The following is a 56951-nucleotide window of genomic DNA, read 5'->3' as shown; positions in this document are numbered from 1 at the left end:
CGCGGGCGACAAGCCCGCGAGGATGTCCGCAGTCGGAAATCCAGATCAATCGATGATCTTGACGATACGGCGGGTGCGCGGCTCCACGATCACGCGGCGATCGTTGACAACAGCGTAGCGATATTCGGTGTAGCGCGGCACCGGGCGCAGCACGACGGTGTCGGGCAGCGGCTCGCCGACCACGACGCGTTCGCGCACCACGACCGAGGGTTCGTCGCGCGGGATCGAGGTGATCACCGCATTCGGAATCTCCAGGCCGGCACCGACCGCAGCACCAACGGTGCCGCCGACGATCTCGCCAACCGGGCCTGCGATCTCGCCACCGGTCCGCGCACCGTTCGCGGCACCCGCTGCCGTCGTGGACTGTGCGAACGCCGAACCGGACGCGAGCAGCGATACAGCAGACACAAGGGAAACAGCAAAACGCTTGTTCATCATTCTCCTCCTCCGAGCTATGAGACGCCCCTTCAACATCGCAGGGAACGAGACGTTCCAGTTCCAACGCGGCAATTTGCGCGCAAATTCCAGTTCCGCGGCAACTCGCTTCGGTTCCGGCACATACGAAAATGCTGCTCCGAATAATGTCCGAGGCAGCATTCATCGTTGGTTCAGATTCAGAGATGGTTCAGAGCAGGAGCGCGCTGCGCGCCATTCATTCCGGCGGTTTTTGACCGGCTCGTCGTCTTGGCGTTCGCCGTCTTGGAGGTGCTTTCGCAGGGGCGTCAGCTGAAGGCTTGATGCGGATTCGCGTCGTCCCGCCCTTGGGCTGCTCGATCTCGAACGCGTTTGTCCTGCGCACCAGTTCGCTCAGGGTGCGGAAGCCGTAAGTCCTTTGATCGAAATCCGATGCCAGATTGGCCAGCTGCCGTCCGACCTCGCCAAGCGTCACCCAGCCGTCCTCGCTGGCCATCTGGCCGATCACCTTCTTGAGGATGGGCGTGGCGGCGTCCGGCGGCTGCAGCGGCTGGGCGCGCACGGCCGCATCCTGATTGTTCGTCACGCCGCCGCGCAAATTCTCGGTATAGACGAACCTGCGGCAGGCCTGCCGAAAACTCTCCGGCGTCTTCTGCTCGCCGAACCCGAATACGTCGATGCCGTGCTCGCGGATGCGGGCGGCAAGCCGGGTGAAATCACTGTCCGACGACACCAGGCAGAATCCATCGAACCGGCCGCTGTGCAGCAGGTCCATCGCATCGATCACCAGGGTGATGTCGGATGCATTCTTGCCGGTCGTATAGGCGAATTGCTGCTGCGGGATGATGGCGTGCTTGGACAGAATGTCGGCCCAGCCCTTGGACCTCGGATTGGAGAAGTCGCCATAGATGCGGCGCACGCTGGCCTCACCGATCTTGGCGATCTCCTCGAACAGCCCATCGGCGATCCTTGCAGATGCATTGTCGGCGTCGATCAGGACCGCCAGACGGGGCGAACGGAGTTCGGAAGGCATGGCGTCTCTCTGCTGGGATACGATGGATCAAGATGCGCGCACAGTTCCGGAACCGGCGCAGCCGCCGCATCGGAGCACATCGTGCGTCCCAAGCATAGGGTCGGTGGCATCGCCGGGACTTTCGCGGCGAATGCACCCTCGGCCAGCGTGGTCAGAGCACCTCGCCCATATCGATCGCGCGCCTCGCGAATTCGATGGCCTTCTCGGCGGTGATCGCATCCGCCGTCGTCGTCGCCTCGTCGCGCACCGACGGCGGAGACGCGATCCGGATCTTCTTGCCGTTCGACCGGCGGATGGTCGCGCGCCAGCGATCGACATCGCGCCGGTAGGCATCGATCACAAAATCCCGATAGGTGACGCCGCTCATGAGCGGCTGAAGCGACGCCGCTTCGAGGCCGGCCGGCCGGCTTGCGACATCGCGAACCATCTCGACAATTATCTCGACCGCATGCTCACGCGCGGCACCGGTCGCGTCCCTCAGCAGATAGCTCACCGCTGCGCCGATCTGCGCCCTTGCGCGATCGTCGCTCGCAAAATCCAAATCGACCTGAACTGACATGATGGGGAAAACGCCTCCTCCGGACCCAATATCGGATACCTCCCGGCATCCGGTACGCTGCAACAGGAAGACCTTTAGTCGGCCCCCATTAAAGCCGGATTATCGGACAGGCCCCGATTTCTCGGATGCCGTTAACCGGGCTTTGATGCCGCTTCGGAAGATGTCCGAAGCGGCATCGAACGTCGATCAGATCACAGAGGGCCGGCGCCGCGCGCCGATTCGTCTCTGGCCCAGTCGGGCGCCGCAGGCCGGCTCACGTTGCCAATTCGCACGTGATCACCAATTGACATATCACTGCTATCCGTGTGACATTTTATAGAACGGGCCGACAAGAGCCCGGCAACGTCCACTTGGGGAGGACAGCATGACCGTTTCCGACGTCACCGCATCGGCCGGAAGCCGTGCTCCGGCCGCCGTCGCGCGCACCGCGCAGGCGCAGCAGGTCGCCGACATCGCGGCACGGCTCGAACGCCTGCCGCTGACCTCCTATCAGCGCTGGATCTTCGGCATCATCGCGACCGCATGGTTCTTCGACAGCATGGACCTGGCCGCGCTGACCTTCGTGCTCGGCTCGATCCGCCAGACCTTCGGCCTGTCGACGGCGGAAACCGGGCTGCTGTCCAGCATGAGCTTCCTCGGCATGTTCGTCGGCGCCGCGTCCGCCGGCCTGCTGGCCGACCGTTTCGGCCGCGCCCGCGTCTTCCAGGTCAGCATGATCTTCTGGGGAGTGGGCAGCCTGTGCTGCGGCCTCTCGACGACGGCGACCGCGCTCGGCGCATCCCGCTTGCTGCTCGGCTTCGGCATGGGCATGGAGTTTCCGGTCGCGCAGTCGATGGTCTCGGAGATCATGCCGGCCAAGAACCGCGGCCGCTACATCGCGTTCCTCGAAGGATTTTGGCCGCTCGGCTTCATCGCGTCGGGCCTGTTGACCTACTTCGTGCTGCAGGTCGCGGACTGGCGCTGGGTCTTCATCCTGCAGGCGATCCCGGCCGTGTTCGTGCTTATCGTGCGACGCTACGTTCCGGAATCACCGCGCTGGCTCGCGTCCCACGGCTATTCCGAGCGCGCCGAAGCGACCGTGCGCGACATCGAAAGCAGGGTCCGCGATCGTTTGGGCAGCAAGGAACTGCCGCCGGTGGTTCGCGCCCGCGTCGGAAGTGACCGGCCTGAGGACGCTGTTTTCGGGCATCTACGCCAAGCGGACCGCGATGTTGTGGACCTTGTGGTTCTTCGCGCTGCTCGGCTTCTACGGCCTGACCACGTGGCTCGGCGCGCTGCTGCAGGCCAAGGGATTCCCGATCACCAAATCGGTGTTCTACACCATCCTGATCTCGCTCGCGGGCATCCCCGGCTTCCTGGTCTCGGCCTGGCTCGTCGAATCCTGGGGTCGCAAGGCGACGCTGGTGATGAACCTGCTCTGCGGCGCGATCGCCTGCCACTTCTATGGCTCGGCGGCGGACCAGACCCAGCTCATCATCGCCGGCCTCTGCATGCAGTTCTTCCTGTTCGGCATGTGGTCGGCGCTCTACGCCTATACGCCTGAACTGTACCCGACCCATGTCCGCGCCACCGGAACCGGCTTTGCCTCCGCGGTCGGCCGAATCGGTTCGCTGATCGGCCCCTATGTGATCGGCGTGATCCTCCCTGCGGCGGGACAGAGCGGCGTGTTCGCACTGGGCGCCGGCGCGTTCGTGCTGGCGGCGCTGGCGGTGCTGTTGCTCGGCGAGGAAACCCGCGGCCGGACGCTGGAGAGCATTTCGCACTGATGATGCGCTGCTGCTCGCGGCACGCAGCCGGATTCGGTGTAGCGCCGATCGAGCGGCCTTGTCAGTGCCGGCAGGGCGTGTGAGGTATCTGCTGTATAATAGCACGCAAGATCCCGATGGCCGATTCGAGCAAACGATCCAGCACGGTGCGCGCCCGCGCAGCAGTAAACCGCCGGCCGGCGCGGCCATCGTCCGCCGCCGCCGGCAAGCCGCGCGCCGCCGCTCAGGCCCTGCTCCCGCAAGGCGACATCACCCTCACCGATCGCGCCTATGCCGAGCTGGAAGAGCTGATCGTGACGCTGCAACTGCCACCCGGCACCGCGCTGTCCGAGCTCGTGCTCGCCAAGCGGCTCGACATCGGCCGTACCCCGATCCGCGAGGCGTTGCAGCGGCTGTCGCGCGACGGCCTCGTCAACATCCTGGCCCGTCGCGGCGTGCTGGTGTCGGAGATCGACCTGCGCGCCCAGCTCCGCCTGCTCGAGGTGCGGCGCGAGCTGGAACGGCTGATGGCGCGCGGCGCCGCCGAGCGCGCCACCACCGAGCAACGCAAGCAATTCTCCAAGATCGCCGCCGGCATGCGCCGCGCGTCGGAAAAATCCGACGATCTGCTGTTCATGCGGCTGGATCACCAGTTCAACACGCTGATCTCGGCGGCGTCGCGCAACGAGTTCGCGTCCCGCGCCATGGGCCTGATGCACGGCCTGTCGCGCCGGTTCTGGTATCAGCATTACAAGGAAGCGGCCGACCTGCCGCTTGCGGCGCGGCTGCACGCCGACGTCGCCGAAGCCGTCGCCGAGCGCCGCGTCGACGCCGCAGGCGCAGCCTCCGACAGCCTGATCGACTACATCGAGAGTTTTGCGCGTTCGACGCTATAAGCGTTCAGAACTCGACGACCGTGCGGATCGACCGTCCGCGCCGCAGCACCTCAAAACCATCATTGATGCCGTCGAGGCTGCAGCGGCCGGTGATCAGTTCGTCGAGCTTGAGCCGGCCGTCGAGATAGGCCTGCGCCAGCAACGGAAAATCGCGCCGTGGCCGCGCGCCGCCGTAGCTCGAGCGGCGAAACCGCTTCTCGCCCATCAACGCGCCCCAGCGGAAACTCACGTCTTGCGTGACGTCGATCTTGCCGAGCCAGATCACCTCACCGCCCGGCCGCACCGCCTCCGCGGTCTGCCGAAACGCCTGGGGATGGCCCGCCGCCTCGAGGATGACGTCGGCGCCCCGCCCGCGCGTTGCCTCCTTGGCGAACTGGACCGGGTCCTCGCGCGCCGCGTTGACGGCGTGCGTGGCGCCGAGTTGCCGCGCCGGCGCAAGCTTTGCATCATCGAGGTCGACCGCGATAACAGCGCCGGCGCCGGCGAGCTGGGCGCCCTGCACCGCTGCCAGCCCGACCGCGCCGCAGCCGGTGACCATCACGGTATCGCCATGGCCGATGTCGGCGATGTTCAGCGCGGCGCCGACGCCGGTCATGACCCCGCAGCCGATCAGGCAGGCACGATCGAACGGGATCTCCTTGGGCACGGCAATCGCCTGCTGCGCCGGCAGCACGACATATTCCGAGAATGCGCCGAGGAACATCAGATGCGTCAGGCTGCGGCCACCCGCGAGCTGCGCTTTCGACGCGCCGTCGAAATGCACGCCTTTCGCGCCCCTCGCGAGATAGGTCTCGCACAGGATCGGCTGCGCCCGATCGCAGTGAAAGCAGTGCCCGCAATGCGGATTCCAGGACAGGATCACGTGATCGCCGACGTGCACCTCGTGGACCGCGCTGCCGACCTCCTCGACCACGCCGGCGGCCTCGTGCCCGAGGATCATCGGCAAGGGATAGCGCAGCGATCCGTCGATCACCTCCAGATCGGTGTGGCAGAGCCCCGCGGCACGCACTTTCACCACGACATCGGTCGGCGTGGGTGGTGCGAGCGAAACGCGCTCGATGGAGAGCGGCATTCCGCTTTGATGCAGCACCGCCGCGCGACAGGTCAGGGTCATCTCATATTCTCTCGCCCGGAAATCAGCGTGGGGTTACACCGTGCGTCCGGACCGCAGCGCCGCGACCGCCTCGTCGAGATCGGCCGAGGAGAGCTCCCATTCATTGCCGAAATTAGCGACGATGCGCCGCATGAAGCTCTGGTGCAGCGCCTTCGCCGCAACCGCGTCATGCAGATGATCGTAGAGCAGCGCGAAGGCCAGCTGTGCCGGCTCGGGCCCCTCATAGCTCCATTCAAAACCGTGCTCGGTGAGCCGAAGCTGGTCGTAGTGCGGTGACAGCGGCTCCCCGTCGACCAGCACGGAAATGCCGTCGATGGTGCGGTCCCCGGCATAGCTCGCCATCGGAGTCTCCCTGTGCTGCAGCATCATGTCAGGATCCCGGTGGGCGCATCTTGAGGTCCTTCTTGACGACCTCGGGGAAGATCCACATCGCGACCGTGGCGAATACGCCGAGGAAGGCGACCGCATAGCTCGGTCCCTGCTGTCCGAGATAGACCATGAAGAAGTACCCGCAGGCGGCCGTGGCGAGGCACGCCAGCGACAGCATCAGCTTGATGTGGCTCGGCATCGAGACCTCCCCTTAGATCCACATGTGGAACGACGGTGCAGCCACGCGGAGCAGCAGCGCCAGCGCCGCAATCATGGCGCAGCAGGACAGCCGCAGTCCCGCGCGTCCGTCGCGCCACCAGTCCGGCAAGGCCTGAAACAGCCCAGGCAGGAACAGGAACAGCACACCACCCACGACGACGACGGTGGTCCAGCGCAGCTCGACGAGGGCGAACGCCAGCGTGCCGGCGAGCAATATCGCCCATAAGGTGGTCGTCATCGTCACCGCCAGAACGGCGCGTCCGCGCAACGGATACATGCCGGCGAGTTGCAGGAAGCCGATGCAGCACACGCTCCACAGCAGGCCGAACCAGGCGAGGCCGGCGAGATTGGGTTCAAGCTGCGGCATGCGGCACCGATTGCTCCTTCATCGCGACCCGCGGCGTCCGCGCCGTCCGTCGCATGTCGGTCTTCACGTAGCGCGTGCTGTAGCCGTTGAAGACGTGGCCCAGCAGGCCGCGGTTGAGATCGGAGGTGCCGAACACATAGTCCATCACCGGGAAGGTCAGGTTCATGTTCCGCTCCATCATGATCGACTGGTTGTGATGGGCGGTGTGATGTCGGCGGATGGTGTTGACGAACGGCATGTTGCGCACGAAGGCGTTTTCCTCGACGTGGCAGCAGAAATGCATGAATTCGTAGATCAGGTACATCGACGTGGTCGTGGTGATCAGCAGCCAGCCGGTATTGGCCGAGATCACGAGACCGGCGACGATCGCCGGCGGGATCGACATCAGGGTGAACACCACGAGCGCGTAGGGCGGGAAGAAGGTGACGCGCCAGTCGTGATGATCGGCAAAGCGCATCTCGTCCTCGGTGAAGAACTGATGGTGCATCAGGGTGTGGCGGCTGTAGATCGCGCGCAGCAGCGGCACGTTCGACGGCCTGTGCATGACGAAGCGATGCACCGCCCATTCGAAGAAGTTCGCAATCAGGAACACCGCCGGAATGGTGAGGTATTCCCACCATTTCACGTCGTGCACATTGGCCAGGTAGACGTACAGCGCGGTGAAGCCGATCGTGTAGATCAGCACGACGTGCAGCCAGCCATTGTACCAGCCCACCACGCGCTCGCGGTAGGTCGCGCGATATTTGCGCTGGCGGTCGGTCATCCCTGTTGCAGCCAACTCCATCGCGGCGTCCTCCATCATTCTTATCTGACATATCAGTAGCACATCAGATGCGAAAGGCAAGCTGCCTTGGTGGGCCGGTCGCGGTCGAGAAAAAGGAATGGGCGCGCGGAACCCGCGCAGGACGGAGCAGCAAAGCCCGGGCTGGTTTCGAACGATCGGGCTGCTATCGCCCTCCCCGCCCACCCGGGCGGCAAGGCTCAGACAGGAGCCAAATAAAAAGCCGCCCCGGACGATGTCCGGGGCGGCCTCTGATCTTCGACTGATCAGGCGATCAGAGGAGGCCCGCGCCGCGAGCCCATTTGTACTTGGCGCCCAGCACTTCGACCGGCAGCTCGGTCGAATAGGCGTAGGCCGGAATGCCGTTCTGGTAGAGATATTCGGCGGCTTCCTCGACTTCGACGTCGCCGGCGAGCGAGGCGACGATCGGCTTCACGAAGCCCTTGGCCTCCATCTCCTTCTTCACCTCGACCATATTCCGGGCGAACACCATCGGCGGCGTCACGATGGTGTGCCAGTAGCCGAGGATCAGCGCGTGGATGCGCTCGTCGGAGAGACCGAGCTTCACCGTGTTGACGTAGGTGATCGGCGGCTCGCCGCCGGTGATATCCACAGGATTTCCGGCCGCGCCGAACGGCGGGATGAACTTGCGGAACGCCGCATCGAGGTCCGGCGGCATCTGCATCAGCGACAGGCCGTTGTCGACGACGGAGTCCGACAGCAGCACGCCGGAGCCGCCGGCGCCGGTGATGATCAGGACATTCTCGCCCTTCGGCGTCGGCAGCACCGGTACGCCGCGAGCGAATTCCAGCAGCTGCCGGAGCGAGCGCGCGCGGATCACGCCGGACTGCTTGAACACGTCCTCGTAGATCTTGTCGTTGCCGGCAAGCGCGCCGGTGTGCGACGACGCCGCCTTCGCACCCGCAGACGTGCGGCCGGCCTTGAGCACGACCACCGGCTTCTTCTTGGAGACGCGCTTGGCGGCCTCCGCGAAGGCCCGGCCGTCCTTCAGGTCCTCGCAGTGCTGCGCGATCAGATTGGTGTTGGGGTCCTGTTCGAAGAAGGCGAGCAGATCGTCCTCGTCGATGTCGGACTTGTTGCCGAGGCCGACGATCGCCGACACGCCCATCTTGGCCGAGCGCGAGAAGCCGATGATCGCCATGCCGATGCCGCCCGACTGCGACGACAGCGCGGCATGGCCCTTGACGTCATAGGCGGTGCAGAACGTGGCGCAGAGGTTGGCCGGGGTATAGTAGAAGCCGTAAATGTTCGGCCCCATCAGGCGGATGTTGTACTTCTTGCCGACCTCGACGATCTCGGCCTGCAATTCGGGTGCGCCGGCTTCGGCGAAGCCCGAGGGAATCAGCACCGCGCCGGGGATTTTCTTCTCGCCGCACTCGACGAGCGCGCCGGCGACGAATTTCGCCGGGATCGCGAACACCGCGGTGTCGATCACGCCGGGCACGTCCTTGACGCTCTTGTAGGCCTTGTAGCCGAGGATCTCCGCGGCCTTCGGGTGGATCGGATAGATCTCGCCCTTGTAGCCGCCGTTGATGAGGTTCTTCATCACCGAGTTGCCGATCTTGCCGTCCTCGGCGGAGGCGCCGATCACGGCGACGCCCTTCGGCTGCATGATGCGGCTCATCGCGGCGACGATCTCTTCGGTCGGGCGCGGCGCCGGGCGCGGCTTGTAGTCGAAGTCGACGACGATGCGCACGTCGGCGGCGATCGCGTTCTTGCTGGTGGCGAACACGGGATTGAGGTCGAGCTCGACGATCTCGGGGAAATCGCTGACCAGCTGCGACACCTTGACGATGACGTCGGCGAGCGCCTCGCGGTTGACCGGCTCGCCGCCGCGTACGCCCTTCAGCATCTCATGCGCCTGGATGCCGTCGAGCATCGACAGCGCATCGTCCTTGGTCGCGGGCGCGAGGCGGAAGGTGATGTCCTTGAGGATTTCGACCAGCACGCCGCCGAGACCGAAGGCGACCAGCTTGCCGAACGAGCCGTCGGTGATCGAACCGACGATTACCTCGGTGCCGCCGCCCAGCATCTGCTGGACCTGGATGCCCTCGATCTTGGCATCGGCCTTATATTTCTTGGCGTTGGCCAGAATGGTCTCGTAGCTCTTCTCGGCGTCCGCGGCGCTCTTGACGCCGACAATCACGCCGCCCGCCTCGGTCTTGTGGAGGATGTCGGGCGAGACGATCTTCATCACGACCGGGAAGCCCATGTCGGAGGCGATCCGGGCTGCCTCGGCGGCCGACTTGGCGACGCCCTCCTTCGGCACCGGAATGCCGTAGGCGTCGCAGACCACCTTGCCTTCGGGCGCGGTGAGGCTCGTGCGCTTGTCGGCCCTGACCGCATCGAGAATTTTGCGGACCGCATCCTTCGAATTTGACATTGGCTTCCTCCTGGGACAGATTTCGTGGCATTTGGTATGCCAAAAACGTAATTGTCAAGGTCGGTCGATGCCCAAAAATGCCGAAAAATATGGGCAGCTTGACATTCTGGTATTTGGCATGCCAAAAATCTAAGGTACTTTCTTCTGCTAAGAAGACGTCTCCAAGAGGAGGAGACGAGTCGTGCCAGAACCGAAACAGACCAAGGCGTCGCCCACTATGGCTGACACAGATATTGCCATCGTCCGGATCGCCCCGGAGACGAGCTTCAAGAACAAGGCCTATGAGGCCTTGAAAGAAGCGATCCTGAAGATGGACATCTACGCGACGCCGGAGCCCGTGATGCTCGACGAGCGCGCATTGTCCGAGCGTCTCGGCGTCAGCCGCACGCCGATCCGCGAAGCGATTGCGATGCTCGAGCAGGACGGATTCGTGAAGACCGTGCCGCGCCGCGGCATCGTTGTGGTCCGCCGCACCAAGGCGGAGATCGTCGACATGATCCGCGCCTGGGCGGCGCTGGAAAGCATGGCGGCGCGCCTAATCACGACAACCGCGCGCAAAAAGGACATCTCGTCGCTACGCGACTTCTTCAAGGACTTCAGCGACGATCGCCTGCCGCAGGATCACGTCGAGGAATATTCCAAGGCCAACATCGCCTTCCACCAGGCGCTGATCTCGCTGTCGGAATCGCCTGTACTGGTCGACCTCACCAATGACCTGCTGCTGCATGTGCGCGGCTATCGCCAGCTCACGATCGGCCGCAAGGACCGTACCGCGACCTCCCTGCCCGAGCATCTCGGAATCATCGAGGCACTGGAAGCGCGCGACACCGAGCTCGCCGAAAAGCGCGCCCGCGATCACACGCTCGGCCTTGCCGCCTATGTCGAGGCGCATGGCCAAGAATTATTCACGTAGAGAACCGTTCACGTAAGTTTGAGAGTCCACACCCGCTTCAGACGACAATCAGATCGTCCGAACCAAGAACGATCAGGGAGACGATGCCGATGCTGAATACCGCTACGAAGTCCGAGGCACCGGGCACCGAGCAGGAACTAACCGATGGCTTCCACCTCGTCATCGATGCGCTCAAGCTCAATGGCATCGACACCGTCTATGGTGTGCCGGGTATCCCGATCACGGACCTGGGCCGCATGGCCCAGGCGGAGGGCATTCGCGTGCTCTCGTTCCGCCATGAGCAGAATGCCGGCTATGCCGCCTCGATCGCCGGCTTCCTGACCAAGCGTCCCGGCGTCTGCCTCACGGTGTCGGCGCCCGGCTTCCTCAACGGCCTCACCGCGCTTGCCCACGCCACCACCAACTGCTTCCCGATGATCCTGATCTCCGGCTCGTCCGAGCGCGAGATCGTCGACCTGCAGCAGGGCGACTATGAGGAAATGGATCAGCTCGCGATCGCAAAACCGCTCTGCAAGGCGGCGTTCCGCGTGCTGCACGCCCAGGACATCGGCATCGGCCTTGCGCGCGCGATCCGCGCCGCGGTGTCGGGCCGTCCCGGCGGCGTCTATCTCGACCTCCCCGCAAAGCTGTTCGGCCAGGTCATGGACGCGGCGGCCGGCGAGAAGTCGCTGGTCAAGGTGATCGACGCTGCCCCGGCGCAGCTCCCTGCCCCGTCGGCGGTCAAGCGCGCGCTCGACGTGCTGAAGAGCGCAAAGCGTCCGCTGATCATCCTCGGCAAGGGCGCCGCCTATGCGCAGGCCGACGAGGCGATCAAGAATTTCGTCGAGAAGAGCGGCGTGCCGTTCCTGCCGATGAGCATGGCCAAGGGCCTGCTGCCCGACTTGCACCCGCAATGCGCGGGTGCGGCGCGCTCGACCGTGCTGAAGGAAGCCGACGTCGTCATGCTGATCGGCGCCCGCCTCAACTGGCTGCTGTCGCACGGCAAGGGCAAGACCTGGGGTGAAGCTCCGAAGAAGTTCATCCAGGTCGACATCGAGCCGAAGGAAATGGATTCCAACGTCGAGATCGTCGCCCCTGTGGTCGGCGATATCGGCTCCTGCGTGTCCGCGTTCCTCGACGCCATGGGTGCCAACTGGTCGGCCGCACCGAGCGATTGGCTCGCCACCGTGGCGAAGAAGCGCGACGACAACGTCGCCAAGATGGCGCCGAAGCTGATGAGCAACGCCTCGCCGATGGATTATCACGGTGCGCTCGGCGCGCTGCGTACGATCATCACGGAACGTCCCGACACCATCTTCGTCAACGAAGGCGCCAACACGCTCGACCTCGCCCGCGGCGTCGTCGACATGCACAAGCCCCGCAAGCGGCTCGACGTCGGCACCTGGGGCGTGATGGGCATCGGCATGGGCTATTCGATCGCGGCTGCGGTCGAGACCGGCCTGCCCGTGCTCGCGGTCGAAGGCGACAGCGCGTTCGGCTTCTCCGGCATGGAGGTCGAGACCATCTGCCGCTACAAGCTACCGATCTGCATCGTGATCTTCAACAATGACGGCATCTATCGCGGCACCGACGTCAACAGCGCCGGCGACGATCCGGCGACCACCGTGTTCGTCAAGGGCTCGCGCTACGACAAGATGATGGAAGCCTTCGGCGGCGTCGGCGTCAACGCGACCTCGCCCGACGAGCTGAAGCGCGCGGTCAATGCGGCACTGGATTCCGGCAAGCCGACCTTGATCAACGCCGTGATCGATCCGGCAGCGGGCTCGGAGAGCGGCCGCATCGGCAACCTCAATCCTCAGAGCGTTCTGAAGAAAAAGTAAGCAATCCCCTTCAACCCATTTTCCCTGCGGGTGCAGGGGTAGACCAGAGTACGGAGCATACATTATGACCAAGGCGCTCAAGGGCGTTCGCATTCTCGATTTCACCCACGTCCAGTCGGGCCCGACCTGCACGCAATTGCTGGCCTGGTTCGGCGCCGACGTGATCAAGGTCGAGCGTCCCGGCGTCGGCGACATTACGCGCGGCCAGCTACAGGACATCCCGAACGTGGACAGCCTGTATTTCACCATGCTGAACCACAACAAGCGCTCGATCACCCTCGACACCAAGAACCCGAAGGGCAAGGAAGTGCTGACCGCGCTGATCAAGCAGTGCGACGTGCTGGTCGAGAATTTCGGCCCCGGCGTGCTCGATCGCATGGGCTTCCCCTGGGAGAAGATCCAGGCCATCAACCCGAAGCTGATCGTCGCCTCGATCAAGGGTTTCGGCCCCGGCCCGTATGAGGATTGCAAGGTCTACGAGAACGTCGCGCAGTGCACCGGCGGTGCCGCCTCGACCACCGGCTTCCGCGACGGCCTGCCGCTGGTCACCGGCGCGCAGATCGGCGACAGCGGCACCGGCTTGCACCTCGCACTCGGCATCGTCACCGCGCTGTATCAGCGCACCCACTCCGGCAAGGGCCAGCGCGTCACCGCGGCGATGCAGGACGGCGTGCTCAACCTCGCCCGCGTCAAGATGCGCGACCAGCAGCGCCTCGCCCACGGCCCGCTGAAGGAATACAGCCAGTTCGGCGAAGGCATTCCGTTCGGCGATGCCGTGCCGCGCGCCGGCAACGATTCCGGCGGCGGTCAGCCCGGCCGCATCCTGAAGTGCAAGGGCTGGGAGACCGACCCGAACGCCTACATCTACTTCATCACCCAGGCCCCGGTCTGGGAGAAGATCTGCGACGTGATCGGCGAGCCGACCTGGAAGACCGATCCGAACTACGCCAAGCCGCCGGCCCGCCTGCCGCGCCTCAATGAGATCTTCGCCCGCATCGAGCAGTGGACGATGACCAAGACCAAGTTCGAGGCGATGGAGATCCTCAACAAGGACGACATCCCCTGCGGCCCGATCCTGTCGATGAAGGAGATCGCCGAAGACCAGTCGCTGCGCGCGACCGGCACCGTGGTCGAGGTCGATCATCCGACCCGCGGCAAGTACATCTCGGTCGGCAACCCGATCAAGCTGTCGGATTCGCCGAGCGAAGTCGCCCGCTCGCCGCTGCTCGGCGAGCACACCGACGAGATCTTGCGCGAGGTGCTCGGCTTCAGCGATCACCAGGTTGCCGAGATCCACGACTCCGGCGCGCTCGACCCGCCGCGCAAGCAGGCCGCCGAGTAACGGCTGCGCTCAATCAAGACACGAATGGCCGCAGGAAACTGCGGCCATTTTTGTTTGAGCCCGCTGTCTGCGCTCCGCAATCAATAGCGGACATTGATGAGATCAAGGCCCTCATGATGGTGCGACCGGTCAACTTCTGCGCGCTGCGTCGGAAGTGCCTGACGCCAAAGGTATGCCGGACGAGCGCGTCGATCTCGCCGGCGCAAGATCCTGGATAAAGTCTCGCAGCGCCTCGGTATCGAACGGCTTGCGGAGTATTTTCAAACTTGGCGGAGCGGCTTTTGCGGCATCGCTGTAACCTGTCGTAAGGGCTATCGGCAAACCGGGGTACCGCGACCGAACTTCTCTCGCGAGCCCGACGCCATCGATGGTCCCTGGCATGACGATATCGCTGAAGACGAGATCGATCCTTGTACCGGTATCGAGCAGTTTCAATGCCGCTTCGGCCGAATCTCGATAGATGGTTTCATAACCCAGATGCTCGAACAGCGATGATGTCACGTCCGCCACTTCGGGACTGTCGTCGACAACGAGGACCGTCTGCCGCGGCGGCTGCCTGGGCCTTGCCCGGGCGGCGGCGAGCTCTTTGTTGGTGATCTGCTCGTCCGCACAAGACGGCAGATAGATTGTAATCGTTGTTCCTTGTCCGACCTTGCTGTCTGCCGTCACCGTTCCGCCCGCCTGGTGCGCAAAACCATACACTTGGGACAAACCGAGCCCGGTCCCTTTGCCGACCTCCTTGGTCGTGAAAAACGGATCGAACATCTTGGACAGAAGATTTGGCGGAATACCGGTGCCCGTATCGCCAAGTGTGATCGCAAAGAAGGCTTTGCCACGGCGATCGCCGCCGGTTTCCTGATTTGCGGTGACCGCGTGGACCGACAACGTGAATGTGCCGCCGCTTGTCATTGCATCTCGCGCATTGACGGCGATGTTGACGATCGCAAGTTCAAGTTCGGCAAGGTCAACCTTCACCGGCGAAACACCGTCGCCAACGTTCTCGTTGTACACGATGTTGCCGCGCAGCGAGCTCTCGATCATGGTCCGCATGTTCTTGATCGACGCATTCAGATCGACGACCGTCGGGCTGAGATGCTGGTGACGAGAGAATGTCAACAATTGGCGCGTGAGGCTTTCGCCGCGTTTGGCTGCGGTTTGTATGGCGTCGATGGCCTTTGGCAGTTTTGGATCAAGCAGCCGTTGAAATATCTGCGCACTGCCTCCGATGATCATCAAGAGATTGTTGAAGTCGTGCGCAATCCCGCCGGTCAGCTTGCCGATTGCCTCCATCTTCTGAGACATCGCGAGCTGTTCGCGCGCCTGGACCAGCTTTTCCTCCGCATCGCGGCGCTCCGTCGCGTCGCGCAGGATACTGATGAAACCGATCAGATTTCCTGCGTCATCATGGCTCGATGAGACTGAGCCCGTGATGAAAAACGGCGTACCATTCTTCCTGATACGCCAACCCTCCACATCGTACTTGCCGCTTTCGATTGCCGACTCCAGCGCGTGCGTCGGCGAACCCGCGCGGCGTTCATCCGGCCGATAGAATATCCCGAAGTGCTTGCCGATGATTTCTTCCGAGCTGTAGCCGATGATCGTTTGAGCGGTGCTATTCCAGCTCGTCACGTGTCCTTCTCGATCAAGCGCAAAAATTGCATAGTCGACGACGCCTTCGATCAGGGTCTGGAAGTGCCGTCTGATGCTGTCGAGCGCCAAAGCTTTCCGTTCGAGTTGGCTGTTCAGCTGGTCCTGGACGGAAAGCAAATGGGCTTCCCTGGCCTGGCGCGTCGCGCTTGCCGCGGCCAGGGCAAGAGGCGGCGCCGACACGATGATCGAAAGCACAAACAAGGATAACAGCGCTCCGTTCGGATCGATTTTCGGAAATGGATCATTCCCCACCGAGAACCCCCACACGGCAGTTCCGATGAAAATGAACGCGGCCGTCGCCACGGTGCATCGATCGCCGCGCAGAGCGGCCCAAATCAAGGGCAGCAGAACCAGAAAGCCCAGAAGGCTCCGATGTGGCAACAACACGTCGAGGCCGCTGCTGACGAGATCGCTACCGATCAGCGGGCTGTAAGCAGCGAGCCCAATCATACCGGCGAGAGCAGCGACCGCGACCGATTCCAACAGCGTCCATTTGGAAGCAATGCGTAAGGGCATCGTCGCCCAGAGCACGATGACCGGAGCAAACACCAAGGCGCCGGCGGCGTCCGCAAGCCACCAGGTCAACCCGGCCACGACGGAATCGGAAAAGCTCGATTCGTTGGTGAGCGTGAAGCCGGCCAAGGCGACGGCTGAACTGATCATCGTGGTCGGCGCAAAGGAAATGATTGCAAACTTTGCGACACCGGATGGTGTGGCAAACGTCTGGCGACCGTTCGACCAGCGGCCGATCAGCCATGTCCCGGCACATGCGGCAAGGAGGCTGCCGATCCCGGCGGCACCGAACTCTGGGAGCGATCGGCCGGCCATGAGGTACGAAGAGATGGCCCCCACCAGGATCGCTGGCCAGATCCGGTAGCCGCGCAGCAGGACCAGGGCAAGCGCAAGCCCGGTTGGTGGCCATAGCGGTGTCGCGGCTGGGTTTATTGCAGGAAGGAACCGCGCGGATTCAGCAACGCCGGCATAAATTGCGGCAACTATCAGGATTTCGACCGCGTAGGCCGCAACGCTCCGCATATCGCCAAAAGCGAAAATCCCGGCCTTGGCGAACGTTGCCCTTTCCATCGCGAGCCTTTGCAGTGGGCATCTCAACAATGCGGACGCAGTTTTGACCAAAACATGGCCGCACGATCATGAGTAGAGAGGCGCTAGGCAACTTCGGAACGAGAGGCCATCGGGCAGCACCGTTGACCTAACGGCGGTGGTACACTACGCGCGCGGTGGTATCCGGACTACGAATCGATCCGATCCCGCCGCGTTTCGGTCGGATCATCAGCAATCATTTTCGCCGTTGGCGCAAGAACTCTCGCTGCCGCTCTCATGACCGCTTCGGGTCGGAAGCGAACCTGCGCCCCATCTGCATCTTATCTGGGCAAAACAGGCAAACCGCAGCCGTGATTTGCGAGGGGCAGCGGAACTCTAACGGGGAAGCGGAGACACAAATCTGCTTCGCACCCTGAAATAGTCAGGGAGCGCCGGGAGGCGAACGAACGGGCGTGTTCTGGAAGAACAGGATGGCCCATCGGTCGCCGATATCCTGGCATATATAGCTCTGCGTCGCCTGAGGAGGGTTCTCCTGCCCCTGCCTCGCCGGTCCGCCGCTGGTCGCGACGAGATAAAGCGTCTCCGACAGCGGACGGATGTCGACGAGATCAACGAGCAGCCGCGATCCCTGAAGCTCCGTCGCGAAGGGCCGCATGTGAAACTCGGCGATCGCCGCGCGGCCGAGCAGGCGCGAACCGTTGAACGGGACGAAAATCGCGTCCTGCGCGAAGGCCTGCGCCAACCTGTCCGCGTCGTTGGTGGCCCAGGCGGCCTTGATATCGGCGAGCAGTGCGTTGATTGCGTTGCGCGCCCGCTCCTCGCGCGCGTCCGTCTTGCTGCTCATTGTCAACGTTGCCCCTGCTTGCTGGCTGCTGCGATGCTGTCGAGCTGCGCGATCGCCTCGGGCGGCAGTTGCAGGGCGCCGGCTGCAAAATTCTGGTGGAGATGCGCGACCGATGACGTGCCGGCGATCAACAGCACGTTCGGCGCGCGCTGCAGCAACCATGCGAGCGCGACCTGACGGGCCGTTGCCCCGAGGCTTTGCGCGACGCCGTCCAGAATGGGCGAGTTGAGCGGGCGGAATCCGCCCAGGGGGAAAAACGGCACATAGGCGACCTGCCTGGCCGCGAGGTCGTCGATCAAGGCGTCGTCGATGCGATGCGCCAGATTATAGTGGTTCTGCACGCAGACGATGGCGGCGATCCTGCTGCCTTCTTCGAACTGCGCATGGGAAATGTTGCTCAGGCCGATATGGCGGATCAAACCTCGCTGCTGCAATTCGGCCAGCACGGAGAGCGGCGCTTCCACCGAACTGTCGTCGGGGCCAAATTGGCCGCCGAGGCGCAGATTGACGACATCGAGCACATCAAGGCCGAGATTGCGCAGATTGTCGTGCACGGCGTCGATCAATTCCTGCCGGGAGATCGCCTGGGGCCAGGATTTGTCCGGACCCCGGCGCGCGCCGACCTTGGTCACGATGGTGAGGCCGGCGGGGTAAGGGTGCAGAGCTTCCTTGATGATCTGATTGGCGATGTGCGGACCGTAATAGTCGCTCGTATCGATGTGGTTGACGCCGCAGCGGACAGCCTCCCGCAGAACGGCAAGCGCGGCTGAGTGGTCCTTGGGTGGCCCCCATACCATGGGCCCTGTCAACTGCATTGCGCCAAAGCCCATGCGATTGAGCGTCCAGGTGGTGCCGGCGGGCGTGAAGGCGCCGCCTGAGGATATGGTGGTCGTCATCGGATCTCCGATTTCATGAACTTACATATGTTAGCTTACATCCGTTAAGTTTACAGGTCAAGCCGAACGCGCGTAAGGTTACAGGCATCAGCCAAAGGAATCGGATGAAGGCGCGTCAACGGAATGCGAGAGGCGAAGGCGGACAATTGCGCGAGGACATCCTCATGGCCGCCATTACGCTGATCGAAAAAGCCGGCTCATGCGAAGGCGTTTCACTGCGCGCGGTCGCCAAACAGGCCGGCATCGCCGCGCCGTCGGTCTATCCGCACTTCGCCGATCGCGACGCGCTGCTGCTTGCGGTTCTGCAAAAGCTGTTCGATGAACTCGTCGAGCTGCGCACCAAGGCGGAAGAGGCAGCCGGCAGCGGTGCATGGGAGCGCCTGCGTGCCGGCGTCTTCGCCACAGTCCGTTTCGGGCTGGAACGGCCGGGCCATTACAAGATGCTGTACGAAGGCCGCGTGATATCCGGCCTGAGCGATCCGAAAGCAGCAACGTTCGGGCGTGCGATCCAGATCCGCGTGGTGGCGCTGATCAAGGATATCCTCGCGGCGACGCCCGGCCGCGAGGCGGAAGATGCAGAACGGCTGTCACTGCTGCTATGGGCGGCGACCCACGGCGTGATCTCGCTCCAGATCAACAAGCCCACCTTGCGCTGGCCCAAAGCAACAACCCTCGTCGAGGAGCTGATGCGCGCCCTGATCCGGCCAGGCGCGGCTGCAAGCTGAGCAGATGTGGCCTTGGCGGTACAGGTTGTTGCGCCGCCACCACTGCGATGCGGATGACGATCAGGACAGCGCCTTCATCAGCAGGGTCGCGATCACGATCATGATTGCCCCTCCGACCCGTGTCGATATCTGGGCAAAGGCCATCAGCCCCATGCGATCGGCGGCTCCGAGGATGGCGACGTCGCCGGTGCCTCCCAGTCCGGAATGGCATGCCGTCACGACCGCAGCCTCGATCGGATACATGTTCAGCCACTTTCCGACGAAGAACCCGGACGCCGTCATCGCGAGCACGGTCGCGGTGCAGATCGAGATGTACCCGGGATTGAACGACGCGACGAGCTGCTGCCACGACACAAGCAACGCTCCCATCGCGACCAGGATCGCAAAGGTGAGATTGGTCGACATGAACTTGTTGATCTGGTAGGCGCCGAGCTCCACCTCGGCGGGAAGCGTCCTCGTCAGCTTGAGGATGACGGCTGCGATGATCATGAGGATCGGTCCGGGAATGCCGGTGTACGGCGCCAGCACCATGCCGAGCACGAACAGCACGCACGACAGCACGATTCCGGCACCGAGAAGGCCGAGATCGATCGGACGATCGGATCGCGCGGGACCGAGGATGCCTTCATCTCCGGTCTTGACCAGCATGCCCTGACCATTGAGATCCCGTCGCTTCTCGCCCAGCCGCACCAGCAGGCCGGCGGTGACGATGGCAACCACGTTCCCGAGCAACGCCGCGGGAACCATCTGCGCGACAAGGTCGGCCTGCGGCTGATGAAGCATTTCCGAGTAAGCGATGGACAGCGGCAACACGCCTTCCGCCAGACCACCCCCGATGATCGGTATGATCACGAAGAAGAACGTATCCCTCGGGCTGTGACCGAACAGCACGCCGACCGCGATGCCGATCGCGACCGCGCTCAGGGTCCCGATCAGCAGCGGAATGAACATCTTGAGAAAGCCCTGCACCAGGACGCGATGGGGCATCCCCAGGATCGAGCCTGCGACGAGACAGGCGATGAAGAAATACTGAAAGTTGGCCGTACGAAACGTCGTCGTGATGGCCTTGAGTGCGGGCTCGGGCATCAGTCCGTAGCTGACAAGCGCCGCGGGAACGAATAGGCACAAGATCGCCGTGCCGCCGATTTGCTTCAGGACTGGAATGGTCTGACCGAGCTTGCCGAGAAGGAAGCCAAGCAGCATCAGGACGGAAAGGCCGCCGATCACGTCGTTCGGAAGCTTTCCCGAATAGACGGCGACCGCGCAGACAAGCGCAGCGAATAGATAAACCCCGATCGGCAACGGCCCGATCTTCAGTGCGGCAGACGCGGACGAAGCAGGCGAGTCCGTCGCATCGTTGAGCTTAACGGTCGTGTCAGTCAAGAAAGCCTCCCTTGATGGTGTTTTAGTCGTTGAGCGTCACCACGGCGCCCGGCGTCCGGCTCAGAACATCCAGGGATTCTCAGCCCTGTGCCGGGCCTCGAAGGCGCGGATGTCGTCGGCAAAGGCGAGCGTGGAGCCGATCGCATCCCGTCCCGTGAGGAATGCCTCTTTCCTGGCGGCCTCGATCCCGAAGGGCACGCTCCGGCCATCGCCGCCCTCGATCCGGATGGTCTGTTGCTCGAGATCGACGGTGAGGCGGTTGCTTGCCGGATCGGAGACGGCATCGGCGAGAGCGCCGCACGTGGCCGCATCGAGGCTGATCGTGAGCAGGCCGTTGTTGGCGCAATTGTCGTTGAAGATGCCGGCGAACGTCGTGCCGATCAGGGCGCGGATGCCGAGTTGCTGAAGTCCCCATACCGCGTGCTCGCGGCTCGATCCGCAGCCGAAATTCGGACCGACCACAAGGAAAGAGGCGTCGCGGTATCCGTCCCGGTTCAAGACGAAGTCGGGGTTTGGCCTGCCCGCGTTGAAGCGAAGGAGATTGAAAACCCCCTCGCCGAGCCCGCTGCGATCGATCCCCTTGAGGAACATCTTGGGCATGATCACGTCGGTATCGACATTGGGCGTCATCATCGGCGCCGCGGTTCCGGTCACGCAATGGAACGGCGTCATTGCGCACCTTCCTTGATCAGGGCGCGCACGTCGGTGATGCGACCGGTGACGGCCGCAGCCGCGACCATCGCGGGGCTCATTAAATGGGTCCGGGCGCCGGGGCCCTGACGCCCCTCGAAATTGCGGTTGGTCGATGAAGCGGATCGCTGACCCGGCGCAAGAATGTCGTCGTTCATCGCAAGGCACATCGAGCAGCCGGACTGCCGCCACTCGACGCCGGCATCGATCAGGATCTGAGCGATCCCTTCGATTTCGGCCTGCACCCTGACCTGCGTCGAGCCGGGAACGACGATCGCGCGAACACCCGTCGCGACATGACGGCCGCGGAAGACCTTCGCTGCCTCGCGCAGGTCCTCGATGCGGGAATTCGTGCACGAGCCGATGAAGGCGAAATCGATCGGGACCGATTGAATCGGCGTGCCCGCCTGCAACCCCATATAGCTCAAGGCACGGACGGCAGCGGCGTTGTTCTCCGGATCCGGCACCTGACCGGTGACTGCGATCGCCTGATCGGGACTGGTGCCCCACGTCACGACCGGCGCGACCTCTCCGGCGTCGACCGTCATCTCGCGGTCGAACCGGGCGTCGGGATCGGAGCGAAGCTGCAACCAGGCGCGGGCAGCACGGTCCCACATCTCGCCTTTTGGAGCCCGCGGCCGTCCCTCGAGATAATCGAGCACCTTCTGGTCGGGCGCGACGACGACGCCGCGTGCGCCGGCCTCGACGATCATGATCGACATCACGATGCGCCCTTCGACGCTCATGTCGCGCACGGCAGGCCCCGCGAACTCGACCGCATAGCCGGTTGCACCGTCCGCGCCGATGCGCCGGATGATCTCCATGACGATGTCCTTGGACGTGACCCCGAGCGGCAGGTGCCCGGTCACGTTGATGCGCATCGTCTTCAGGCGACGGTAGCGAACCGTCGAGGTCGCCAAATAGTGCTCGATGTCGGAGGTGCCGATCCCGTAGCCGAGCGCGCCGAACGCGCCGTAGGCCGTGGTGTGGCTGTCCCCCGCAGCGATCACCATTCCCGGCATCACCAGGCCCTGCTCCGGCGCCACGACGTGCTCGATGCCCTGCCGGGGATCCATGATGTCGAAATACTCGATGCCGAAATCGCGCGCGTTCTCGGCGAAATAGTCGACCTGCCGCGCCGCGTCGACGTCGGGCATCTCCCGTGTTCGCCGCGCCGCGGTCGGATTGACATGGTCGACGACCATGAGGGCCGCCGACGGATTCCAGACCCTGCGCCCGGCGGCGCGCAATCCTGCGAAAGCCTGCGGACTGGTGTACTCGTTGAGCACCGTGCGATCGACGTAGAGCAGAACGAGACCGTCGTCGTCGATCCGCCGCACCACATGCGCGTCGACCAGCTTGTCGTAGAGCGTGCGCCCCGGCATTCCGCCTCCCGAATGGAAAATCTGACTTTCAGCGAGGGTGCAGGCCGGGGTTCTGGAAATCCAATGTCACGTCATGATATGATTATGCAGAATTTGCATAAGCAAGCCGGATCATGGAAATCAATTGGCTGCACGACTTCATTGCGGTGGCGACGGCGCGCAGCTTTTCGCGCGCCGCGGAGGAACGAAATTCGTCGCAACCTGCGCTCAGCCGGAGAATCAAGGCACTGGAGCTATGGGCCGGCGCTGCACTGTTCGAACGCACGACACATGTCGTGCATCTCACCCCTGCCGGCGAAGCTTTCCGCCTGACGGCTGAAGACATCGTGCGGCGGCTCGCCGCCGGCCGGCTCGAAGCGCAAGAGCTGGCGCGCGGCTCGTCCGATGCCCTGAAGTTCGCATCGACCAATGCGCTGTCGTTGACCTTCTTCCCGGATTGGCTTCGGCAGATCGAGATGGCGCTTTCCTTTGTGCCGAACGTCCAGCTCGTCGCCAACCATATGGAGGCCTGCGAGCGCATGCTGCTTGCGGGCGAAGTCCATTTCCTGCTTTGCCATCATCATGCGGCTGCTGCGACTACGCTGACGAATTCGCATTTCCTGTCGATTCACGTCGGCAATGATCGCCTGATACCGGCCTCCGTACCGGGCTCGAAGTCGGGCAAGGCTCCTCGATTCAGATTGCCCGGAACCAGCTCTGCGCCCGTGACATTCCTGAGCTTCAAGACCGAGTCGGGCATGGGAAGAATTCTGGATGCCGTCCGCTCGGCATCGCCGCTGCAAGCGCATTTGAAGCCGGCATTCACCTCGCACCTCGCAAAACTCCTCGTCACGATGGTGCAAGCCGGCCGCGGGATGGCCTGGCTTCCGGAGAGCCTCATCACCGACCAGCTTGCGTCGGGCGAGCTGGTCGCGGCGGGCAGCCCGGAATGGAATATCCCGATTGAGATCCGGGTGTTTCGTCCGCGATCGCGGCTGACGCCCGCGGCAGAGGCGTTCTGGAAGCACGTTCAGGAGCGCCCGGCCCGGAATCGCGACGTCAGGGTCGCTCGCTTGCGCCGCGGTCGGTCAAAGGGCGCGCACCCATAAACCTTCGTCGATGTCGGGTTCGACCCGACACCGACCGCCTTTCTGCGATGACAACAAATGTCACGATGGACCAGAAGGCGACATCGCCGACGCGCCACAATTGTCGCCGGCGACTTCTTCGATTGAACTGCCTAGCCGTGCAGTTGCGAGTTGAGGCCGCCCCAATTGGGTGTACGTCGGGTTGCCTCAAGAGCGCCGCTCTGGGAATTACGACGGAATAGAAGGCCCTTCTGGCCCGAGAGTTCTTTGGCTTTCAATACTCGGCCATCTTCCAAAAGGATGCGCGCGCCGGCCGTGACATAACAGCCCGCTTCGACGATACAATCGTCACCCAACGCAATGCCGATACCGGCGTTGGCTCCGATCAGACAGCGCTCGCCGACTGTAATCCTCTCTTTCCCTCCTCCGGACAGAGTGCCCATGATCGACGCTCCGCCACCAACGTCGCTGCCGCTTCCGACAACCACACCGGCGCTTATCCGGCCTTCGACCATGCAGGGACCGAGCGTGCCCGCATTGAAATTGCAAAAGCCTTCATGCATGACGGTCGTGCCCGGAGCCAGGTAAGCCCCAAGCCTTACGCGATCCGCATCTGCAATTCTCACGTCCGCTGGCGTCACATAATCAGTCATGCGCGGAAACTTGTCGACGCCGGTCACCTCAAACGCAACGGCACGCCTTCGCGCTAAGATGCGCGCTTCCGATACACGAGAGCATTCACAGGGACCGAGCGTCGTCCAGGCGACGTTGGGTAACAGACCGAAGATTCCTTCAAGGTTCATGCAATTGGGCTGGACGAGCCGGTGGCTCAGGAGATGGAGGCGAAGATATGCGTCGTGCACGTCAGTCGGCGCAGATGCAAGGGAGTCAATTTCTGTACGAATGGCAACGATATCGACATTGCGAATGTCGTCGTGTCGCGCATATCCGTCTGCCGACTCGCCCAACGATCTGCTGATCTCGTCGCTCGCCAGCCGTACCGTTGCCGCTTTGCCGCTCTCCGCAACGAGGCGTAGCTGAAGAAACCAGGAATCCAACACGCGACCATCAGCGGCAATCGTCGCAAATCCCTCGCCGCTCGCGCCCCTCAGCTCCATCGCCATTTGGATGTCTCCCACTACGATCCTGCACGTGGAGCATACGCGAGCGCTCGTAAAAATGGCAACTTCCGGGCTTTCAGACACGTCTGCTTTGGATCATTTTCGACGGATTCATCTGGGATCTGTCAGTTTGGCTGCACCCCGCCGGCAATGCCGTGACGCGACCGATCGCGCGCCGGATCAGCCGCCCTCGCCGGCATCGGCCTCGCCCTCATCACCCGGCACGTACTCCAGAATATCTCCCGGCCGGCAGTCCAGTTCGCGACAGATCGCCGACAGCGTCGAGAAGCGCATCGCCTTGGCCTTGCCGGTCTTCAGGATCGACAGATTTTGAATCGAGATGCCGATCGCGTCCGCGAGGTCTCCGAGGCGGCGCTTGCGCTTTGCGAGCATGACATCGAGGTTCACCACGATGGGCACCGGCATTCACCTCAGATCGTGAGCTCGTTTTCGGACTGCAGCAGGATGGCGTGTTCGAGCACGAATTTCAGCGCCATCAGGAAAACCCCGCCCGCGATGGTGCCGACGTCGACGTTGTAGCTCGGCAGGAAGAACTTGATGTCGCCGGTTCGATACAAGACATAAAGCACCGCATTGGTCGTGATCGTATCGACGAACGGCCAGACCACCAGAAAGATCCCCATCCACCACACCCCCTGCAGCGTTTCGGACGCGAAGATCCGCCCGTTGGCGAATCGGTTGACCATGCGATGAAGGATGCCGATCAGCACGGCGTAAAACGATACCCCAAGCGCGAACAGCGACCAGAACAGCACCTGGCCCATGGTCGACATGGTCAGCGGGTTGGCGACGATGCTGGCGCACTTCGCCTGCTCGCCGCTGAGGCTTTCGGCGATCGCGCCCGCGGCAGTCGTAGTCCGGTAATAGGCCAGCCACAGCACCACAGGCAGCGCGGCCCAGATCGCCCAGAACGCCCAATCGAGCCGGCGAAACCAAAGCTGGCGCTGCTCGCGAACCGACTTCCTCATTGCACCCATCCGAATAATTTTTTGCCCTGCAGGCCGTTACGGCCTGAAAGCATCATGCTGCGGTAATGTTGTTGACTCAACCTTAAACGTGATTTATTTCATGCTTATCATGAAATTTTTCATGAAGAAGGTGTATGATGACGTTACCCCCAGATATTAACGGCCTCCCCAGGGCCCTGAAACAGCTGATCCGCGCTCACCTCACGCGCCGCCTGATCGTGGCCGCGTTCCACATTCCGCTGCTCGGCAGCGCCGCCGATGCCGCCAAAGCCACTGACAAGGCCAGCGATCCGGCCGGCGTCTGGCTGACCCAGTCCGGTGACGCCAGGATCAAGGTCCAGCGCTGCGGCAGCGCGCTGTGCGGCCGCGTCGTCTGGCTGAAAGAGCCGACCGACAAGGCCACCGGCAAGCCGCAGCGCGACGACAAGAATGCCGATCCTACGCAGCGGACCCGGCCGGTGATGGGCATCTCGCTCTTCATCAACATGCAGCCCGCAGGCTCGAACAAATGGGCGGGCAGGATCTACAACGCCGATGACGGCAAGATCTATGAAAGCTCGGTGACACTGGTTTCGTCGGGCACGCTGAACGTTCGCGGCTGCATGGGAACGCTATGCGCGGGCGAAGACTGGACGCGGTGAAGGGATCTGGCCCCGACCCTTCATCGGCCAAGAAGAAAAGCAAACCCAGTCACTCAAGGCCGCCCCGTTTGGGCGGCCTTTCTTTATGACGCAGCGACGGCGGCGGTCGGGCCGCATCGAAGGGTACGCGCAAGAGCAGCAGGATTGCTGATCTGGTGAAGGCCCGATTGCCCAGGCTTTGCCGCTGCTTCAGACCGTTCTCCCCTTCAATCTGGGATGCCAGTCGGTCCGCTTTGTTGCATTGCACCATTGTCCATGCTGCCATGCAAACAAATCCGTTGTCCCTGGCATCTGGTATACATAGTTTGGCTGCAGATGATGAGCCGGCCCGTTGCTGGCCCTGCAGTTGAAAGGGGACACCAATGTCCAAGACTACCGCAATCGCGTTCGCGCCCTCCTCGACCCTGTTCGGCCGCCTGATGGCCACGATCGATCGCCTGCTGATGAAGAGCGCGGAGATCGCGAACCGCAATGGCGACCTGCCGCGCTTCGGCCTCTGAGGCCTGCGCGCGCTGCACCGAGACTGTTTCGCGCAAGACGCGATCTGACATTGAACCTTCGACCAATGGCCCCGATTTTCGGGGTCATTTTTTTTGCGCGCTGAATTACTCTCACTGCGGTGACCGCCTTCAGTCCTCTGCGGCATATGCGCACGCGACCTCTGCGACAGCTTGAACCTTGGCATATCAAATACCAAGATGACCGAGCCGCGCCACAAGCAGAATGACAAAGCGCGCACTGGGAGGATGAATGTCGGACATGGTTCAGGCAACTGCGGCCCCCGCGGCCGCGCGTGTCAGCGATACCTATCGCTGGACGCAACTTGCGATCGGCGTCGCCGCGATGGTGATGATCGCAAACTATCAATACGGGTGGACATTCTTCGTCCCCGACATCCAGAAGAAGTTTGGATGGGATCGCGCATCGATCCAGTGGGCCTTCACGCTGTTTGTGTTGTTCGAGACCTGGCTGGTGCCGGTCGAGGGCTGGTTCGTCGACAAATACGGTCCGCGCCTCGTCGTGCTGATCGGCGGCATTCTCTGCGCGATCGGGTGGGCGATCAACGCGCATGCGACCTCGCTGAACGGCTACTATCTCGGCATGATCGTCGCCGGCATCGGCGCCGGCGGCGTCTACGGCACCTGCGTCGGCAACGCGCTGAAATGGTTTCCCGACAAGCGCGGACTTGCGGCGGGCATCACTGCAGCCGGTTTCGGCGCAGGGTCCGCACTGACGGTTGCGCCAATCCAGGCGATGATCAAGGACTCCGGCTTCCAGACCACCTTCCTCTATTTCGGCCTCGGCCAGGGCATCATCATCGTGCTGCTCGCCTTCTTCCTGCTCGCGCCGAAGGCCGGACAGGTGCCGGCCGTCGTGGCCAATGCCAACATCATCCAGACCCGGCGCAACTATCAGCCGACCGAAGTGCTGCGGCAGCCGATCTTCTGGCTGATGTACTTCATGTTCGTGATCGTCGGCGCCGGCGGCCTGATGGTGACGGCGAACCTGAAGCCGATCGCGGTCGACTGGAAGGTCGACAGTGTGCCGGTCACGCTGATGGCGGTGACGATGACCGCGGTGACCTTCGCGGCCACCATCGACCGCGTCCTCAACGGTCTGACGCGTCCGTTCTTCGGCTGGATCTCCGACATGATCGGCCGCGAGAACACGATGTTCATCGCCTTCGGCATGGAAGGCTTCGGCATCTGGATGCTCTATCTGTGGGGCCACGACCCGGTCTGGTTCGTGCTGCTCTCGGGCTTCGTGTTCTTTGCCTGGGGCGAGATCTATTCGCTGTTCCCCTCGACCTGCACCGACACGTTCGGCGCCAAGTTCGCGACGACCAATGCCGGTCTGCTCTACACCGCGAAGGGCACCGCGGCGCTATTGGTGCCGATCGCCAACTACATGCAGCAGTCGTCGGGCCATTGGGACAACGTGTTCATCATCGCAGCCGGCGCCAACATCCTTGCCTCGCTGCTTGCGATCGCCGTGCTCAAGCCTTGGCGGAAAATCGTGGTCGAGAAATCGGCGGCGACGGCTTAAGCAACGCGCCACTCTTCGACTGACGAAAGCGCCCGGTCAAACGCCGGGCGCTTTCATTTTGCGGCATCGATCGCAAACCCAAATCAGCCCAAAGTATGCCAGTTTTGCTGCGACGCAGCAGAAAGATAGGCTTGCTTTCTGGAATATAGTATACCAACCTCGCGCCAAGCGCTTGCGACGATACGCCACAAGAATTGCGACACTGGGTCACTACAAGACCGGCGCGCTCGGGAGGATTTGATGGTTTCCAGCAATGCTGCCGTAACACAAGCACAACCTTCGTCCAGTGGCTTCCGCTGGCTTCAACTCGCCATGGGCATCGTCTGCATGGCGATGATCGCGAACCTGCAATATGGCTGGACGCTGTTCGTCGATCCGATCGACGGCGCGCATCACTGGGGCCGCGCAGCGATCCAGTTCGCCTTCACGATCTTCGTGGTGACGGAGACCTGGCTGGTGCCGGTCGAGGCCTGGTTCGTCGACAAATACGGCCCGCGGGTCGTCATCATGTTCGGCGGCGTCATGATCACGCTGTCCTGGGTGCTGAACTCCTACGCGGATTCACTCACCCTGCTCTACGCCGCGGCGGTCGTCGGCGGCATCGGCGCCGGCTCGGTGTACGGCACCTGTGTTGGCAATGCGCTGAAATGGTTTCCCGATCGCCGCGGCCTCGCCGCCGGCGCAACCGCGGCGGGCTTCGGCGCAGGTGCTGCGCTGACCGTGGTGCCGATCGCCAACATGATCGCCTCGAGCGGCTACCAGACCGCGTTCTTCGATTTCGGCATCGGGCAAGGCCTGATCGTGTTCCTGCTCGCCTTCTTCATCCAGAAGCCCGCGGTGACGATCCCGCCGAAGAAGAAGCAGCTCAACCTGCCGCAGACCAAGATCGACTTCACGCCGCCGCAGGTGCTGCGCAGCCCGATCTTCTGGGTGATGTATCTTGTGTTCGTGATGGTCGCCTCCGGCGGCCTGATGGCGGCCGCGCAGATCGCGCCGATCGCGCACGACTACAAGATCGCCACCACGCCGGTCTCGCTCGCCGGCTTCCAGATGGCCGCGCTGACCTTTGCGATCTCGCTCGACCGCATCTTCGACGGGTTCGGGCGGCCGTTCTTCGGCTGGGTCTCCGACAATATCGGCCGCGAGCACACGATGTTCATCGCGTTCGGCACCGGCGCGCTGATGCTGCTGACGCTGTCCACCTGGGGCCACAACCCGCTGGTGTTCGTGCTGGCCACTGCAGTCTATTTCGGGGTGTTCGGCGAGATCTACTCGTTGTTCCCGGCGACCTCCGGCGACACCTTCGGCTCGAAGTATGCGACCACCAACAACGGCATGCTCTACACCGCGAAGGGCACCGCTGCGCTGTTGGTGCCGGCCGCCAGCATCGTTGCCGCCAGCTATGGCTGGCAGGCCGTGTTCGTGATCGCGGTCGCCCTCAACGCCACCGCGGCGCTGATGGCGCTGTTCGTGATCAAGCCGATGCGCCGCGCCTTCATCAACGGCAACGAGGCTGCCGCCGCCGCGGCCGAAACCGCGACGAATGCCAAGACGGCTTGATATGTCGACTTGAAATGCCCGCCTGATTTCGGGACTGACTGTGAACTGATCGAGGCGCACTTCGGTGCGCCTCTTTTGTTTTGACCCAACAGGGATGCCAGATACCGCAGGTGCCCGGGAGCCGTGGACGGCCAGCCCGCTCAGGCCAGGTCACAATCGTCTGAAACGTCAGCGACTCTGCCTATTTCGGTTGTTCGCAGGTGGTAGATTTCTGTGACGGCCGCGTTGACAATTGGCATTTTGTATACCAGAATCCTGTCAACGATAAACCAAGGAGGTTGCCATGCAAGTCGGAGATATCCTGCGCAAGAAGACCCCTCGCGTCGCCACGGTTCGCATGAACGAGACGGTCGCGATCGCCGCGCAATTGATGCGCGCCAGCAATATCAGCGCGCTCGTGGTCAAGGATGTCGTTCGCACCGAGGGCAACACCGCCGTCGGCATGTTCACCGAGCGCGACGTGGTGCGCGCGATTGCCGAGCACGGCGCGGCCGGCGCCAGCATGAAGGTCTCGCAGCTCGTCTCGGTGCAGCAGCTGGTGTCGTGCACCTCGAGCGACACGCTCGAGCACATCCGTCATCTCATGACCAAGCACCACATTCGCCACGTGCCCGTGATCGACGATTACAGCCTGATCGGCGTCGTCAGCATGCGCGACATCGCGGCCGCGTTCGACGAGGAAACCTCCGCGTTGAACAAGCAAGCCGTGCCGGCGTAACAGGCATCTCGATTGCCGCTGCTCTCGGCCAGGCGCTGTGTATTTGGTTCAACGGCGCCTGAGCAATTGACTGAAACTTTCGGCCCCGTCCTCACCTGACCTCCGCGCCCCGTCATTTCCGCATGGGCGCGCCGCAGGTCGCCGGTAGACATTTGCCGGACAGGACTGCATCCTTCCCTCGACATCCAAAAACAACACCGCGCGCGGCCGTCCGCGTCGCGGAAAATTCTGATGGAAACGAGGGCAGAATGATCAAGACACGCTTCACCGAAATGTTCGGCGTCGACCACCCGATCGTGCAGGGCGGCATGCAGTGGGTCGGGCGCGCGGAGCTGGTTGCCGCCGTCGCCAATGCCGGCGCGCTCGGCATGATCACCGCGCTGACGCAGCCGACGCCGGACGATCTGCGCAAGGAAATCGCGCGCTGCCGCGAGCTGACCGACAAGCCGTTCGGCGTCAACCTGACCATCCTGCCCGCGATCAAGCCGCCGCCTTACGCCGAGTATCGCCAGGCCATCATCGAGAGCGGCATCAAGATCGTCGAGACCGCCGGCAACAAGCCGCAGGAACATGTCGACGAGTTCAAGCGACACGGCGTCAAGGTGGTGCACAAGTGCACCAGCGTCCGCCACGCGCTGTCCGCCGAGCGGATGGGCGCCGACGCGATCTCGATCGACGGCTTTGAATGCGCCGGCCATCCCGGCGAGGACGACACCCCCGGCCTGATCCTGATTCCGGCTGCCGCCGACAAGGTGAAGATCCCGATGATCGCCTCGGGCGGCTTCGGCGATGCCCGCGGCCTCGTCGCAGCGCTGGCGCTCGGCGCCGAAGGCATCAACATGGGCACGCGCTTCATGTGCACCAAGGAGAGCCCGATCCATCAGCTGGTGAAGGAGCGCATCGTCGCCAATGACGAGCGCGAGACCGAGCTGATCTTCCGCACCATGCGCAACACCTCGCGCGTCGCCAGGAATGCGATCTCGACCAAGGTCGTGCAGATGGAGAAGGAAGGCGCCAAGTTCGAGGACGTCCGCGAGCTGGTCGCCGGCGCCCGCGGCAAGATGGTCTACGCGACCGGCGATGCCGACGAAGGCATCTGGTCGGCCGGCCAGGTGCAGGGCCTGATCCACGATATTCCGTCCTGCGCCGAACTGATCTCGCGCATCGTGAGCGAGGCGGAAGCGATCATCCGCGAACGTCTGGACCGCATGACCTCTATCGGCAAGCGCCAGGCCGCGGAATAACCGTCATTGGTCCTCACAACAGTCGGCTTGCAACGGGAGTTCGCATGCGTCTGTTCAAGGCGGCCGTTGCAGCCGCGCTCTGCCTGTCGGCCGCGTGTGCACACGCGGCCGGTCTCCGGCTCATCAAGGTGCAGTCCGACGGCGCCCCGCCGATGCAGATCGCGGTGTGGTCGCCATGCGCCGCGCCCGCGGGCGAGGTCAAGCTCAAGACCTCGACGCTGCCCGGAACGGAGGACTGCCCTGTCGTCGGCGAGAAGCTGCCGCTGGTCCTGATCTCGCACGGTTTCGGCGGCAGCTTCACCGGACATCACGACACCGCCGAGACGCTGGCCGATGCCGGCTTCGTCGTGGTCGCCGTCAATCATCCCGTTGATAGCGGTGCAGGCGACATGACGCGAGCCGATACGCTGGCCGCGCTGGTCGAGCGCTCCGCCGACATCAAGCGGGCGATCGACTACATGCTCGGCGCCTGGTCGGATCGCACCAAGCTCGACCCCGGCAAGATCGGCTTCTTCGGCTTTTCCCGTGGCGGCTACACCGGCCTCGTCGTCGCCGGCGCCAAGCCGGACATCAGCAAGGCCACCGCGTTCTGCGACGTGCCCTATCGCAAGCCGAGCTGCGAGGAATTGCAACGCAACGAGCTTCCGGCGCAGGCTGTGGTGCATGACCCGCGCGTCAAGGCGATGGTGATTGCCGATCCGGCGTTCGCTCCGCTGTTCGATCGCGACGCCTTGAAGGACGTGACGATCCCGACGCAGCTCTGGGCCTCCGAGCTTAGCGGCGACGACAAGATCACCGAAATCAATCCCGGCTACGTCACGGCGATCAACGAGGGCCTGCCGATCAAGACCGACTATCACTTGGTCCACAATGCCGGACATTTCGTGTTCCTGGTGCCCTGCTCCGATAGCCTGGCCGCCCGCCTGCCGAAGATCTGCACGGACCGGCCGGGCTTCGATCGCGTCGCGTTCCACAAGGAATTGAACGCTGACATCCTCGCCTTCTTCCGCAAAGAGCTGGACGTCCACCAGCCCTGACCTCACATCACCAAGCGCGCGACGTGTCCCAAGAGACCTGACGCAAGACACGCCTCGGCCAACATAGCCGGAGAGAACGATATGAAAGCTTACGTGTACGGAGCCAACGGCCCCGAAATCGCCGACGTCGCCAAGCCCGTGCCGAAGGGCACGCAGGTGCTGGTCAAGGTTCACGCCTGCGGGCTGAACCGCGCCGATCTCGGCATGACCAAGGGCCACGCCCATGGCGCGGCCGGCGGCGTCGGCACCGTGCTCGGCATGGAATGGGCCGGCGAGGTCGCCGAGCTCGGCCCCGACGCCAGGGGTATCAAGGTCGGCGACAAGATCATGGGCTCCGGCGGCGCGGCGTTCGCCGAATACACACTCGCCGATCACGGCAGGCTGTTCCGTAGCCCATCGAACATGAACTTCGACGAGGCCGCCACCCTGCCCGTCGCGCTCGCCACCATGCACAATGCCGTCGTCACCAATGGCGCGTTGCAGGCGGGCCAGACCGTGCTGATCCAGGGCGCGAGCTCCGGCGTCGGCCTGATGGCGATGCAGATCGCGAAGCTCAAGGGCGCCAAGCTCGTGGTGGGATCCTCGACCGATGCGATGCGCCGCGGCCGCTTGACGGAATTCGGCGCCGATCTCGCCGTGGACTCGAAGGATCCCGGCTGGGTCGATCAGGTGTTGCAGGCAACCAACGGCGAAGGCGTCGATCTGATCGTCGATCAGATTTCCGGACCGGTCGCGAACCAGAACCTCAAGGCGACCAAGGTCAAGGGCCGCATCGTCAATGTCGGCCGGCTCGGCGGCACCCACGGCGACTTCAATTTCGACCTGCATGCGGCGCGCCGCATCCAGTACATCGGCGTCACCTTCCGCACCCGCTCGATCGAGGAGATCAGAGAGATCTTCGACGAGGTGCGCAAGGACATCTGGCCCGCAGTCGAGGCGCGCAAGCTGCAGCTGCCGATCGACCAGGTCTACAAATTCGCCGACATCGGCAAGGCGTTCGAGCACATGGAAGCCAACAAGCACCTCGGCAAGATCGTGGTGACGCTGTAGCCAAATACTCCACTCTGTAGGATGGGTAGAGCGAAGCGAAACCCATCCTACGCCCTTGCACTCGGCCTTACCTGCGTGATGGCGACGCCGGAGATCGCGAGCAGCCCGCCGACAACCAATTTCGGCGTCACGCGTTCGCCAAGGAACATCACGCTCGAGATCAGGGCGAACACCGGAAGCAGCAGACCGAACGGCGCGACGCGGCCCATCGAGCAACGGGCGATCAGCCAGAACCACAGGCCAAAGCCGACAATGCCACCGATGAAGATGGTGTAGGCGAGCGCCAGCCAACCGTGTTGGTCCGCCGTGCCAAGGCTCGCCAGCTGTCCATATTCAAGCAGCAACGACATCAACATCACCTGCGGCACGGTGAGTAGCGACGACCAGCCCATCAACATCAGGGGATCAAACGGGCCGTAGCGTTTCGTCAAGACGTTGGACACCGCGAACGCGAACGCCGCCCCGACCACAAGCAGCAGCGGAAGCGCGTTGGTCGACAGCCCCGGCCCCGCTGCCAACACCACCACGCCGGCGAATGCAAGCACCACTCCGGCTGACGTGACGAGCGACGGCCTCTCCGCGAGCAACGGCCAGGCCAACAGGACGGTGAAAGGCGGCGCGAGTTGATATGCGACAGCCGATATGCTTCCCGAGCCGAGCCCAAGACCAACATAGAACAGCCCGAAGTTCAGTCCACCAAGGAAAAGCGAAATGGCCGCGATAGGGCCGAACTGTTGACGCGTGGGCCTCTTGACGAACGGAACAAGCAGCAGCGCGATCGCCAGGAAGCGCAGTGCGAGGAAGAACAGCGGCGGAAACTCCGTGACGCCCACCTTGATGGCGACGAACTGAAGACCCCAGAGCAAGGGAACGGCCACTGCGCAGACGATCTGGATGGCAGACATGGCATCATTCCTTTCAAGACCAATCAGTCCAAATATGGGCGCACCAATAGCGAAGGCGTCCATGGGTTATTGTTTATCTGATGAAGCGATCGAGAAGCGCGTCAGCGGTGGTTTGCCACGTGATCCGTGTCTGTGCCGTTTTGGCGACCACTCGTAACCCCCAAACGAAACAGACGAGAATTCGGGCGGCGCTTGCAGGCTCGACGCCATCGGCCAATCTGCCCGCCGCCTCCGCGCGGGACAGCGCGTCCGCCAACCTGGCTTCCATGGTTTTGAAAAAACCCGCGATGCGACGACCAGCCTCAGCATCCTGCCCGGCCAGTTCCATGGCTGTCGCCACCAGCAGGCATCCGCGCCGGCCATTGGCGCCGCTGGCACGCTCGACGTAACCGGCAAGGTAGGCCCGCAGGCCGGCGACCGGCTCTCCGCGAGGGGCGAGTTCAACATCCATCCGCGTCTGGGCATCGGCAATGTAGCGATCGAGCGCGCGCAGGAACAGCGAGTGCTTGTCACCGAAAGCGGCGTAAAGGCTGCCGCGCGAGAGTTTCGTCGCACGCAGCAAGTCCGGCAGCGCCGTGGCGTGATAGCCGCGCGACCAGAACACATCCATCGCGCGTTCGACGGCGGCTTCGACGTCGAAACTTCGGGGACGGCCACGGGGCGACTGCACGGGGGCTTGGCGGCTCATTGTCAATATATAGACCGATCGGTCTTTAAGTTGCAAGTCATCGCTTTGGGCACGGGCGCGGCAGAGCTGGCGGGATTCGTCGGTGCTTTGGCGACATCGCGACGCGATGCCAACCTAGATCAGCGATTTCGGGTTCAATTGAACCGGAAAAGCCGGCCGCCGTCACGCCCGGCTTCATATCCTCGTTGCGCGGCGATCTGATGCGAGCACCCTGCGGTGAAAAGGAGAGAGCCATGACGACGGCTTCCACGACCATCGTTAGACCTTCGCTCCACCACGTGACGATGAAAACCAGCCGCCTCGACCAGTTGTCCGTTCCTGGTCGGGCATAGAGTGGGTAGCGCGTAGAGCGGATCAGCGAAGCGTAACCCGCCCTCGCGCGCTCTTTGCCGTGCAATATTCAGCCGACCGGTCCCGGAGTCCAATAATCCCCCGCAAGCGGGCTAACTTTTACGTCGCTAATGACTCCGAGCTCCAGGCTTGGATCGAAATAGCGCATCGTTCGCTCATTGAGATCAATGATGCGGCCGGGCCGTAGTGGCCCCACGTCATTTATCTTCACGATGGCCTTCTTGCCTACAGCCTCGACGAGGGCATATTTCGGCCTCGCGCCAAATTGGACCCCACCAAACTTCCGACGCAGACTTGTCTTGATGGCAGCCGCCCAGACCGAGCGATCATAGCGCTCGCCGGAGGCTGTGCTCGGACCGCCCTCCTCCTTGCCGGGCTCGAACGGATTGTACGTGGATGCTGCGCCGACGATCGCATCTCCACAAGCAGCATTGACGACATCGCTTGAATGAACTGCACCGATTTCACTTCCAGAAGCGCGGCCAAAAATGGCGAGCGCAACTACGGCGCCGCAGACTGCGGCGCTCGAGCCGAACAGCATCATGACTCCTTGACTGATTTTTCTCGATCGTTCGGTTCCCGATTCCGCAAACATGGTCGAGTGAACGCGGAGGCGCTAACTCTGGGCAATTCTTTGCGGATTCGTGCCATTTCCGGCGACGGAACCATTGTGGGAACCGCGGCGGTCCCACACAGTGTTTTTAATTCTCGCCCGACTAAGACAGAGATTGCGTCAGCAGCATGACTGAACAGAACTTCTTCGACGGCGCGTCAACAGTGTATCGGCGCCACCTTCCGTACCCGCTCGCTCTAGGAGATCCGCGAGGTCTTCGACGCGGTGTGCAAGGACATCTGGCCCGCGGTCGAGGCACGCACGCTGTAGGTGCCGATCGACCAAGTCTACAGATTCGCCGACGCCGACAAGGCCGTTCGAACACATGGAAGCCAACAAGTACCTCGGCAAGATCGTGGTCACGCTGTAGCTGCGTTGGCGTATTAGCGAAGCGGGTTGTGACGAGCCACGCGACCACTGCGCTGATGGGAAAAACCGAAAAGCGATAAAGCGCGGAGTTCTGAATCGAGGCGCTGTTGCCGGATGAGCTTCGATGATCACCGCATCGACGGTTACCAGTCGTCGTAGAGCCATTCCCTTTGCATTCGAGGCGGCGCTCTCGCGTAGGGCGGCTCATATGTCCGCTGGGGCTTGCGCGAGGTCGGAGCCGGCTGCGCCGGAGGCGATGACGTCTTCTGCTCGGAAACCTTCGCGAGTGCCCGTTTCAATTCCTCCTGGCTTGCCTTGAGCTCCTCAATGGCCTTGGAGCTCTCGCGGGCCGCTTGTTGCTGGTCCGCCTTGAGCTGTTCGATGTTTCGCTGCACGTTCGCAAGATCGCGTGCAATGGTTTGCAGCAGCTCGGTTCGATCCGGAAGTGCTGCAGGAACTGGCGGCGCGGTGTCCTGCATTGCTTTCGGCGCGGCGTCCTGCGGTGCGGTCGAAGGCGCGGGCGTCGGTTGCTGCGGTGCGGCTTCCGCCGCGGCGACCTGAACCGCAGATGGAGCGGGCTGCGCGGGAAGCGGCGGATCATCCCGTGGCGATGATGGAGTTGAAGCCAGCTGCGGCACCCAGCGGGCGACGACCAGCTTGGCTCTCGCACCATACGACGACTGCGAAGCCAAGGCTGCGATAACGACACACGCCGCGAGCGACAAGGCGCCAAACGCCCGGAAAGCCGGCCTTCCAGACGATGATTGCGAGCCAGGTCCGGACGAAGCAGGGGCAGGCTCGACCAAAGGCGCGTCAGATTGAGCCGGCGGTGATGGCGCAGCATCGCGCTCCATCTTTGCAAGCCGCTCACTCAAGCGTGTGAGCTCCTCATCAGCGCGGACGATCTGCTTGTGGGCTTCCGCGAGTCGCTCATCGGTACTCGCGATCGACCGCTCACCAGGTTCACCTGCATTCGGAGTGGGTGTGGAGTTCATTGGCGTGTCCCTCTTCCGTCCAATGTCATCCAAGACTGCCGTCTCGGTTATCCATCAGGGTCGACCAGCGCCCAGCCCCAGGTTAGGTCTCGTCCAAGCAATAGTAGCGTGCTTGACGTCTCGTGATAAGCAGGATCGTCCTCCCGTTTTCGCGCGGAACACCGGTCCCCGGCCAGCCGGAAGCCAAACGCGCCGCGAGAACGAGGATCGATGCCTGAGTGAGACGCCGTGAACTCGCGTCCAGCACGCTGGATTCGGAATAGTTCGCAACAACTCCACTGTTGAGATTCGCTCTTGCAAGTGAGTGGCGATTGCGCATCGTGAACGACACTTGATGTTCACAGATGGCCTGCTAAACCCCCGCCCATGAGCTCTTCCAGCACCAGCGCACCCAACACCAAGACATCCGTCGCCGCGATCTCGATCCTCGCCAGCGGCAGCATGGCCGTGGCGAAATTCGTCGTCGGCATCGCCATCGGATCGCTGGCGCTGATCTCCGAGGCGCTGCACTCTTCGATCGACCTCGTCGCCACCATCATCACCTGGGCGGTGGTGCGGGTATCGGACCAGCCGGCCGACGCCGAGCATCATTACGGCCACGGCAAGTTCGAGAGCGTCTCCGCGCTCTTCATCATCGCCCTGCTCTATGTGCTGGCCGGCGGCATTCTGGTGCAGGCCTATAGCCATCTGCGCGAGGGCGCGCCGCCGCCGTCGATCTCAGCCATTCCGTTCATCGTCCTGGTCATCGATATCGGCGTCAATCTGTGGCGCGCCCGCGCGCTGCACCGCGCGGCGCGCGACACCAAGAGCCAGGCGCTGGCCGCCGACGCGCTGCATTTCGCCTCCGACGTGATGGGATCTGCGGCGGTCATCGTCGGCCTGGTGCTGGCGGGCTTCGGTTTCTGGTGGGGCGATGCCGCGGCCGCGATCGCGGTTGCCGTGATGATCGCCCTGCTCGGCCTGCGCATGGCGCGGGAGACGGTCGAGACCCTGCTCGACCGCGCGCCCGAAGGCGCATTGGAAAAGGCCATCGCGGCCATCAAGGCCGTGCCCGGCGTCGTCGACGTCGAGCGACTGCGGGTCCGCATGGTCGGCGCCACGCATTTCATCGACGCCATCGCCGCTGTGCCGCGCACCTACCCGATCGACCGCGTCGAGGACATCAAGCGCAGGGCGCAGCAGGCGATGACCAAGACATTCGGCGACGCCGACCTCACGTTCACGGCGGTGCCGGTGGCGCGCGACAATGAGAGCGTGCGCGAGCGCATCATGGTGATCGCGCGCAATTCCGGCCTCGCCATCCACCACGTCACCGTGCACGACATCGGCGGCAAGCTGATCGTCGGCATCGACCTCGAGGTCGACAGCGACATGGCGCTGGACGCCGCACATGACATCGCCCACGAGCTCGAGCGCGCGATCCGCGAGGACTTTGGCGAGGACGTCGAGGTCGACACCCATATCGAGCCGCTCGAGCCGGAACTGCCATGGGGAACCGACGCCGCGCCGGACCGCGTCGAAGCCATCAAAACCGCGCTGACCGGCTTTGCCGATGGCGGCGCGATCCATGACATCCATAATGTGCGGGTCCGCAACACCGACGCCGGCGAGATCGTCAACTTCCATTGCCGCGCCGCGCCATCGATGAGTGTGATCAAGGTGCACGAAAGCGTCGACGAGATCGAACGCGAGCTGCGTCGCACGTTCCCCACCGTGAAACGTGTGATCAGTCACGCAGAACCGGCGCGCGCGTAATTCTACGGAGCCGTTCCTGTTTCGGACTCACTTTGCGCTGACTGATTCTGTTTTGGACAAGAATTATTTCGCATTAACGAATCGTTGACTCTCGACAGCCCGGGAAATCTGGATTCAAATCATCATGATTCGGATGCGACGTGGGGAGCATCCGATCCGGGTAAAAAATCAGCTTAGATGGGGGTCTAAGGCATGGCGCGCGCGCATGCAGCGAACGCTTGTGTCCAATCCGATTCGATCAAGGGATTGGCGCAGTCGATCGCGAAACCGGCCTATCACAGGCTCTTGACGGCCGAGCCTGCACTGCGCCGCGCTGTTCCTACGCTGATCATCGCCTTCCTCATCACAATCTGCCTCGGCGCCTTCGTCCAGGTGATCGACCAGAACCGGCAGAAGCGCGGCGCGATGAAGCGCGACCTTGCCGCACTCTCCGACATCCTCGCCGAGCGTCTCGACCGCCTGACCTCGGTGCGGCGCGACCGGCTCGCCAATATCGAGCGGATGCAGGAGCTGCTGCCCGATCTCATTCCGTCCTGGGGCATCGCCAACGGCCGCCACGTCATCATCACCAGCGCCGACCACCGCGTGCTGGCGCGCGTGCCGATCGACGGCGCCGGCGAGAACGACCGCGTCCTCGACATCGTCTCCACCGCGCAGCTCCTGATCGCCCCGGGGCAGCAGGGTGCAGTCAGTGACATGACGCTGCCGGGCGGCACCGGCGCGCTGGCGATCTCGCAGCTCGTCAAGTCGCTGCCCGGCCAGGTCGTCGTCATCCAGGAGATGAACGAGCCGATCTGGGGATCGGACGCCGCGCTCTCGGTGACGCTGTCGGCAACCACGAGCTTCGTGGTGCTGATCCTCGGCTTCGCCTTCCACTGGCAATCGACCCGCGCCCGTGAGGGCGACCTGATCAACGATGCGGTGCGCGGCCGGATCGACACCGCGCTCAATCGCGGCCGCTGCGGATTGTGGGACTGGGACCTGTCGCGCGGCCGGATCTTCTGGTCGCAGTCGATGTTCACCCTGCTCGGCCTCGATAGCCGCAACGACCTCCTCACCTTCGGCGAGGTCAACGCGCTGGTGAACTCCGACGACATCAACCTGTTCGACATCGCCGAACAGCTGATCTCGGGCAAGATCGATCACATCGACCAGAGCTTCCGCATGCGCCATGTCGGCGGCCACTGGATCTGGCTGCGCGTGCGCTGCGAGCTCAGCCACGCCGCGGCCGACAGCGGCCTGCATCTGATCGGCATCGCCGTCGACATCACCGAACAGAAGAGCCTCGCCGAGAAGTCGGTGGAAGCCGACCTCCGGCTGCGCGACGCCATCGAGACGATCCCGGAGGCCTTCGTGCTGTGGGACGCCGAGGACCGCCTGGTGCTCTGCAACTCGCACTTCCAGCGGCTGCACAAGCTGCCCGATAGCGCCGTCAGCCCCGGCACATCCTATGAGACCGTGATCGAGGTCGGGAGCATGCCCGAGGTGCGCACCCGCCTGCATGAAAGCGGCGTGCCGGCGCCCGGCGCCCGCACCTTCGAGGCGCAGCTCGACGACGGCAGCTGGCTGCACATCAGCGAACGGCGCACCAAGGACGGCGGCTACGTCTCGGTCGGCACCGACATCACCCGCATCAAGGCGCACGAGCAGAAGCTGGTCGATAACGATCTGCGCCTGCGTGCCACCGTGATCGACCTGCAGCGGTCGCAATCCGAGCTGGAACGGCAGGCCGTCGAGCTCGCCGACCTCGCCGAGAAGTATTCGCAGGAAAAGACCCGCGCCGAGGACGCCAACGCCGCGAAGTCGAAGTTCCTCGCCAATATGAGCCATGAGCTGCGCACGCCGCTCAACGCCATCATCGGCTTCTCCGAGATCATGGGCTCTGGCCTGTTCGGGACGCTCGGCTCGGACAAATACGCGGAGTACTGCCATGACATCCTGACCTCGGGGAAATACCTGCTCGAGGTCATCAACGACATTCTCGACATGTCGAAGATCGAGGCCGGCCGCATGAAGTTCGACATGGAGCCGCTCGACCTCTCCGGCATCCTCGCCGAGTCGCTGCGGGTGGTCTCTGGCCGCGCCGAGCACAAGGGCCTGTCGCTGGAATCGGACATCGAAAGCACGATCTCGGTCGTCGCCGACCGCCGCGCGGTCAAGCAGATCATCGTCAACCTGCTCTCCAACGCCGTGAAGTTCACGCCGGACCACGGCCGCGTGCTGGTGCGCGGCCAGATGCTGGATGACTCGATCGTGCTGCTGATCGCCGACAGCGGCATCGGCATCGCGCCGGAATCGCTGCGGCGGCTCGGCAAGCCGTTCGAGCAGGTCGAGAGCCAGCTCACCAAGAGCTACCAGGGCTCGGGCCTTGGACTGGCGATCGCGCGCTCGCTCACCAACCTGCACGGCGGCTCGATGAAGCTGCGCTCCAAGCTCGGCGTCGGCACCGTGGTCCGCATCACTCTGCCGCGCGATCCGCGCTCCGTGCAGAGCAGGCTGCGTGAGGCAGCCTGAACCACGCCTACTTGGCGAGCAGGCCCTCCAGCGACGCCGGATCACCGAGAACGGCCAGCGTCTCGCGCGGCGTAAGGTGGTCGACGGCCTCGTCGAAACTGTTGCTTGCGTCGATCCGCGCGCGGGCCACCGCGAGGTGAAGGTCGATCTTGCCCGGTCCACCATGCTTCGCCGACGGAAGCGATGACAGATGGCGGTGCAGCAAGCCGGAATCCTGCCGCAGCGCAGCCAGCGCAGGCACTGATGCGTGAGCAGGAGACGCCGCCAGTTCGTTGGCGCGGACCAGCACGCTCGGTGGCCTCACCTCCTCCGGCGTCGTGAACAGTGCGCGCATCGCGGGCTTGGCGGTCCACGCGCCGATCGGAATCGCGAACAGGAGGCCTACGATCACCGGCGACATCCACAGCAGCAGCGGCAACGACACCGCCCAGGCACTGATCGCCATCGCGACACCACAGGCGGTCGGGACGCCGTACTTCCGATAGAGCTCCCGCCGCTCGACCTCGCCATCGTCGCGCCGCTGCGTCTGCCAGCCCGCATCGCGGCCGAGCAGGATCTCGACCACGGCGATCGACTGGAACACCATCATGACCGGTGCGACCATCGCCGAGATCAGCACCTCGGCGATCACACCTGCCAGCGCCCGGAAGCCGCCGCCGAAGTGCCGGCGCGTGTCCGACCGTGTCAGCAACAGGATGAAGCCGAGCAGCTTCGGCACGATCAGAAGGGCCATCGTGAGGCCGAACACCCACGCGGCGAGCACGGGATCCTGCGCCGGCCAGTTCGGGAACAGCGAGAAGCCCTTCGGGAAATATTCGGGGCGAATGAAGCGCGCCTGCAACGAGATCAGGATTCCGAGCAGCAGGAACGCAAGCCAGAGCGGCGCGGTGATGTAAGAGCCGATCCCGGTCATGAAATGCAGCCGCGAGATCCAGTGCAGGCGGCGCGTGGTCAGCACCGCGAGATGCTGCAGATTGCCCTGGCACCAGCGCCGGTCACGCGCGGCAAAATCCAGCAGCGACGGCGGCACTTCCTCGAAGCTGCCGCCGAGCATCGGCGCCATGTAGATGCCCCAGCCTGCGCGCCGCATCAGTGCCGCCTCGACGAAATCGTGGCTCAGGATATGCCCACCGAACGGCTTGCGCCCGGAGAGTTCCGGCAGCCCCGCCTGCTCCGCAAAGGCCTGAATCCTGATGATGGCGTTGTGCCCCCAGTAATTGCCCTCGGAGCCGTGCCACCACGCGACGCCGGCCGCGACCATCGGCCCGTAAAGCCTGCCGGCAAATTGCTGCAAGCGGCTGAACAGGCTGCGCGCATTGACGATGATGGGTAGCGTCTGCAGCAACGCCGCTTGCGGATTGGTCTCCATGGCATGGACCATCCGAACCATGGTGTCGCCCGACATCAGGCTGTCGGCGTCGAGCACGATCATGAACTGGTAGGCGCCGCCGAACCGGGTGATCCACTCGCCGACATTGCCGGACTTCCGCGCGGTATTGTCGGCGCGATGCCGGTAAAAGAGCCGCCCACCGCCGCAGGCATCGCTGAGCACGACGAACGCTTGTTCTTCGGCGATCCAGATATCCGGATCGCGGGTGTCGCTCAGCACGAACCAGTCGAAGCTGTCCGCTTGTCCCGTTGCTTCGATGGACTCGTAGATGGCCTGCAGGCGCGCCACCAATTGATACGGATTCTCGTTGTAGGTCGGGAGCAGCACTGCGGTCCGGCTCGCAAGCTGTGGCAACGGACCATCGTCGCGAATCGGCAGGGCATTCCCGTTGCGCCGAAGCAGCACGAAGAAGCCGGCCAGCGCCGAGGCGAACGAGAACGCGATCCAGGCGAGCAGCGCGACGAACAGCGCCAGCACCATGCCTTCCATGATCGTCACGCCGCCGACCTGGACCACCATGTACATCTCGTAGGCGCCTGCGCCGGTCAGAGCGACGGTCAGCATCAAGACGAACGCACGGCGCATGAACATGCCCGCACCGACCGACACCGGCTTGCTCACCGCGCGCGGCGGCCGGCCGAGATCGGCCGCGGCCATCGCGAGCGGGCTCTCTTCTGGCAGGAAGCCTTCGGCCGCTGCCGCGACGTGGGGACGAGGCGACGTGACTATGGCGCCCATCGATAGACCCAGATCTCCGAAATCGGCTTGTCATCCTGCGCCAGATGGGCGCGCAGCTCGATCGGATCCTTCTTGACGGCGCACTGGAAGCTGAGCCGCCATCCGCCCGTATTCGGGTTCGGCTGAGTAACGACGTTCGTGATCTCGGCCTTCTCGGCCGACACGACGCCCTTGATGTTGTTGGGATCGACACCTTTCAGATTGTCGCCGAACAGATCGAGCACGAACAGCTTGCTGTTCTCGCCATGCGCGCCGATGCCAGTGCGCGTGAAGCGCGCCAGCGAATGCGGCTTCGGCGCGTCAGGTCCCCAATGCAGGCGATAGGTGAGATTGGTCTCGCTCTTGGCCTTGAGCGGCGCCTTCGGCCGCCAGAACGCGGCAATGTTGTCGTGGATCTCCTCCCTGGTCGGAATCTCGAACAGGATGACCGCGCCCTCGCCCCAATCGCCGATCGGCTCGACCCACAGGCTCGGGCGCTTCTCGAAGCTCGATTCGATGTCCTGATAGGCGAAGAAGTTCTTCTCCCGTTGCATCAGCCCGAAACCGTGCGGATTGATATCCTGGAACGTGCTGATCTGGAGGTCGCGCGGATTGCTCAGCGGGCGCCAAAGACTCTCGCCCCTGCCGTTGTAGATCGCAAGCCCGTCGGAATCGTGCACCGACGGTCTGAAGTCATCGACCTCGTTGCGATCGTTCGGCCCGAAGAAGAACATGCTGGTCATCGGCGCAACGCCGGCGTGCTCGACATCGGCGCGCGGATAAAGCGATGCCTCGACGTCGAACACCGTGGTCTTCCCCGGCCTGATCGTGAAGCGATAGCTCGCCGCACAGCTCTTGCTGTCGAGCAACGCGTGAATGACGAGGGATGTCGCGTTGGGCACGGGCCGCTCGAGCCAGAACGCCTTGAAGAACGGAAACTCCTCGCCCTTCGCCTCGCCGGTATCGATCGACAGGCCGCGCGCCGACAGGCCATAGGTCTCGTCCTTCGCGACGGCGCGGAAATAGCTCGCTCCGAGGAAGACGCAGACCTCGTCGTAATAGTCCGGCTTGTTGATCGGCGCGTGGATTCGAAATCCGGCGAAGCCGAGATCGGTCTCGGTGAACGCAGGCACGGCCTCACCGAACGAGAACATGTCCTTGCTGTAGCTGACTTCGCTCACCTTGCCGTCGGCGACCTCGAAGATCTTGACCTTGTTCTTGTAGAAGAAGCCGCGGTGGAAGAACTGCGCCTCGAACGGCAGCTTCTGGCCGCGCCACAGCGCGCGCTCCGGCACGAAGCGGATCGAGCGGTACTGATCGTAGTTCAGGTCGGTCAGGCCATTCGGCAACTTCTCGTCCGGCGCCTCGAACGACTTGCTGGCGAGATTGCGGGCAAGCTCCCTCACCATCGACGGGTTGAAAGGAGCATCAACCGTGTTCCCCGCCGCGGCGGCCTCCCGCTGCGGCAAAAGCATGAGTGCCGGCAACATGGCCGATCCGTGGAGTAACTGGCGACGATTCAAAGCAGCTCCTGCTCGCTGACCGGGACGTCGCAATGAAACCGCTAAGCCGTCGCTGAGTTCCATTATTGCCGGGTGCGCAGGACGATTGCTTCGCCGCGCGACGAGGCGCGGCGATCGTCTGAAGGGGAACCATCCTGAAAGCGCCTCGATTGCCGCGCTTACGCGCTCTCCAGCTTCGGCGCTACCTCGCGCGCGACCTGCACCAGGGCAGCAATCAGCGGCGTCATCGGATCGCGCTGCGGGATCACGAGGCCGATGCTGTAGTCCACCACCGGATCGACGATCGGAATGCTGCGCACGGCATCGGCGAGGCCAAGCGTCTCGGCGAGCTTGGCCGGCATCACGCTGGCCCAGCGTCCGGTCTTCACATGGGTGTAGAGTACGAGCAGTGAATTCGACGTCAGCGACGGTGTCGCCTCCGCGCCGACCGAGGTCAGCGCGCGATCGATGATGCGGCGGTTCTGCATGTCGGGCGTCAGCAGGCACAGCGGCACGGTGCCGACTTCCTTCCACGTCACCTGCTTGCGGTCGCCGAACATCGCATCCGGCGCGGTCAGCAGACGATAGCTCTCGTTGTAGAGCGGAATGGTGCGGACCTTGCCGATCGGCTCGTTCTCGATGTAGGTCAGCCCGGCATCGACCTCGAGATTTTCAAGCAGGCCGAGCACGTCGGCGGAGGTGCACGACTGGATGCGAAACCGCACGTCGGGATGGCGCGCGCGGTATGGCGTGGTGAGCGAGGCCACCATGCCGAGCGCAGTCGGGATCGCGGCGATCCGGATCTCGCCCGACAGCTTGTCCTTGAGGCTGTTGATCTCCTGCTTCATCGCCCGCGTATCGCCGACGATGCGCCGCGCCCAGTCCAGCGTCCGTTCGCCCTCCGGCGTGAAACCCTGAAACCGCGATCCGCGCTGCACCAGCATGACGCCGAGGATTTCCTCGAGCTGCTTGAGACTGGTCGACATGGTCGGCTGGGTGACCCCGCAGGCCTCCGCAGCACGGCCGAAATGCCGTTCCTTGGCCAACGCCAGCAGAAGTTCCAGCTTGTCGATCAAGGTTCAAACCCCTTCGGAAAACGGCGCCCCAAATGGCAGCCCGACGCGTCCATAGGTAGCACGATCGGGGTGCGATCCCGAAATCCAAAGCGCCCCGGAAGTCCGTGATTCCAGAACATTATTGCGATCCCGGATCGATCCATTCGGCAACGCTATTAATCGCATTTCGCAATCGCCGCATGAGACAGCTTTATTGATGTTTCGAAGGATTCCAATTCTGATGTGCAAAGCAAAAAACGGATCGTGAGAAGCGCGGATGACGGTGGGATACGAACCTTGGGACACGGCGCGCGGCACGGAGATCATCGCCGAGCATGCCGGGCTGGAAGGCGCCACGCTGGTGATCCTGCACGCGCTGCAGGAAGCCTTCGGCTACGTGCCGGAGCCTGCGATCCCGATGGTGGCGGAGGCGCTCAATCTGTCCCGCGCCGAGGTGCACGGCGTGTTCACCTTCTACCACGACTTCCGCAAGCAACCGGCCGGACGCCACGTCCTCAAGCTCTGCCGCGCCGAGGCCTGCCAGGCTGCCGGCGGCGATCGGATTGCGGCGCGGGCGGAGGCCAAGCTCGGCGTTTCCCTGGGGAATACCACGGCGGACGAGCGCGTGACGCTGGAGCCGATCTACTGCCTCGGGCTCTGCGCCACCGCACCCTCGGCGATGCTGGATGGCCGGTTGGTCGGCCGGCTCGATGAAGCGCGGATCGACGCGCTGGTCGCGGAGGCACAGCGATGACGATGCGAATTTACGTCCCTCGCGATGCCGCGGCCGTCGCCGTCGGCGCCGACGAGGTCGCCCTCGCCTTCGCGCAGGCCGCAGCCGCGCGTGGCGCAGCAATCGAGATCGTCAGGAACGGCTCGCGCGGGCTGTGCTGGCTGGAGCCGATGGTCGAGCTTTCGACCGCCCAAGGCCGCATCGCGTTCGGCCCGGTGACACCGGCGGACGTGCCGTCGCTGCTCGATGCGATGACCGGCAACGGCCAGCATGCCCTGCGGCTTGGTGTCACGGACGAGATTCCCTGGCTGAAGCGCCAGACGCGATTGACCTTCGCGCGCTGCGGCGTGGTCGATCCGCGCTCGGTCGACGACTACTGCGCCCATGGCGGCTACAAGGGCCTGGAGCGGGCGTTGACGCTGACCTCCGCCCAGATTCTTGCCGACGTCACGACGTCGGGCCTGCGCGGCCGCGGCGGCGCCGGCTTCCCGACGGGCATCAAGTGGAAGACGGTGGCGCAGGCCAGCGCCGACCGCAAATACATCGTCTGCAACGCCGACGAAGGCGACAGCGGCACCTTCGCCGACCGCATGATCATGGAAGGCGACCCCTTCGTCGTGATCGAGGGCATGACGATCGCGGGTATCACGGTCGGCGCCACCAAGGGCTACATCTACATTCGCTCGGAATATCCGCACGCGGTCGAGGCGATGAACGCGGCGATCGTGGCGGCCCGCCGCACCGGCTTCCTCGGCAAGCGCATCGGCGGCACCAAGCATGAGTTCGATCTCGAGGTTCGGGTCGGCGCCGGCGCCTATGTCTGCGGCGAAGAGACGTCGCTGCTCGAAAGCCTCGAAGGCCGCCGCGGCATCGTGCGGGCCAAGCCGCCGCTGCCGGCGCACAAGGGCCTGTTCGGCCGCCCCAGCGTGATCAACAACGTGCTGTCGTTCGCGGCGATCCCCTTCATCCTCGACAACGGCGCCAAGGCCTATGCCGATTTCGGCATGGGCCGCTCGCGCGGCACGATGCCGATCCAGCTCGCCGGCAACATCAGATATGGCGGGCTGTTCGAAACCGCATTCGGCGTCACGCTCGGCGATCTTGTCGACGAGATCGGCGGCGGCACCTTCACCGGACGCGAAGTGCGCGCGGTGCAGATCGGCGGCCCGCTCGGGGCCTACTTCCCTCGCGCGCTGTTCGACACGCCGTTCGACTATGAGGCATTGGCCGCGCGCGACGGCCTGATCGGCCATGGCGGCATCGTGGTGTTCGACGACACCGTCGACATGGTCAAGCAGGCGCGCTTTGCGATGGAATTCTGCGCTGTCGAATCCTGCGGCAAGTGCACGCCGTGCCGGATCGGCTCGACCCGCGGGGTCGAGACCATCAACAAGATCATCAACGGCGAGCGTGTGACGGAAAACCTCGCCGTGATCGAAGACCTCTGCAACACCATGAAGTTCGGCTCGCTGTGCGCACTCGGCGGCTTCACGCCCTACCCGGTGATGAGCGCACTGAAACACTTCCGGGAAGATTTCGGCCCCGCACCGGCCCGGCTGCAGGCCGCGGAATAACAGGAAATCACGATGTCGCTGATCCAGGAAATCGATTTCGGCACGCCCAAGTCCAAATCCGAGGCGATGGTCACGCTGACCATCGACGGCAATCAGATCACAGTGCCCGAGGGCACCTCGATCATGCGCGCGGCGATGGAAGCCGGCACCCAGATTCCAAAGCTCTGCGCGACCGACATGGTCGACGCCTTCGGCTCCTGCCGGCTCTGCCTGGTCGAGATCGAGGGCCGCGCCGGCACGCCCGCGTCCTGCACCACGCCTGTCATGCCGGGCCTCGTCGTGCATACCCAGAGCGACCGGCTGAAGAAGCTGCGCAAGGGCGTGATGGAGCTCTACATCTCCGACCATCCGCTGGACTGCCTGACCTGCGCGGCGAACGGCGACTGCGAATTGCAGGACATGGCGGGCGCCGTCGGCCTGCGCGACGTGCGCTACGGCTATGAGGGCGAGAATCATGTTTTCGCCAAATCGCACGGCTGCGAAAACGACAACTGGATGCCGAAGGACGAATCCAATCCGTACTTCACTTATGACCCCTCGAAGTGCATCGTCTGCTCGCGCTGCGTCCGCGCCTGCGAGGAAGTGCAAGGCACCTTCGCGCTGACGATCTCCGGCCGCGGCTTCGACAGCCGCGTCTCGCCCGGCATGAGCGAAAGCTTCCTCGGCTCCGAATGCGTGTCCTGCGGCGCCTGCGTGCAGGCCTGCCCGACTGCGACGCTGACCGAAAAATCCGTGATCGAGATCGGCCAGCCCGAGCACTCGGTCGTCACCACCTGCGCCTATTGCGGCGTCGGCTGCGCCTTCAAGGCCGAGATGCGCGGCGAGGAAGTGGTGCGCATGGTGCCGTGGAAGGACGGCAAGGCCAACCGCGGCCATTCCTGCGTCAAGGGCCGCTTCGCCTGGGGCTACACCACCCACAAGGAGCGCATCCTGAAGCCGATGATCCGCGAACGGATCGAGGATCCCTGGCAGGAAGTGTCGTGGGACGAAGCGTTCAACTTCGCCGCCGCGAAGTTCAAGGGCATCCAGCAGAAATACGGCCGCGACGCGGTCGGCGGCATCACCTCCTCGCGCTGCACCAACGAAGAGACCTACCTTGTGCAGAAGCTGATCCGCGGCGGATTCGGCAACAACAACGTCGACACCTGCGCGCGCGTCTGCCATTCGCCGACCGGTTACGGCCTGTCGCAGACCTTCGGCACCTCGGCCGGCACGCAGGATTTCGATTCGGTTGAAGACACCGACGTCGTGATGATCATCGGCGCCAACCCGGCCTCGGCTCACCCGGTGTTCGCCTCGCGGCTGAAGAAGCGGCTGCGCCAAGGCGCCAAGCTGATCGTGCTCGATCCGCGCCGCACCGAGATGGTGGAATCGCCGCATGTAAAGGCGCTGCATCTGCCGCTGATGCCCGGCACCAACGTCGCGGTGGTCACGGCGCTCGCCCACGTCATCGTCACCGAAGGGCTCGTCAACGAGAGCTTCGTGCGCGAACGCTGCGACTGGAGCGAGTTCGAGGAATGGGCCGCCTTCGTCGCCCAGGAGAAATACAGCCCCGAAGCGACCGCGATCATGACCGGCGTCGATCCCAACGCTCTGCGCGAGGCGGCGCGGATCTACGCCACCGGCGGCAACGGCGCGATCTATTACGGGCTCGGCGTCACCGAGCACAGCCAGGGCTCGACCACGGTGATTGCGATCGCCAACCTCGCGATGGTGACCGGCAATATCGGCCGGTCCGGCGTCGGCGTGAACCCGCTGCGCGGCCAGAACAACGTGCAGGGCTCCTGCGACATGGGCTCGTTCCCGCACGAGCTGCCCGGCTACCGCCATATCTCCGGCGATGCCGTGCGCGAGCAGTTCGAGGCGATGTGGAACGTCAAACTCAACAACGAGCCGGGCCTGCGCATCCCCAACATGTTCGATGCCGCGATCGAGGGCACCTTCATGGGGCTCTACGTGCAGGGCGAGGACATCTTGCAGTCCGACCCGAACACCAAGCATGTGGTGGCGGCGCTGTCGGCGATGGAATGCGTCATCGTCCACGATCTCTTCCTGAACGAGACCGCGAACTACGCCCACGTCTTCCTGCCCGGCTCGACCTTCCTCGAGAAGGACGGCACCTTCACCAATGCCGAGCGCCGCATCCAGCGCGTCCGCAAGGTGATGACGCCGCGCAACGGCTATGCCGACTGGGAAGTGACGATCCTGCTCGCCAAGGCGATGGGTTTCGAGATGCACTACAACCATCCGTCCGAGATCATGGACGAGATCGCGGCGCTGACGCCGACCTTCACCGGCGTGTCCTACGACAAGCTCGATGAGCTCGGCTCGGTGCAGTGGCCGTGCAACGAGAAGGCGCCTGAGGGCACGCCGATCATGCATATCGGCGGCTTCGTGCGCGGCAAGGGCAAGTTCATCATCACCGAATATATCGCGACCGACGAGCGCACCGGCCCGCGCTACCCGCTGCTGCTCACCACCGGCCGCATCCTCAGCCAGTACAATGTCGGTGCGCAGACCCGCCGCACTGAGAACGTGGTCTGGCACGCCGAGGACCGTCTCGAGATCCACCCGCACGACGCCGAGCTGCGCGGCGTGCGCGACGGCGACTGGGTGCGGCTGGCGAGCCGCGCCGGCGAGACGACGCTGCGCGCCGAGATCACCGACCGCGTGGCGCCGGGCGTGGTCTACACCACGTTCCATCACCCGGACACCCAGGCCAACGTCATCACCACCGATTTCTCGGACTGGGCGACCAACTGTCCGGAGTATAAGGTGACAGCTGTGCAGATCTCGCCGTCGAACGGTCCGTCCGACTGGCAGAAGGCCTATGACGAGCAGGCCCGCCATTCGCGCCGCATCGCGCCGGTGGTGGAAGCCGCGGAGTAACGATGCGCGAGCCGGTCCACAAGGCGAACCGAAAGGTCTGGCGCGACGGCGTCTTCACCGAGGGCGCGCGCCTGATCCCGGAAGAGACGCCGCTGGCGCTGACCTATAATGGCGGCACCTACGCCGTGATGATGGGCTCGCCCGAGGACCTCGGCGACTTCGCGGTCGGCTTCAGCCTGAGCGAAGGCATCGTGCAATCGGCCGACGAGATCGAAACCCTCGACATCGTCGAGCTCGATGACGGCATCGAGCTTCGAATGTGGCTCAAGCCCGACAAGGCCGCGCGGATCGCCGAGCGACGGCGCAACATCGCCGGCCCGACCGGCTGCGGCCTGTGCGGGCTCGATTCGATCAGCGAGGCGGTTCGGCCGGCCGCGGTGGTGCCCGCGGGCCGCGTCTTCGCGCCGCGCGAGATCATGACCGCGGTGGCGGCGGTCCCGCCGCTGCAGGAGATCAATCACCAGACCCGCGCGGTGCACGCCGCCGCGTTCTGGACCGCGGCGCGCGGCATCGTCGCGCTGCGCGAGGATGTCGGCCGCCACAATGCGCTCGACAAGCTCGCCGGGGCGCTGGCCCGCGACAAGGTCGTCGCAAGCGATGGCATCGTGCTGGTGACCAGCCGCGTCTCGGTCGAAATGGTGCAGAAGACCGCGGCGATCGGCGCGCCGCTGATTGCTGCGGTGTCGGCGCCGACCGCGCTTGCGGTGCGGATGGCGGATGCCGCCGGCATCACGCTTGCCGCGATCGCCCGCGCCGATGGATTTGAAATCTTTACGCATCCGGAACGCGTCACAGGCGCGGTGCCCGGCAAGGAGTCCGCTTATGTCGTCGTCGCCTGACAAACTGGTCTACATGGCGAACCAGATCGGAAAATTCTTCCAGAGCCAGGGGCACGACCGCGCCGTGCCGGGCATCTCCGAGCACATCTGGAAGTTCTGGGACCCGCGGATGCGCAAGCAGATCTTCGCCCATCTCGACACCGGCGGCGCCGGCCTCGACCCCGACGTCCGCGAAGCCTTGCAGAAGCTGAAGCAGCAGGCGTAGCGAGTAGCAACCACGCAAGGCTTTGTATCTCCGTCACCCTGAGGAGCGCGTAGCGCGTCTCGAAGGGTCGACGGCCCGACCGTGGCCGTGCATCCTTCGAGGCCCGCAAGAGCTCGCACCTCAGGATGACGGGTCGAGAATCGTGGGCGCTACCCCCCGCCGACAATCGCGTTGAACACCCGGCGCACCTCGCTTTGCGTCTCGCGCAGGCGGGCTTCCAGCGCGGAGAAGTCCGGCGCGTCGCCGGCCCGCGCCATCACGCGCCGCAGATCCTCTCCCGCGGTCTCGGGATTGAACTTGCCGGTGACGCAGAGCCGCAGGATCTGGGTCAGGTCGTGATAGAGCCGCGCCGCCGAGCGCAGGATCTCGGCCTCGGACTGACCGAGCAGGCCGAGCTTGGCGGCATGGTCCAGCACCTGCAGCGTCGAGACGCTGAGGATCTCCGGCTTCACTGATGCGTGCGCGAGCTGGAGATATTGCGCGATGAAATCGATGTCGACGAGCCCGCCGGCGGCAAGCTTGAGGTCCCAGACATCGTCCTCGCCCTTCTCCAGCGCGATGGCGCGCCGCATGTCGGCAACATCGGCCGCGGTCGACGCCGCGTCGCGCGGTCGGGTCAGCACGCTGCGGATGATCGCCTCGATCTTCTCGCGGAATTGCGCTGACGACGAGATCACACGCGCGCGCGTCAGCGCCATGTGCTCCCAGGTCCACGCCTCGCGTTCCTGGTAGTCGGAAAACGAATCGATCCGCGAGGCGACCGGGCCGGCGCGCCCCGACGGCCGCAGCCGCATGTCGACCTCATACAGCACGCCGTAATTGGTCCGGGTCGTGAAGGCGCTGATCAGGCGCTGGGTGAAGCGGGCGAAATACTGCGCGCCATGCAGCGAGCGCTCGCCGTCGGAGTCCGGCGCCTCGCTGTCGAAATCGTAGAGCAGGATCAGATCGAGGTCTGAGGATGCGGTCATCTCGCGGCTGCCGAGCCGGCCCATCGCGACGATCGCGGTCTCCTGCCCCTTGATCCGGCCATATTGCGCGGCGAACTGGTCGGTGACGAGACCATGCACGGTGTGCACGATGCCTTCAGCGACATCGGCAAACGCCGTGCTGGCGTGCTGCGCCGACACCGTGCCGGACAGGATCCGCGTGCCGATCAGGAACAGGCTCTCCTGGCCGAACAATCTCAGACGATCGAGGAAGTCCTCATAGGACGACGCATCCTGCAGCGTCGCGGCGAGCCGCGCCGACAGCTCCTTCTTGTCCGGCATCGCGCCGAAGAAGCGTGGATCGACCAGGCCGTCCATGATCTGCGGCTGCCGCGCCAGCATGTCGCCGAGCCGCGGCGCAGCACCAAGGATCAGCGCCACCAGCGCGACGAAATCGCGGTTCTGGCTGAGCAGCGAGATCAGCCGCCCGCCCCGCTGCAGCGCGCCGAGGAAACGGTCGAACGCCGCGACCGCATCGTCAGGTTCCTCGGCATCCGCGAGGCCATCAATCAGGCCGGGAATGAATTCGAGGAACGCCGCGCGCGTCGCTTCCACGCGCAGCGCGCGATAATCGCCCTCGATCCACTGCTGCACGGTGCCGGCGACCATGACCGGCTTCTTGAAGCCGAGACTGGCGAGATGCTCGATCAAGCGGCCATCTTCGGGGCCTGCCCCGTAGTCGACATCCGGCAGCTTCGCGCTCCCGGTCGGATCGTCGCCCTCGAACAGCTTGCCGTAATGGTTCTGCACGATGTTGAGCTGGCCGAGCAGGTCTTTGGCGAAGGCCTCGCGATTCTCGTAGCCGAAGAAATGCGCGAAGCGCTCGACGTCCTCAGGCGCTTCGGGCAGCGAGTGGGTCTGCTCGTCGGCGATCATCTGCAGCCGATGCTCGACCCGGCGCAGGAATTCGTAGGCCTTGGTCAGCTCGTCGCGCGCCTCGAAAGTGATCCAGTTGCTGTCGGCGAGCACATTGAGCGCCTCCAGCGTCGGCCGCACCCGCAACTCCGGATGGCGGCCACCGGCGATCAGCTGCTGGGTCTGGGCGAAGAACTCGATCTCGCGGATGCCGCCGCGGCCGACCTTGACGTTGTGGCCCTCGACCGAGATCTCGCTCTGGCCGCGATAGGTCTGCATCTGCCGCTTCATGTCGTGGACATCGGAGAGCGCGGCAAAGTCCAGATGCTTGCGCCAGACGAAGGGCGCGAGCTCGCCGATCAGCGCCTCGCCGGCCTTGGGATTGCCGGCGCAGGGCCGCGCCTTGATCATCGCGGCGCGTTCCCAGGTGCGTCCCTCGCGCTCGTAATAATGCAACGCCGCGTCGGTCGAGATCGCGACCTGGGTCGAGGCCGGGTCCGGTCGCAGCCTGAGATCGACCCGGAACACATAGCCTTCGCCTGAGCGCTGCTGCAGCATCCGCGCCATTGCCTGGGTGACACGGACGAAGAACGGCTGCGGCTCGATATCCTCGGCGAGCGAGGTGGCCGCGCGATCGAAGAACACGATCAGGTCGATGTCGCTGGAATAGTTCAGCTCGCCCGCGCCCATCTTGCCCATCGCAAGCACGATCAGGCCGGAGCCCGCTTCCGGATACTCGGGATCGGCGGCAATCATCCGGCCGCGGGCAATTTCCTGCCGGAGCAGATATCGCAGCGCCGACTGCACCGAATTCACCGCGATGTCGGTCAGCGCCGCCGTCACCCGCATCACCGGCCAGACGCCGCCGATGTCGCACAGCGCGATCATCAGCGCGGCCTCCGCCTTCATGCGGCGAAGCAGGACCATCACGTCGGCCTCGCTGCCGGCGGCGAGCACGTCGCGCGAGGTGGTCTCGATCAGGTTCGCAAGATGCGACTCCGGGTCGCATGACAGGATCCGGATCAGCCGCGCGGGATCAGCCCGCGCGAGCTCGAACAGATAGGGCGAGAACTCGGCAATGCCGCGCAGGATGTCCCGTGCGAACGGGTGCTCCAGCAGCACCGCGAGCGCAGCCGACTGCGCCGGTTCGAGCTCGGCGAACCAGTCAGTCAGGCGCTGATCGGCAGATACGGAAGCGGCGACACGCGGTCCATCCGCGAACCGCGCGGCCAGATGGTGTCGATCCGCGTTTCCCGGCGCGGCGGCATTCATGCCGCCTTCTGTGGCACATCCTGCGTTTGAGCCGCAAGCCTGTCACTGCCGCCCGCCCGCGCAGGCAGCACCAGGGTCGCCACCAGCCCCGGATGGGCGTCGCCGAGCCGCAGCTCGCCGCCATGGAGCGTGGCAACCGCCGAGGCCAGGCTGAGGCCGAGACCGGAACCGGGTAAGGTGCGGCTGGCCTCCAGCCGGACGAAGCGCTCCACCGCGTGCTTGCGGTCGCCCTCGGGGATGCCCGGACCATGGTCGGTGACGCTGAGCAGGACCTGATCGCCCTCACGGCGAGCCTCGATCAGGATCTCCCGCGCATCGGCCTTCATCGGCTCCACGCCCGGTTCGGGCTTGCCATATTTGATGGCGTTCTCGACCAGGTTGGCGACCGCCTGACTGATCAATTCGCGGTTGCCGTGAATCGGCGCCGGCGCGGTCTTCACCTGCAGCGTCATGCCGTCGTCCTCGGCCAGCGGCTCGTACAATTCGTGGATGCCGTTGGCGACGTCAGCACCGTCGAAATCGTCCATGTTACCGCGCGCCTGGCCGGACTCGGCGCGCGCGATCATCAACAGCGCGTTGAAGGTGCGGATCAGCCCGTCGGACTCCTCGATCGTCCGCTCCAGCGCCGCGCGATAGTCGGCCTCGCCGCCCGACCGCGCC

49 protein-coding genes and 1 pseudogene (1 of these 50 cut by a window edge) are annotated in these 56951 nt (G+C 64.0%); 23 read left to right on the top strand and 27 right to left on the bottom strand.

The features are described from left to right. Positions 1 to 45 precede the first annotated feature (45 nt). The 3 genes from BraRD5C2_RS11680 to BraRD5C2_RS11670 form a co-directional block, all read right to left on the bottom strand. Entirely contained in the window at positions 46 to 435 is a 390-nt protein-coding gene (locus BraRD5C2_RS11680) for a DUF1236 domain-containing protein (protein ID WP_223968437.1), read from the bottom strand. A 217-nt stretch (positions 436 to 652) separates the two neighbouring features. After that, on the bottom strand, positions 653 to 1447 hold the full coding sequence (locus tag BraRD5C2_RS11675; protein ID WP_223968436.1) for an NYN domain-containing protein: 795 nt from the start codon (positions 1445 to 1447) through the stop codon (positions 653 to 655). A 151-nt stretch (positions 1448 to 1598) separates the two neighbouring features. Beyond that, positions 1599 to 2006 carry a hypothetical protein gene (locus BraRD5C2_RS11670; RefSeq protein ID WP_223968435.1) on the bottom strand — a complete coding sequence of 136 codons (408 nt, stop codon included), beginning with the start codon at positions 2004 to 2006 and terminating at the stop codon, positions 1599 to 1601. Between the two features lie 364 nt (positions 2007 to 2370). Here BraRD5C2_RS11670 and BraRD5C2_RS11665 point away from each other — a divergent pair. The 3 genes and pseudogenes from BraRD5C2_RS11665 to BraRD5C2_RS11655 form a co-directional block, all read left to right on the top strand. Next, a pseudogene (locus BraRD5C2_RS11665) lies at positions 2371 to 3039 on the top strand (MFS transporter); the annotation flags it as partial. Positions 3040 to 3214: 175 nt separating this feature from the next. Then, positions 3215 to 3772, top strand: coding sequence for an MFS transporter (locus tag BraRD5C2_RS11660; protein WP_223968434.1), 558 nt, complete (start codon positions 3215 to 3217; stop codon positions 3770 to 3772). Positions 3773 to 3888: 116 nt separating this feature from the next. Further along, positions 3889 to 4647: a GntR family transcriptional regulator gene (locus tag BraRD5C2_RS11655; RefSeq protein WP_223968432.1), complete on the top strand. Its 759-nt coding sequence runs from the start codon at positions 3889 to 3891 to the stop codon at positions 4645 to 4647. 4 nt (positions 4648 to 4651) lie between these two features. On the opposite strand, the gene BraRD5C2_RS11650 is transcribed toward BraRD5C2_RS11655, so the two are convergent. The 6 genes from BraRD5C2_RS11650 to BraRD5C2_RS11625 form a co-directional block, all read right to left on the bottom strand. Further along, positions 4652 to 5761: a Zn-dependent alcohol dehydrogenase gene (locus tag BraRD5C2_RS11650; RefSeq protein WP_223968430.1), complete on the bottom strand. Its 1110-nt coding sequence runs from the start codon at positions 5759 to 5761 to the stop codon at positions 4652 to 4654. Positions 5762 to 5794: 33 nt separating this feature from the next. Continuing rightward, positions 5795 to 6103 (bottom strand): DUF6166 domain-containing protein, encoded by a 309-nt coding sequence (locus BraRD5C2_RS11645; RefSeq protein ID WP_223968428.1) that lies wholly within the window; start codon positions 6101 to 6103, stop codon positions 5795 to 5797. A gap of 28 nt (positions 6104 to 6131) precedes the next feature. After that, complete coding sequence (locus BraRD5C2_RS11640) at positions 6132 to 6329, bottom strand: hypothetical protein (protein WP_024579640.1); 198 nt, start codon at positions 6327 to 6329, stop codon at positions 6132 to 6134. Positions 6330 to 6341: 12 nt separating this feature from the next. After that, on the bottom strand, positions 6342 to 6716 hold the full coding sequence (locus BraRD5C2_RS11635; protein ID WP_223968427.1) for a hypothetical protein: 375 nt from the start codon (positions 6714 to 6716) through the stop codon (positions 6342 to 6344). Continuing rightward, positions 6703 to 7500, bottom strand: coding sequence for a sterol desaturase family protein (locus BraRD5C2_RS11630; protein ID WP_223968426.1), 798 nt, complete (start codon positions 7498 to 7500; stop codon positions 6703 to 6705). Before BraRD5C2_RS11630 ends, BraRD5C2_RS11635 begins: the two co-directional genes overlap by 14 nt. 271 nt (positions 7501 to 7771) lie before the next feature. Continuing rightward, positions 7772 to 9901, bottom strand: coding sequence for an acetate--CoA ligase family protein (locus BraRD5C2_RS11625; RefSeq protein ID WP_223968425.1), 2130 nt, complete (start codon positions 9899 to 9901; stop codon positions 7772 to 7774). 217 nt (positions 9902 to 10118) lie between these two features. On the opposite strand from BraRD5C2_RS11625, the gene BraRD5C2_RS11620 reads away from it, so the two are divergent. From BraRD5C2_RS11620 to frc, 3 genes are all read left to right on the top strand, one after another. Further along, positions 10119 to 10814 carry a GntR family transcriptional regulator gene (locus tag BraRD5C2_RS11620; RefSeq protein WP_051346457.1) on the top strand — a complete coding sequence of 232 codons (696 nt, stop codon included), beginning with the start codon at positions 10119 to 10121 and terminating at the stop codon, positions 10812 to 10814. Positions 10815 to 10903: 89 nt separating this feature from the next. Continuing rightward, positions 10904 to 12634, top strand: coding sequence for an oxalyl-CoA decarboxylase (gene oxc / locus BraRD5C2_RS11615; RefSeq protein ID WP_223968424.1), 1731 nt, complete (start codon positions 10904 to 10906; stop codon positions 12632 to 12634). A gap of 64 nt (positions 12635 to 12698) precedes the next feature. Continuing rightward, a complete protein-coding gene (frc, locus tag BraRD5C2_RS11610) occupies positions 12699 to 13976 on the top strand; it encodes a formyl-CoA transferase (protein ID WP_223968423.1) in 1278 nt (425 codons plus the stop codon). Between the two features lie 129 nt (positions 13977 to 14105). Here frc and BraRD5C2_RS11605 read toward each other — a convergent pair whose 3' ends face one another. From BraRD5C2_RS11605 to BraRD5C2_RS11595, 3 genes are all read right to left on the bottom strand, one after another. Beyond that, positions 14106 to 16709 (bottom strand): MASE1 domain-containing protein, encoded by a 2604-nt coding sequence (locus BraRD5C2_RS11605; RefSeq protein WP_223968422.1) that lies wholly within the window; start codon positions 16707 to 16709, stop codon positions 14106 to 14108. A 400-nt stretch (positions 16710 to 17109) separates the two neighbouring features. Beyond that, positions 17110 to 17532, bottom strand: a complete 423-nt coding sequence (locus BraRD5C2_RS11600; protein WP_223968420.1) for an SgcJ/EcaC family oxidoreductase — start codon at positions 17530 to 17532, stop codon at positions 17110 to 17112. A 2-nt stretch (positions 17533 to 17534) separates the two neighbouring features. Further along, the gene (locus tag BraRD5C2_RS11595) at positions 17535 to 18428 is read right to left on the bottom strand and encodes an oxidoreductase (RefSeq protein WP_223968418.1); all 894 of its coding nucleotides are present in this window, start codon (positions 18426 to 18428) and stop codon (positions 17535 to 17537) included. Between the two features lie 164 nt (positions 18429 to 18592). Between BraRD5C2_RS11595 and BraRD5C2_RS11590 the strand changes: the two genes are divergently transcribed. Then, positions 18593 to 19153 carry a TetR/AcrR family transcriptional regulator gene (locus tag BraRD5C2_RS11590; RefSeq protein ID WP_249788332.1) on the top strand — a complete coding sequence of 187 codons (561 nt, stop codon included), beginning with the start codon at positions 18593 to 18595 and terminating at the stop codon, positions 19151 to 19153. A 60-nt stretch (positions 19154 to 19213) separates the two neighbouring features. Here BraRD5C2_RS11590 and BraRD5C2_RS11585 read toward each other — a convergent pair whose 3' ends face one another. The 3 genes from BraRD5C2_RS11585 to leuC are packed head-to-tail and all read right to left on the bottom strand — an operon-like array spanning position 19214 to position 22611. Then, positions 19214 to 20536 carry a 2-hydroxycarboxylate transporter family protein gene (locus tag BraRD5C2_RS11585; RefSeq protein WP_223968415.1) on the bottom strand — a complete coding sequence of 441 codons (1323 nt, stop codon included), beginning with the start codon at positions 20534 to 20536 and terminating at the stop codon, positions 19214 to 19216. A 60-nt stretch (positions 20537 to 20596) separates the two neighbouring features. Further along, entirely contained in the window at positions 20597 to 21208 is a 612-nt protein-coding gene (gene leuD, locus BraRD5C2_RS11580; protein WP_223968413.1) for a 3-isopropylmalate dehydratase small subunit, read from the bottom strand. Then, complete coding sequence (gene leuC / locus BraRD5C2_RS11575; RefSeq protein WP_223968411.1) at positions 21205 to 22611, bottom strand: 3-isopropylmalate dehydratase large subunit; 1407 nt, start codon at positions 22609 to 22611, stop codon at positions 21205 to 21207. Before leuC ends, leuD begins: the two co-directional genes overlap by 4 nt. A gap of 113 nt (positions 22612 to 22724) precedes the next feature. On the opposite strand from leuC, the gene BraRD5C2_RS11570 reads away from it, so the two are divergent. Then, positions 22725 to 23699, top strand: a complete 975-nt coding sequence (locus BraRD5C2_RS11570; protein WP_223968409.1) for a LysR family transcriptional regulator — start codon at positions 22725 to 22727, stop codon at positions 23697 to 23699. Between the two features lie 131 nt (positions 23700 to 23830). Here the strand turns inward: BraRD5C2_RS11570 and dapD are convergent, their stop codons facing one another. The 3 genes from dapD to BraRD5C2_RS11555 form a co-directional block, all read right to left on the bottom strand. Beyond that, positions 23831 to 24802, bottom strand: a complete 972-nt coding sequence (gene dapD, locus BraRD5C2_RS11565) for a 2,3,4,5-tetrahydropyridine-2,6-dicarboxylate N-succinyltransferase (protein ID WP_223968407.1) — start codon at positions 24800 to 24802, stop codon at positions 23831 to 23833. A gap of 177 nt (positions 24803 to 24979) precedes the next feature. After that, a complete protein-coding gene (locus BraRD5C2_RS11560) occupies positions 24980 to 25225 on the bottom strand; it encodes a helix-turn-helix domain-containing protein (protein ID WP_223968405.1) in 246 nt (81 codons plus the stop codon). A 5-nt stretch (positions 25226 to 25230) separates the two neighbouring features. Next, positions 25231 to 25788, bottom strand: a complete 558-nt coding sequence (locus tag BraRD5C2_RS11555; RefSeq protein ID WP_223968403.1) for a DUF2975 domain-containing protein — start codon at positions 25786 to 25788, stop codon at positions 25231 to 25233. A gap of 134 nt (positions 25789 to 25922) precedes the next feature. Here BraRD5C2_RS11555 and BraRD5C2_RS11550 point away from each other — a divergent pair, with 134 nt between their 5' ends. The 8 genes from BraRD5C2_RS11550 (at position 25923) to BraRD5C2_RS11515 (ending at position 34084) form a co-directional block, all read left to right on the top strand. Continuing rightward, on the top strand, positions 25923 to 26429 hold the full coding sequence (locus BraRD5C2_RS11550; protein ID WP_374707980.1) for a DUF2147 domain-containing protein: 507 nt from the start codon (positions 25923 to 25925) through the stop codon (positions 26427 to 26429). 362 nt (positions 26430 to 26791) lie between these two features. Next, entirely contained in the window at positions 26792 to 26929 is a 138-nt protein-coding gene (locus BraRD5C2_RS11545) for a hypothetical protein (RefSeq protein ID WP_223968399.1), read from the top strand. A gap of 250 nt (positions 26930 to 27179) precedes the next feature. Further along, the gene (oxlT, locus tag BraRD5C2_RS11540; protein WP_223968397.1) at positions 27180 to 28475 is read left to right on the top strand and encodes an oxalate/formate MFS antiporter; all 1296 of its coding nucleotides are present in this window, start codon (positions 27180 to 27182) and stop codon (positions 28473 to 28475) included. Between the two features lie 240 nt (positions 28476 to 28715). After that, positions 28716 to 30035: an oxalate/formate MFS antiporter gene (oxlT, locus tag BraRD5C2_RS11535; RefSeq protein WP_223968395.1), complete on the top strand. Its 1320-nt coding sequence runs from the start codon at positions 28716 to 28718 to the stop codon at positions 30033 to 30035. A 283-nt stretch (positions 30036 to 30318) separates the two neighbouring features. Then, positions 30319 to 30753: a CBS domain-containing protein gene (locus BraRD5C2_RS11530; protein WP_223968393.1), complete on the top strand. Its 435-nt coding sequence runs from the start codon at positions 30319 to 30321 to the stop codon at positions 30751 to 30753. Positions 30754 to 31001: 248 nt separating this feature from the next. Then, positions 31002 to 31997, top strand: coding sequence for an NAD(P)H-dependent flavin oxidoreductase (locus tag BraRD5C2_RS11525; protein WP_223968391.1), 996 nt, complete (start codon positions 31002 to 31004; stop codon positions 31995 to 31997). A 44-nt stretch (positions 31998 to 32041) separates the two neighbouring features. Beyond that, positions 32042 to 33034, top strand: coding sequence for an alpha/beta hydrolase family protein (locus tag BraRD5C2_RS11520; protein WP_223968389.1), 993 nt, complete (start codon positions 32042 to 32044; stop codon positions 33032 to 33034). An 81-nt stretch (positions 33035 to 33115) separates the two neighbouring features. Next, positions 33116 to 34084 carry a zinc-binding dehydrogenase gene (locus BraRD5C2_RS11515; RefSeq protein WP_223968387.1) on the top strand — a complete coding sequence of 323 codons (969 nt, stop codon included), beginning with the start codon at positions 33116 to 33118 and terminating at the stop codon, positions 34082 to 34084. A 47-nt stretch (positions 34085 to 34131) separates the two neighbouring features. On the opposite strand, the gene BraRD5C2_RS11510 is transcribed toward BraRD5C2_RS11515, so the two are convergent. From BraRD5C2_RS11510 to BraRD5C2_RS11495, 4 genes are all read right to left on the bottom strand, one after another. Then, positions 34132 to 34989, bottom strand: a complete 858-nt coding sequence (locus BraRD5C2_RS11510) for a DMT family transporter (protein WP_223968385.1) — start codon at positions 34987 to 34989, stop codon at positions 34132 to 34134. A gap of 73 nt (positions 34990 to 35062) precedes the next feature. Next, complete coding sequence (locus BraRD5C2_RS11505; protein WP_223968818.1) at positions 35063 to 35677, bottom strand: TetR/AcrR family transcriptional regulator; 615 nt, start codon at positions 35675 to 35677, stop codon at positions 35063 to 35065. A 400-nt stretch (positions 35678 to 36077) separates the two neighbouring features. After that, positions 36078 to 36572 (bottom strand): septal ring lytic transglycosylase RlpA family protein, encoded by a 495-nt coding sequence (locus BraRD5C2_RS11500; RefSeq protein ID WP_308444407.1) that lies wholly within the window; start codon positions 36570 to 36572, stop codon positions 36078 to 36080. A 581-nt stretch (positions 36573 to 37153) separates the two neighbouring features. Then, entirely contained in the window at positions 37154 to 38005 is an 852-nt protein-coding gene (locus BraRD5C2_RS11495) for a hypothetical protein (protein WP_223968381.1), read from the bottom strand. A gap of 366 nt (positions 38006 to 38371) precedes the next feature. Here BraRD5C2_RS11495 and BraRD5C2_RS11490 point away from each other — a divergent pair, with 366 nt between their 5' ends. Continuing rightward, a complete protein-coding gene (locus BraRD5C2_RS11490) occupies positions 38372 to 39760 on the top strand; it encodes a cation-efflux pump (protein WP_223968379.1) in 1389 nt (462 codons plus the stop codon). 192 nt (positions 39761 to 39952) lie between these two features. Continuing rightward, positions 39953 to 42274: a sensor histidine kinase gene (locus BraRD5C2_RS11485; RefSeq protein ID WP_223968378.1), complete on the top strand. Its 2322-nt coding sequence runs from the start codon at positions 39953 to 39955 to the stop codon at positions 42272 to 42274. 7 nt (positions 42275 to 42281) lie between these two features. On the opposite strand, the gene mdoH is transcribed toward BraRD5C2_RS11485, so the two are convergent. The 3 genes from mdoH to BraRD5C2_RS11470 form a co-directional block, all read right to left on the bottom strand. Continuing rightward, positions 42282 to 44402 (bottom strand): glucans biosynthesis glucosyltransferase MdoH, encoded by a 2121-nt coding sequence (gene mdoH / locus BraRD5C2_RS11480; RefSeq protein ID WP_223968377.1) that lies wholly within the window; start codon positions 44400 to 44402, stop codon positions 42282 to 42284. Next, a complete protein-coding gene (locus tag BraRD5C2_RS11475) occupies positions 44390 to 45856 on the bottom strand; it encodes a glucan biosynthesis protein G (RefSeq protein ID WP_223968816.1) in 1467 nt (488 codons plus the stop codon). The genes mdoH and BraRD5C2_RS11475 overlap by 13 nt, the downstream gene beginning before the upstream one ends. 206 nt (positions 45857 to 46062) lie before the next feature. Beyond that, a complete protein-coding gene (locus BraRD5C2_RS11470; protein WP_176532448.1) occupies positions 46063 to 46959 on the bottom strand; it encodes a LysR family transcriptional regulator in 897 nt (298 codons plus the stop codon). Between the two features lie 256 nt (positions 46960 to 47215). Between BraRD5C2_RS11470 and BraRD5C2_RS11465 the strand changes: the two genes are divergently transcribed. From BraRD5C2_RS11465 to BraRD5C2_RS11445, 5 genes are read left to right on the top strand one after another with little or no spacing between them, the layout of a single operon-like run. Continuing rightward, positions 47216 to 47692, top strand: coding sequence for a formate dehydrogenase subunit gamma (locus BraRD5C2_RS11465; protein WP_223968376.1), 477 nt, complete (start codon positions 47216 to 47218; stop codon positions 47690 to 47692). Further along, positions 47689 to 49245 (top strand): NADH-ubiquinone oxidoreductase-F iron-sulfur binding region domain-containing protein, encoded by a 1557-nt coding sequence (locus BraRD5C2_RS11460; protein WP_223968375.1) that lies wholly within the window; start codon positions 47689 to 47691, stop codon positions 49243 to 49245. The genes BraRD5C2_RS11465 and BraRD5C2_RS11460 overlap by 4 nt, the downstream gene beginning before the upstream one ends. A 12-nt stretch (positions 49246 to 49257) precedes the next feature. Further along, positions 49258 to 52134 carry a formate dehydrogenase subunit alpha gene (gene fdhF, locus BraRD5C2_RS11455; RefSeq protein ID WP_223968374.1) on the top strand — a complete coding sequence of 959 codons (2877 nt, stop codon included), beginning with the start codon at positions 49258 to 49260 and terminating at the stop codon, positions 52132 to 52134. A gap of 2 nt (positions 52135 to 52136) precedes the next feature. After that, positions 52137 to 52973, top strand: coding sequence for a formate dehydrogenase accessory sulfurtransferase FdhD (gene fdhD, locus BraRD5C2_RS11450; protein WP_223968373.1), 837 nt, complete (start codon positions 52137 to 52139; stop codon positions 52971 to 52973). After that, positions 52957 to 53178: a formate dehydrogenase subunit delta gene (locus BraRD5C2_RS11445; protein WP_223968371.1), complete on the top strand. Its 222-nt coding sequence runs from the start codon at positions 52957 to 52959 to the stop codon at positions 53176 to 53178. Before fdhD ends, BraRD5C2_RS11445 begins: the two co-directional genes overlap by 17 nt. 149 nt (positions 53179 to 53327) lie before the next feature. Here BraRD5C2_RS11445 and BraRD5C2_RS11440 read toward each other — a convergent pair whose 3' ends face one another. After that, a complete protein-coding gene (locus BraRD5C2_RS11440; protein WP_223968370.1) occupies positions 53328 to 56291 on the bottom strand; it encodes a bifunctional [glutamine synthetase] adenylyltransferase/[glutamine synthetase]-adenylyl-L-tyrosine phosphorylase in 2964 nt (987 codons plus the stop codon). Next, positions 56288 to 56951, bottom strand: partial view of a sensor histidine kinase gene (locus BraRD5C2_RS11435; RefSeq protein ID WP_223968369.1) — the end only. The gene runs 791 nt beyond the window's last position; 664 of the gene's 1455 nt are visible here — the last part of the coding sequence; its start codon lies off the right edge, out of view — the gene reads right to left on this strand; its stop codon occupies positions 56288 to 56290. The genes BraRD5C2_RS11440 and BraRD5C2_RS11435 overlap by 4 nt, the downstream gene beginning before the upstream one ends.

It is taken from the genome of Bradyrhizobium sp. RD5-C2 (genome assembly GCF_019972155.1).
Lineage (GTDB): Bacteria > Pseudomonadota > Alphaproteobacteria > Rhizobiales > Xanthobacteraceae > Bradyrhizobium.
The sequence above is the reverse complement of the archived record's forward strand: the minus strand, read 5'-3'. Positions and strand labels throughout refer to the sequence as shown.

What these genes read in the sequence shown, in the direction of transcription:
- BraRD5C2_RS11630 (WP_223968426.1), bottom strand. Translation starts at nt 7,500, where the DNA reads ATGGAGTTGGCTGCAACAGGGATGACCGACCGCCAGCGCAAATATCGC.
- BraRD5C2_RS11510 (WP_223968385.1), bottom strand. Translation starts at nt 34,989, where the DNA reads ATGTCTGCCATCCAGATCGTCTGCGCAGTGGCCGTTCCCTTGCTCTGG.
- BraRD5C2_RS11650 (WP_223968430.1), bottom strand. Translation starts at nt 5,761, where the DNA reads ATGACCCTGACCTGTCGCGCGGCGGTGCTGCATCAAAGCGGAATGCCG.
- BraRD5C2_RS11655 (WP_223968432.1), top strand. Translation starts at nt 3,889, where the DNA reads ATGGCCGATTCGAGCAAACGATCCAGCACGGTGCGCGCCCGCGCAGCA.
- BraRD5C2_RS11555 (WP_223968403.1), bottom strand. Translation starts at nt 25,788, where the DNA reads ATGAGGAAGTCGGTTCGCGAGCAGCGCCAGCTTTGGTTTCGCCGGCTC.
- BraRD5C2_RS11675 (WP_223968436.1), bottom strand. Translation starts at nt 1,447, where the DNA reads ATGCCTTCCGAACTCCGTTCGCCCCGTCTGGCGGTCCTGATCGACGCC.
- BraRD5C2_RS11635 (WP_223968427.1), bottom strand. Translation starts at nt 6,716, where the DNA reads ATGCCGCAGCTTGAACCCAATCTCGCCGGCCTCGCCTGGTTCGGCCTG.
- BraRD5C2_RS11505 (WP_223968818.1), bottom strand. Translation starts at nt 35,677, where the DNA reads ATGAGCCGCCAAGCCCCCGTGCAGTCGCCCCGTGGCCGTCCCCGAAGT.
- BraRD5C2_RS11475 (WP_223968816.1), bottom strand. Translation starts at nt 45,856, where the DNA reads ATGCTTTTGCCGCAGCGGGAGGCCGCCGCGGCGGGGAACACGGTTGAT.
- BraRD5C2_RS11590 (WP_249788332.1), top strand. Translation starts at nt 18,593, where the DNA reads ATGGCCGCCATTACGCTGATCGAAAAAGCCGGCTCATGCGAAGGCGTT.
- frc (WP_223968423.1), top strand. Translation starts at nt 12,699, where the DNA reads ATGACCAAGGCGCTCAAGGGCGTTCGCATTCTCGATTTCACCCACGTC.
- BraRD5C2_RS11595 (WP_223968418.1), bottom strand. Translation starts at nt 18,428, where the DNA reads ATGACGACCACCATATCCTCAGGCGGCGCCTTCACGCCCGCCGGCACC.
- BraRD5C2_RS11485 (WP_223968378.1), top strand. Translation starts at nt 39,953, where the DNA reads ATGGCGCGCGCGCATGCAGCGAACGCTTGTGTCCAATCCGATTCGATC.
- BraRD5C2_RS11570 (WP_223968409.1), top strand. Translation starts at nt 22,725, where the DNA reads ATGGAAATCAATTGGCTGCACGACTTCATTGCGGTGGCGACGGCGCGC.
- BraRD5C2_RS11545 (WP_223968399.1), top strand. Translation starts at nt 26,792, where the DNA reads ATGTCCAAGACTACCGCAATCGCGTTCGCGCCCTCCTCGACCCTGTTC.
- BraRD5C2_RS11660 (WP_223968434.1), top strand. Translation starts at nt 3,215, where the DNA reads ATGTTGTGGACCTTGTGGTTCTTCGCGCTGCTCGGCTTCTACGGCCTG.
- BraRD5C2_RS11550 (WP_374707980.1), top strand. Translation starts at nt 25,923, where the DNA reads ATGATGACGTTACCCCCAGATATTAACGGCCTCCCCAGGGCCCTGAAA.
- BraRD5C2_RS11520 (WP_223968389.1), top strand. Translation starts at nt 32,042, where the DNA reads ATGCGTCTGTTCAAGGCGGCCGTTGCAGCCGCGCTCTGCCTGTCGGCC.
- BraRD5C2_RS11620 (WP_051346457.1), top strand. Translation starts at nt 10,119, where the DNA reads ATGGCTGACACAGATATTGCCATCGTCCGGATCGCCCCGGAGACGAGC.
- oxlT (WP_223968395.1), top strand. Translation starts at nt 28,716, where the DNA reads ATGGTTTCCAGCAATGCTGCCGTAACACAAGCACAACCTTCGTCCAGT.
- BraRD5C2_RS11605 (WP_223968422.1), bottom strand. Translation starts at nt 16,709, where the DNA reads ATGGAAAGGGCAACGTTCGCCAAGGCCGGGATTTTCGCTTTTGGCGAT.
- fdhD (WP_223968373.1), top strand. Translation starts at nt 52,137, where the DNA reads ATGCGCGAGCCGGTCCACAAGGCGAACCGAAAGGTCTGGCGCGACGGC.
- BraRD5C2_RS11460 (WP_223968375.1), top strand. Translation starts at nt 47,689, where the DNA reads ATGACGATGCGAATTTACGTCCCTCGCGATGCCGCGGCCGTCGCCGTC.
- BraRD5C2_RS11600 (WP_223968420.1), bottom strand. Translation starts at nt 17,532, where the DNA reads ATGAGCAGCAAGACGGACGCGCGCGAGGAGCGGGCGCGCAACGCAATC.
- BraRD5C2_RS11495 (WP_223968381.1), bottom strand. Translation starts at nt 38,005, where the DNA reads ATGAACTCCACACCCACTCCGAATGCAGGTGAACCTGGTGAGCGGTCG.
- BraRD5C2_RS11645 (WP_223968428.1), bottom strand. Translation starts at nt 6,103, where the DNA reads ATGGCGAGCTATGCCGGGGACCGCACCATCGACGGCATTTCCGTGCTG.
- BraRD5C2_RS11515 (WP_223968387.1), top strand. Translation starts at nt 33,116, where the DNA reads ATGAAAGCTTACGTGTACGGAGCCAACGGCCCCGAAATCGCCGACGTC.
- fdhF (WP_223968374.1), top strand. Translation starts at nt 49,258, where the DNA reads ATGTCGCTGATCCAGGAAATCGATTTCGGCACGCCCAAGTCCAAATCC.
- BraRD5C2_RS11680 (WP_223968437.1), bottom strand. Translation starts at nt 435, where the DNA reads ATGAACAAGCGTTTTGCTGTTTCCCTTGTGTCTGCTGTATCGCTGCTC.
- BraRD5C2_RS11445 (WP_223968371.1), top strand. Translation starts at nt 52,957, where the DNA reads ATGTCGTCGTCGCCTGACAAACTGGTCTACATGGCGAACCAGATCGGA.
- BraRD5C2_RS11640 (WP_024579640.1), bottom strand. Translation starts at nt 6,329, where the DNA reads ATGCCGAGCCACATCAAGCTGATGCTGTCGCTGGCGTGCCTCGCCACG.
- leuD (WP_223968413.1), bottom strand. Translation starts at nt 21,208, where the DNA reads ATGACGCCGTTCCATTGCGTGACCGGAACCGCGGCGCCGATGATGACG.
- BraRD5C2_RS11670 (WP_223968435.1), bottom strand. Translation starts at nt 2,006, where the DNA reads ATGTCAGTTCAGGTCGATTTGGATTTTGCGAGCGACGATCGCGCAAGG.
- BraRD5C2_RS11560 (WP_223968405.1), bottom strand. Translation starts at nt 25,225, where the DNA reads ATGCCGGTGCCCATCGTGGTGAACCTCGATGTCATGCTCGCAAAGCGC.
- BraRD5C2_RS11500 (WP_308444407.1), bottom strand. Translation starts at nt 36,572, where the DNA reads ATGATGCTGTTCGGCTCGAGCGCCGCAGTCTGCGGCGCCGTAGTTGCG.
- BraRD5C2_RS11490 (WP_223968379.1), top strand. Translation starts at nt 38,372, where the DNA reads ATGAGCTCTTCCAGCACCAGCGCACCCAACACCAAGACATCCGTCGCC.
- BraRD5C2_RS11465 (WP_223968376.1), top strand. Translation starts at nt 47,216, where the DNA reads ATGACGGTGGGATACGAACCTTGGGACACGGCGCGCGGCACGGAGATC.
- BraRD5C2_RS11530 (WP_223968393.1), top strand. Translation starts at nt 30,319, where the DNA reads ATGCAAGTCGGAGATATCCTGCGCAAGAAGACCCCTCGCGTCGCCACG.
- dapD (WP_223968407.1), bottom strand. Translation starts at nt 24,802, where the DNA reads ATGGCGATGGAGCTGAGGGGCGCGAGCGGCGAGGGATTTGCGACGATT.
- leuC (WP_223968411.1), bottom strand. Translation starts at nt 22,611, where the DNA reads ATGCCGGGGCGCACGCTCTACGACAAGCTGGTCGACGCGCATGTGGTG.
- BraRD5C2_RS11525 (WP_223968391.1), top strand. Translation starts at nt 31,002, where the DNA reads ATGATCAAGACACGCTTCACCGAAATGTTCGGCGTCGACCACCCGATC.
- BraRD5C2_RS11440 (WP_223968370.1), bottom strand. Translation starts at nt 56,291, where the DNA reads ATGAATGCCGCCGCGCCGGGAAACGCGGATCGACACCATCTGGCCGCG.
- mdoH (WP_223968377.1), bottom strand. Translation starts at nt 44,402, where the DNA reads ATGGGCGCCATAGTCACGTCGCCTCGTCCCCACGTCGCGGCAGCGGCC.
- oxc (WP_223968424.1), top strand. Translation starts at nt 10,904, where the DNA reads ATGCTGAATACCGCTACGAAGTCCGAGGCACCGGGCACCGAGCAGGAA.
- oxlT (WP_223968397.1), top strand. Translation starts at nt 27,180, where the DNA reads ATGTCGGACATGGTTCAGGCAACTGCGGCCCCCGCGGCCGCGCGTGTC.
- BraRD5C2_RS11625 (WP_223968425.1), bottom strand. Translation starts at nt 9,901, where the DNA reads ATGTCAAATTCGAAGGATGCGGTCCGCAAAATTCTCGATGCGGTCAGG.